Source organism: Phormidium sp. FACHB-592 (genome assembly GCF_014695795.1).
In the GTDB taxonomy this organism is placed as follows: domain Bacteria; phylum Cyanobacteriota; class Cyanobacteriia; order Leptolyngbyales; family Leptolyngbyaceae; genus Stenomitos.
The window spans coordinates 1-57,671 of sequence record NZ_JACJOZ010000047.1 but is presented as its reverse complement, the minus strand read 5'-3'; the positions used below and the strand labels follow the sequence as shown (position 1 = coordinate 57,671).

Genomic DNA, 57,671 nt, shown 5'->3' with positions numbered 1-57,671 from the left:
CCCTTCACTTTAACGCGAATCATTAACAGACGTAGGCTCAAGCAAGAAAGGTGTTTCCTACATCCAGCCATATCCTTTAGGTTCTGGTTCCAACTTAGTCACTGCTAGCCAAGTGGAGCACAGTAAGTCTGCTTGGCATCAAGACGTGATCGCCTACAGTCAGCGTTACATACCAGGTTTATGTGATGTGGTTATGAGGCGATCGCTGCATGGGCAGTTTCAGCACGCGGACGAGCCACAAGCCCAGGATAAGGCTCTAAAGCAAAGGGCTGGTCTGGGTCGCTCAACAAGTAGCGATCGCAAGTACCAAAGAGTTCGGTTTCTGTATGAGCACGACGCATCTCGCTCAGGAAGGCACCGACTGCATCGACACTTTGCCCAATGTAGTTGAGATACATCTTCATGTGGCTTACACGGGCACGCTCCGGTATAGCTGCTGTAGTTGCCACTTGACGGAGCCGTTCAATATAGTTGCGCACTGCCGCTAAGGTGACAGTTGTCACGGGTTGACCACTCAAGTACTGGCGGGTTTGCTGAAAAATCCACGGGTTGCGGATCGCTGCACGACCAATCATCACTCCGGCTGCACCCGTTTGGGCTAAAACTGCACCAGCTGCGATCGCAGACGTCACATTACCGTTAGCTAAAACCGGACAGTGCACTCGCTGAACGGCATGGGCAATAAGATCGTAATGCACGTCGCTGTGGTACATCTCCTTGACAGTACGACCATGCAAACTCAGCAGATTAATGTGATGCCGATTGATTAAGTCGAGGATGCGATCGAGGTGAGCGGTGTTATCAAAACCAAGGCGCATCTTAACGGTTAGCCGCCCTTTCACGGCATCCCGCAACGCACCAAGGATACGATCGATCATGTCGGGATCGCGCAACAGTCCGCCCCCTACGTTTTTGCGATAAATCCTTGGCGCAGGACAGCCCAAATTAAGATCGATGCCCGCAATTGGATAGTGGCTTAAGGCAACGGCAATGCGTACTAGATCGTCCACACTCTCGCCGATAAGTTGAGCAAAGACTGGGCGACCAGTAGCGTTTTCCGTAATTGATCGCAGAATGTGTTTATGCAGCCCCGAACTGTTATGGACACGAAAGTACTCCGTAAAGAAGTAATCGGGGCTGCCATAGTGAGCGATCACACCCATAAAGTGTATGTCTGTTACATCTTGCATAGGAGCCAGTGCCGTTAAGGCAAGTCCTTGCGATAGCGGTGGCGGCAGGCGATCAACGGATAGCATTGGCTCGATCAGTGGTATAGCCTAGTAGTGTAAATGTGATTGGTGTACCCAATCTTCTCAGTGTTGCACCAGTCATGGATCGATCATGCACTGAAATGCAGGTTCTAAAAAACTCAAACAAAAAGGTTCAAGCGTGATCGCCTGAACCTTTCAAATAGACTATCAAGAACCAGAAGTACGATCGAATCGCTCAATGTGGACACTATTGCCCTTCCAGTTCTAAGTCTTCAATTACACCTAAGTGCTACTTGCTGACCTGCATCCAAATACCTGACTCAAGTACACTCAGTCTCCAGCAATCAACTAGCTGCGGGAAAAATTGTTGTTACGGCGACCACCGCCACCGCCACCAAAGGACGAACCTCTGTCTTCACGGGGCTTAGCCTTGTTGACCTTAAGATCGCGACCCATCCACTCAGCACCATCAAGTGCTTCGATGGCAGCCGCTTCTTCAGCGTCTGTACCCATTTCAACAAACCCAAAACCGCGTGGACGACCTGTCTCACGATCGGTGGGAAGCTGAACTCTTTTTACTGAACCATACTCTGCAAAAACAGAGCTTAGGTCAGCTTCCGCAACATCATAGGAAAGGTTGCCTACATAAATCGACATAGATTGGCTCCAAAATCAAAAGTTCGTAGAGAGTGAGATTTCGGAGAGAAGCCTGCCAATACAAAACGCGAAAAACCCGTCAAGACTAGAAACAAATTCTGCAACCGATTACTTATTCTCGTTCACAATACTAGCATTTCTGCAAGTGTAGTTCTACCATTTCGTGCAACGGTTCTGTAACAATATGTAGCGATATGTAAAGCGCAAGTCACAATCTCTCAGAAAACAGAGTCATCCACCGTAGGAAACTACCCATCATGTCGCTTTGGGTCTTTTTTCTGCTTCTTGGTGCCGTCAGATTCTTTTTTCTGCTTCTTGTTTTCTTTATTAGCTTTCTGTTCTTTTGCCATGGGTATGTTGTGGCTACAGCCTGAATGAGAGGATTTGAACGTAGTCTTGATTCCAGATTCAGCAGTGGCAACCCAACAAAAATATTTGCTGGTGACACTTCGCTAATTGAAAAACGCTTACAGGATGCACCAGCTAGCTAAATACCCATTCTTCTTATAGACGCCTAGAGGCAGGATTTTCTACAGTTTTTCTTGTGAAAGAAAGTAGGGACAGCTAGGAGTTCGATAATGTGTATTTCATAGAAAACTGGTGTGACACTTGCAACGGTTTCATAATCTGCTAAACAGCTTTTAAGCTGCTAAATCAACCAGAGCATCTTTTTGAAACCGAATAACCCGTGAAAACGAGCTTCGAGAATGTTCTGACGTTGAAACGGACAGCGTAATATTTGTCTGACCCGGATCAATAACCTGCCTGACGGTACAGACCTGCATCTTATTATTGCAATAAGCAATGATGCGATCGCCCATTTGAATATTTAGCGCTTGAACTTTCATTTAAGACTCAACTTGGCGGCTGATTCGCCGCGATCGCTTTAGCAGAATTCTATAAACTGATTTGTCAAAAACTAGCCCAAGTTTCATTGATAATGCTCATACCCCATAGCCTTCGCTCAAAGAGATAAAACTATGCAGCCATCAAGCTATATAAACTCTGTTGGTATATAGGATTAACATATCATGAATGTTTGTTCTGTTAGTAAAGATTATGGCACTTCGTCAAGCAGAGTTGGATTTAATGCAGTTCAAATGCATAGTATGAAACTCAAGCAAGCGACAATATTAGTCATCTTCTGAATCGATCAACTCATCATCGTCGTTATAAGCATTTGCATCAACAATTTCATCAATTAGTTCGCTCGCATCGATGCTATCAGGCTCTGCCTCAATACCACGTGAGGCTAGTCGCCCTGTCTGATCTAACCAGTGAAGCAGCGGTTCTACCTGATTAGGTGGAATCAGCTTTGTTCTTTGATTGCGTAGCTCTTCTTGTAGTGACGGGTTATATACCATTACGCTCTTGATTGAGTAATATCACTTCCTGTGCAGTCAACGATAAATACAGTTTGCAGCTAATAGCGAAACTTGCGGCGACGCTGCTTATGCTTGGCAATTGCTTTGCGCTTTTCTTTCTCGATCGGTGTTTCAAAGTGGCGATGCTTTTTCATATCTGGAAAGATTCCCGCTTTTGAAACTTCGCGCTTAAACCGACGTAGCGCTGACTCAATGTTTTCGTTTTCGCCAGGAATAATTTGTGCCATTCAAGCTCCTTTACCTAAACTAGCTAACTTTTTGCACAAGCAGCAGAATCAAAAAAGGGCAGACTCGTTATCTGCCCTCTAGACTTTAGAGTTGGTTCCTTAATGTTGAAGCAACTGACTATTAGTTTCTAGCTGCCGCTAGTGTTGCACCGCTAAATTTACAGCGTCTCAAACGCTCAAAAATAAAGCTTAGTAGCGCTTGGAAGCACCACCCTTATTTCCCCAGCCGCCACCGCCAGACGAACCTCTTTCTTCACGTGGTTTCGCCTTGTTCACTTTCAGGTCGCGCCCCATCCATTCAGCACCGTCTAGCGCTTCGATCGCGGCAGTTTCCTCTGCTTCAGCGCCCATTTCTACAAAAGCAAAACCGCGCAGACGACCCGTTTCTCGATCAGTAGGAAGTTGAACGCGCTTGACTGTACCGTACTCAGTAAAAGCTTGAGTTAGATCTTCTTGCGTCACTTCGTAAGACAGATTACCAACATAAATCGACATAGACTTTCTCCAGAATCAAAAGGTGCAGAGATGGTAGATTCGGAGAAACGTGTGCTATGACGAATTACACAACCGAAAATAGTTCTTCTTCCTTAGAGTAACACAACTTAAGTCTTACCTGTGCAGCATTCATTCGTACGAAGAGACTTTGCTCTTAAACATCTGCAAAATTGATCGTTCATTATGGGGCTAATATTGAGACGTAAAATGTATGCTGTGAGAGCGTTCTATCTTTAGGGCTGCAATCACAAAAACAGCTTTGATCGTTTCGATAAACTCAAATGGAATGTGATTTCAAAATGTCATGCTACATACTAAAAGTAACTGCCTTTGGTCTAAAAGTAGTTTCTCTAAAGTGCTTTAGTTTAGGCTAACCAGCTTTCAGCGTTGCCCAATAGGATGACACAAAAAAATTGCTCAACTCTCGTCGCTATTGAAATACGCTAGATACCCCAGCATTGCTTTACTCACTCTTCAGCCGCTTCACTACTAGCTGCTCTCCCTGCTTCGGCTGTGCCCAAAGCGTCCGCTCGTGCTTGTAAATGGTCATCCCTGGTTTAGCGCCCTTTGGCTTGTAGACGTGTTTTGGCTCTGTATAGACTACAGACACCTGTTCGCTCTGGCGGGCACGGCTATAATATGCTGCCAGGTTTGCGGCACATTGCAAATCGATCGCATCAGGCGCACTTCCTGGCTTCAAGCGCAGCAGAACATGGCTACCAGGAATTTCCTGCGTATGAAACCAGAGATCGTAGTCTCCTGCTGTCCGAAAGGTCAGCTGATCGTTCTGACGATTGTTGCGCCCTACAAGCACTTCCAGTCCACTCGGCGTAGTGTAGCGATGGGGCTGGCTTTGTGAATCTTTGGTAGGCGGGCTGGCGTTACGATATTCTGGATCGTTCAAATAGTGCTGCTGGATTAGTTCATCACGAATTTCGTCGAGTGTGTTGAGGTCTTCGGCTGTTTGGTAAGTCTCCAGTTCTACGATCGCCGCTTCGACTTGCTCCAGATAGTGGATCTCGGCATTGACCTCTGCTAACAGGGGATCGATCGCGTTACGAGCACGCCTCAGCTTTTGGTGCTGCTTGTAAAGTGCTTGAGCATTCTGCACTGCATTTTTTTCAGGATTGAGAGGGATACTAATGGGTTGCTCTGTCGTGAAGTCAGGTAGTGTAATCGTTGCTAACCCTGGCTGCCAGTGGTGTAAATTTGCCATCAATAGATCGGCTTGTTCACGATAACGGTCAGCAACCTCAGATTGCTGCAAGCGCGCCTGAAACACGTTTGCCTTTACGCGTAGCTTTTCTAAAACAGTGTGGAGCTTTTGGGTAAGCTGATGGCGTAGCTGGACAAATTCTTGCTGCTCAAGTTGGCTGGTGTAGTAGCGATCGATGATAGGCTGCACTCGATCGACCGCCTGTGTCATACCCCAACCTAAAACGGTATAGCCATCGCTCGTCCAACCAGGGCAAAATTTTTCCGTTTCTAATGCTTGCAGCCACTCCTGCCAGCGGTGAAATAAGCGGTGCCAATCACTTGCATCTAGGCTATCGGTAGATTGGTTAGGGCGAAGTGCAGCCGCAGCAATCAAAGAGAGCGTGAGTGCAGAACTGAGTCCACGATAGTTTTTTTGTAAGTTGCGTCGTAGCGCACCTGGTACCAGATTGATCCGCTCCTGCCAGCGATCGAACGATTCCGCTAGCTTGGGTGCTGGATCAGTCAAGGGCGGCGGCAGTGTGTATGGGTCACCTGTTTGAATGGGACGCACACTCGACTGTTGGGCACTAACCTGATGGGCTGCTGTAACAATTAGGTTGACTTGGTTGGCAAGCACGACGTTGCTGTACTTCCCCATGATTTCTATGTACAGATGCCAGAGCGGTGGTTCGCCAGGACGCTGGGAAAACTGGAGATCCAGGGCACGCTCCCAGGGGGCGATCGGCTCAATGGCGACCAGTGCCAGGTTGCCTAACTGGTGTTTTAGCTGCTGGCTAAAGGTAAACGTATCTGGTATGCGGGGCGGAGCATCGCTAATACAAAGACGCGCTGCCTGGGGATGCCAGGAGAGCATCAGCCATCCGCGCCGCTTAAGGGTACGTAAGCCCAAATAGAGTGTATGACGATCGCGCTGATAGACCTGCTCCAGCCGTGCAGGTAACCATTCAGTGCGTAGTTCTGCGGCGATCGCAGTAAGCGTTGTAACGTCAACAGGTTGCAAGGGCAGTGAGGGGTGAAGGGCGGATTCAGAATCACTTAAAGATTCGTTTGGGACGAGGCTTCTGCTAAGGCCAAAACCGAGCGTCGTGTGTAGGCATCCTTTTTGTCGGTATGCTGCCAGACATGACCTTGTGATGCTTCAGGTAATCGAAAGGCTAAGAATGCTATTACAAGTCGCTTCTTACAGGGGGGAGCAGTTCTGCATAGCTTTACTTAAGAGGCTGACTAAAGAGCGCGATCGCGCCGTTCGCTTTGGCGGTGCATTACGATAGAAATCTAAGTTTGGACAGGCTTCTCACTCACCCACGCCTTGAGTCCGTATGGACATTAAGCTCATCAATATTGGTTTTGGTAACATCGTGTCTGCAAATAGGGTGATTGCGATCGTTAGCCCAGAATCTGCACCCATCAAGCGTATCATTACTGATGCACGCGATGGTAAGCAGCTAATCGACGCGACGTATGGTCGCCGGACCCGAGCCGTGATCATTACTGACTCTGGTCATATCATTCTGTCAGCCATTCAGCCAGAAACGGTTGCCAATCGCTTGATTGTCAGTAAAGACGGACATGGTGATCCTTGATGCATCAGCATGGCTGAAGCTATGGTCGCGCTTCACAGCGGTAAGCCGTAAAATATCTTCCTTTTTAATTTGTTAAGTTATGTGTATGTCAGAAAAGCAATGTAATTAACAGATCCAAACCGCTAAGAAGACAGTTTAACTACCCGAAATTGCCGTTTGTCTTGCAGAAGCGGACTTATTAGTTGAAGATGAAGAATTGTTAACGATCGAATTATTGCTGACTACCATTCTTACTGAGGGCGAAAGCGGGCATGAGCGCATTAATTGTTTTGACAGGACCAAGCGGGGTCGGTAAAGGTACGCTGCTACGATCGCTCATTCAGCGCCATCCAGAACTGTATCTTTCCGTCTCAGTGACGACGCGATCGCCCCGCCCTGGTGAGATTGATGGTAAAAACTATTACTTTGTCTCGCGCAGCACCTTTGAGCGCATGGTTGCTAATGGCGAACTGCTGGAATGGGCAGATTTTGCTGGCAATCTTTACGGTACGCCCCGCAAAGCGGTTGAAGACCAGATTCGTCAAGGCAATCGTGTGATTTTAGAAATCGAACTGCAAGGCGCACGGCAAATTCGCAAAAACTTTCCCGCTGCTCTCCAAATCTTTATCCTGCCGCCTTCCCTGCTGGAACTGGAAGATCGCATTCGGCACCGTGCCCAAGATAGCGAAGAAGCGATCGTTCGTCGTCTGCAAAGCGCTCGTACTGAGATTGCTGCTGCCGATGAATTCGACATTTGCATTGTTAACGATGACATTGCCAAAGCGCTCGAGCGCATCGAAGCAACCCTCTTTGCAACAGCGACGTGTTAGCCCAACGTCTTGGTCGGGCTTAGGCACGTAAAGACAGTCGGCATAGAGAATGTTGCGTCAAGACGTGTCTACAGCACAGCCTCTAGACCATTGAATGCCTTAGCTTGGCAGGTTGAATGCCACTGCTAAAAGGTGAAAATTAGCAAGAGGACTGTTGCAAAAAAGGCTCCACTCGTACCCCCGAACCAAAAACCACGTGCCAGCAATCGCCAGCCCTGTGGTACGCCTAAATCAGTCGGTGGCTTTGGTGTCGTTAGTGTTGCAATCGGTGGTAAGGGCGCACTCTCGGCATAAACGGCGATTGCTAGCGTAGCGATGCCAACCAACCCGATCGTGGCGCCTAGCCCTGCAAACAGCGCTAGGTTAGTGTCTCGTAACGGACCCAATGCTACAAATGGACCCAGCAACCAGAAGCCATGTGAAAGACCAACCTGCAACCCTCGCTGAAACGGCGAAACTCCTTGACGATAGGCAGGCAACTGATTGATAAACCAACGAGTAAACGCCGAATTATTGATTGGAGTTGCCAAATTGCCTTCTTGTGGATCGCCAGCAGCGAACACAAATGGTGCTACGGATGGCATGGGCTTCTTGGCTACACTCGATGCTTTACGCTGCGGCTGGTCTTGCACTCCAGAATGCTCAGAAGAATGACTAGATCGATCGTTAGACTTACTGCTTGCCATAGTTCTTGTACTTTATATCCCTTGCTCATAGATACCCTTAAGCAAACGCGCGAGGGTAAACGCTAATTCTGTAAAATTCTAAACTGAAGTTTCCCAATTAGATATGGTGCCCAACATTTTTATTTAGTGACTAAAGGAATATTGGCTGACGGTCGTTACAGCCAACTTATGCGGTAGCTAAACTACTGAAAAAGTGGAGAGATGGCACTGTTGATGTCGCTTATGAGACAGCAGGCACTATCTACTGATCGCTCTAAACCTATCCACCTTTAAACCCATATAGAACAGAGGGGTGCGATCGCTTTGATCCCACCCCTCTGCTTTAACCAAACTTGAATTTTGTCCGAACCGCAACTGCTTCACTCACACTGCTTTATGGCATTGGGTGAAACAGGAGGTCTGGAAAAAAGCGATTGAACTCAATCAAGATTCCTGCTGTAAACACCAGCCAAGCGGTGAGGATAACAGGAGCCGTCGAAAGATACTTGAGGAAATACTGCATAAAGTGTTCTCCTGAAAAGAGCTGAAAACTCAATCGAGACTTGAGGCAATGCTAGAGCGAGCAGTTTCCGATAGTGATTGGCGGACCCAACCGTGGGGTCAAAAGGCTTATTACCTTTTAGGATGTACCGCATCCAACCGGATAGCACTATGGTTTGTTGCCCAACAACAATCGCCTAAAGTCTAAACCGTGGGCAAAGATTAACGGACGGAGACGGGGATTTCATCATCTTTAGCGGTCAGTTCACCGGTGGTAAACTCCTTCAACGCTGCCAAGGGCCAAGCGAACCCAGACAGAGCCAATTTAAGTGCTAGAGGCACGTTGATGACGATCTCATCCTGTTCAGGAGTCGCGCTTTTCTTGACAGCCTGAATATAAGAACGACCAACCCAGCCAATCCAACCCGCAATATAGAGAAAGAGAATACTGGGGATCGCAAATTCGCCTGCATGAGCCGCTGTTGGGTCAACGACTAGGTGAGGTAGTCCTTCTTCACCACACAAGACACCAGAATTGGCGTAAAACTCAAAGCGCTGCTTGGCTGTAGCGCTAACTGAGTCTTTGGCTCGCTGAGCAAATGCGGGTGAATCTTTACAAGGTGTTAAGTTAGAGGCATTGGCGGGCGGGATGGAGACAAACCCGAACCAAAGCATGACGACGAGCACTAGAGCAAACAACCGTTGCATGGAATTGTTTCCCTTCTTTTTAAATTACAAAATGCACAAGACAAAACATAGAAAGGCAAAAATTTTCGCACAAACCACTTAGTAAAACAGTTTAGAGGTCTTGCAACGGTCGGTTCACTAAACGAGGTAGCATCGTACCGTTTAAGGCGACCTCTGATGCAGTCTAAGCTACAAGAGGAAGTTCATACCCTCAAAAAGGTACCAGCAAATGGCGACGGTTTTGGCAATTGAAACAAGTTGTGACGAAACAGCCGTGGCGATCGTTAAAGATCGTCACGTTTTAAGTAGTGTTGTTTCGTCACAGATTGCTAGTCATCAACCATACGGTGGCATTGTGCCCGAAGTCGCGTCACGTCAACATGTGGAAATTGTGAATAGCGCGATCGCTCAAGCGCTTCAAGAAGCGACGCTGGATTGGTCTGGCATTGATGGCATTGCCGCGACCTGTACACCTGGATTGCTGGGTGCATTGCTAGTTGGCTTAACCACTGCCAAAACCCTAGCGCTACTGTATCAAAAACCACTCATTGGTGTGCATCATTTGGAGGGACACATCTACGCCTCCTATCTGGCTGCCGCTGATCTTCAGCCGCCGTTTCTCTGCCTCCTGGTTTCGGGTGGACATACGAGTCTCATCTATGTCAAAGACTGCGGTCATTACAAAACGCTGGGACAAACCCGCGATGATGCAGCAGGGGAAGCGTTTGATAAAGTCGCCCGCTTAATGCATCTGGGCTACCCTGGTGGACCGATCATCGATCGCCTTGCAACACAAGGTAACTCCAAAGCTTTTCCCTTACCAGAAGGGCAAGTATCGCTAGCGACTGGAGGCTTCCACCGTTACGACTCTAGCTTTAGTGGCTTAAAAACTGCCATGCTGCGACTAACCCAAAAACTCCAACAGGAAAACCCAGCCCTGCCGATCGAGGATTTAGCGGCTAGCTTTCAGGCAACCGTTGCCAAAGCGCTGACCAAACGAGCGATCGCCTGTGCCCTTGATTACGGACTGGACACGATCGCAGTTGGTGGCGGCGTAGCAGCAAATACAGGCTTACGTCAACACCTACAAGCTGCTGCTCAAACTCACAATCTGCGCGTCCTCTTCCCACCCCTTCAGTTCTGCACCGATAATGCTGCCATGATTGCCTGTGCCGCCGCCGAGCATTTGCAACGAGGGCATATTTCACCGCTAACGCTGGGTGCCCAATCGCGTATGGCGATCGCCGATGTCATGCAGCTTTATGCCCATTCCTGACAAAAGGCAGAAGGCAGAAGGCAAAAGCTGCCATTAACATCCATCACCCCTCACCCTTCACTCTTCTGCCCCATCACCCTTCCACTTCTCCACCCTTCACCTCTCTCTACAGGTAGGGAAATCCGCATCTACAAGGAAGGTCGTCCTCTCAGTACAATCAGAGGCAACTAGCCAGTATCACCACTGGATTCCCTTCTTTTCGTCATTTATCTGCTGCAAACAACCTGCTGAGACTGGAGTATTACCATGACGACTGTTCTTGAAAAGGGCAATATCAGTATTCATACTGAGAATATTTTCCCCATCATCAAAAAATGGCTCTACTCAGACCACGAAATTTTCCTGAGAGAGCTAGTCTCTAACGCCGTTGATGCTATCCAAAAGCTCAAGATGGTGTCCTATTCGGGCGAATTGGCTGGAGACTTAGGTGAGCCTGAAGTGGTTATCACAATCGATAAGGCACAGAAAACCCTGGCTGTTTCCGATACGGGCATTGGCATGACGGCTGATGAAGTGAAGCAATACATCAACCAGGTTGCCTTCTCCAGTGCGGAATCCTTTGTCGAAAAGTACAAAGCGGCTGGTGACCAGCAAATTATTGGTCACTTTGGGCTAGGTTTCTACTCGTCTTTCATGGTGGCGCAACGGGTTGATATTGATACCCTTTCCTATCAGCCGAATGCCGAACCTGTGCATTGGTCGTGTGATGGTTCTACTGAATTTGAACTTAGTGCCTCGACTAAGAGCGATCGCGGTACCACTGTGACGCTTTTTCTTCAGGAGGAAGAACAGGAATATCTGGAGCCGCATCGTATTCGGCAGTTGATCAAAACCTACTGCGACTTTTTGCCCGTACCTATCAAGCTAGAAGTTAAAGAAGCGGCATCAGACGCTGCGCCTCCTACAGAACCTGCGACCGAAGCCACGGCAGAAACTCCGACTGAATCCGCCGCACTCGAAATCAAAGCGCCAGAACAAATCAACCGTCAGAAGGCTCCCTGGAAGGAATCGCCCAGTGCGTTGTCTTCCGAAGACTACATGGAGTTCTACCGCTACCTCTATCCGTTTCAGGAAGAGCCGCTGCTGTGGGTACACCTCAACACTGACTATCCCTTCGTCGTCAACGGCATTCTCTACTTCCCCAAGCTCAAGCCTGATGTTGATACGACCAAAGGTCAAATCAAACTTTTCTGCAATCAGGTCTTTGTCAGCGACAACTGCGAAGAGGTCATTCCTAAGTTTCTGCTGCCTTTGCGTGGGGTTATCGACAGCGTGGATATTCCGCTGAACGTCTCCCGCAGCTTCTTGCAGAACGATCGCACTGTCCGTCGTATTGCTGACTACATTGCGAAGAAAGTGGGCGATCGCCTGAAGGAGCTTTACCGCGACAACCGGGACGAATATGTCCGTTGCTGGCAAGACCTCGGCACCTTCGTCAAGTTCGGCTCCATCAACGACGACAAGTTCAAAAAGCAGGTCGAAGATATTCTCATCTATCGCACAACAGCAAAGCTGGGTGAAGTAAGCGGTGAGAAGAGTGAAGTACCCAAAGTCGAGGTACAGTCTGCCGACGGCGACGCCTGGCAGGATGCTTCCCCCGCCTCCCCCTCTTCTGCTTCCAGCGACTCCCCCCCCTATACGACGCTGAAGGAATACCTGGAGCGCAATAAAGATCGTCATCCCAATCGCGTCTTTTATTGCACCGATGAGGTAGCACAAACGACTTACGTAGAGCTTCACAAGCAGCAAGGGCTAGAAGTCTTATTTATGGACTCGTTCATTGACAGCCACTTTGTTAGCTTCTTAGAGCGTGAGCATCCCGATGTGAAGTTTTCACGGGTTGATGCCGATCTGGATGACACCTTGATTGACAAAGATAAGCCTGCTGACATCGTTGACCCGACGACCAATCAAACCCGTAGCGATCGCATTAAAGAGCTGTTCCAAAAAGCGCTCAACAAGCCCAAATTAACCATCCGCACTGAAGCGCTCAAGTCTAGCGATGCCAATGGTGTGCCGCCAGCAATGGTGCTCTTGCCAGAGCATTTGCGGCGGCTGCAAGAGATGACTGCCTTAATGCAACAGCAAGCTGTGCAGTTCCCTGAAGAACATACTCTTCTGGTTAATACCTCACACCCGCTCATTCAAAATCTGGTGAGCCTTAGTCAGGGAGCCATCATCCAAAATGAAGGACAGTCTCCCTCTGCCGAACTGGCAAACCTGATCTGTCACCACGTCTATGATCTGGCACTCATGGCGCAAAAAGGCTTCGATGCTGAAGGAATGCAAGCCTTCGTCGAGCGATCGAACGCGGTGCTAACTCGTCTCACCGATCGCGCGGCTTCTTGAAGTAAGGGGTGAGGAGAGAGGGGGCAGCAGGCAGAGGGCAGAATTAACTCAAAACGCTCTAGCGCAACTCAAAACTCTCTAGCTTCACCCTTCCACTTCCTCACTCCTCTCACCCTCTACCCCCTCCCCTCCCAGATGTGATCTACATCCTGATGGAGGGATTTTTTTTGCTGTATATCTAGTACAGCGTTCGCTCGATTCTCTAACCTTCTTCCTCTTGGCTTCCTGATTTCCAGGTCGTTGTATACAATAGGATGTCGGTTAACCATTTTCTAAGCGCACACCCTGGAGATTGCTATGGCTCGTCAATGTCAACTTACTGGCAAAAAGGCAAACAACGCCTACGCCGTGTCTCACTCTCATCGTCGGACAAAGAAACTGCAAGAAGTGAATTTGCAGTGGAAGCGTATCTGGTGGGCTGAGGGCAACCGTTGGGTAAAGTTGCGGCTTTCTACAAAAGCAATCAAAACCCTCGAACACAAGAGCCTCAGCGTTTTTGCTAAAGAATCAGGCATTGATCTGAATCGCTTCTAAGCGTGTGAGCGGCTTCTTTGCGTTGAGCGCAGTTGGTGATCCGACTGGCAATGAATGTGTAACGAAGTAATCGGGCAACCACAAAAGCTTGCCCGATTGTCAATTTTATAAAAACTTTTTAAAAAGAGAATTTAGCAAAAGTGGCACCTGCTCAAAAATAATTTGAGTCGGACGATCGCTTTATCTAGGTACATGGGTAACATTGGGGCATCTCTCTTTATGACGAATTAATATCTTCTACTGAGCTATAAAGCTTGTGTGAAGCAGTACTTCGCAATATGAAAGATTACTTAGATTGTTGTCACAGCCTTAACGCTAAATTCTTGTTCGTTCCGTTAATTCGCTGATGTTTCAGCAAGCGTCCCTTGTTTATCTTCGTGGCTTCCCGGTTGATCACAGGCTATTTAAACTGTTACCACAGTAGGCATCTACACAAGAAATTTGTACCTTCAGGACATTTAAAGCACATCCCGCAGAAAATTGTCACTCTGTTTTCTGCCGTGCCCATTAGCTCATGTTGTGAGTTCAGTTCATAAACCTTTTGCCATCGTCGCAGGAAGCAGCTATCATGTCAGACCGTAAATTAGCCAAGGCAGTTCAGGCTCTTTTTAGCCAGATGCAGAAGATGTCCAGAGCCTTAACTAAAGGGCTAATGAATTGGCTTCTGCGTTCAGCAATGATTTTAAACCGAAGGTTTCGGTCTCCCGCAGCGGGCTTTGTATTGCCGACCGTTATCTTGCTACTGCTCGTTGTGTCGTTAACTGTAGGTGCATTAGTCTACCGTGCTTACAGCCGTAGCGCTCAGGTGATTGGTGAGAGTCAGCAGCGGGTTATCTACAATGCGGCAACTCCTGCGATCGACAGAGCAAGAGCCAAGCTAGAAACGCTCTTTGATGCGACTAAAGACAGCCGTTATCCGGGTGGTGTCCCTGCTGAAAACTACATGACAGGGATGCTGCGTAACGATGGGAGCTACGGTGTTGGTGCCTTGGGAGGTCCAGATCAATACACTATTCCTGGCGAAACCCGGATTAATCTAGACGCTACAACGAAGACGGGCGAACTGACCCCTCAAGACAATGCCTGGGCATTCCGCACCGATACGAATGGCGATGGCGCTCTTGATGCGACGGTGGTTTACTCCATTGTGCTGCAAACACCACCCGATCAGAATGGCGTTGCGGGTTCTGGTATGGTCAACACCTCTGAGACCGTTAAAGCAAATAGCTTGTTTGTGCGGCAGGGTCCATTGAGTAATCAACTGCGAGGCAACTGCGCAATCGCTCAGGACAGTGCAGCGTCTAGCGCAGCGCAGGGTTGGTTCCAGGATTTAAGCACCTCTTCAACGCTTCGCAAAAACTTCCAGGTGGATGCGCTCGTTATCCCAGACACCATTAACACTAATGGCAGCTTCACAACGCTGGAAATGCAGCAAGACCGGAAGCTCGATCGGGGGAATAAGTGGGGAGCCTGGTTCCGCTACGACATGGAAATCTTCCCTGGTCCTACCTTTAACTGGAATGGAGCCATGCACACGGAAGGCAGCTTCATGACCAAGCCGCAAAACGGTTTTAATGCCTTCTTAGTGAGTTCTCAAGCGTCGTGCTTGATGAGTACTGCGTCTAACTCAGAGATCACAGTCACGGACATTGTTAACTCCAATAACGATACGTCGAAGCCACCCGACTTTGTTGGCTTAGCGTTTGCAGGGAGTATTCGTGACAACGATTACAACGGCTCTTCCAGCATTCACATCTGGCCCGCAACGACTAACCCTGCTCAACCGTCGCAAATTGCGACCCTCGAAAATGATGCTGACGGTGGTTCAGCACAGAATGCTACTGGCGCTGCTATTCCGGTTGCTTTAGATCCAGTGAGGCTGCTGACTGACGATGTAAGTCAGGCGCGTGGTAGCGATCGAACAAACCGGACCAACCGTAAGGCAGGTTGGAGGGGCTTACCGAACACAGGCACACCGCGTATCTACAACCAGGCAGAGGCAAAGCCTTATGTGGATGACCTTTACCGAGCCGATAACCGTTGGGGACCCAAACCCCGTTACAACGACCAAATTGCGGTTGCAGCGCCGAATAGAATGGGCGATGTAATCACAAGTGATGTTACCACCCTGGTTCGTGGCACCGTTGATCCAAATAATCTCTCTACTGTTGCAAATGCTGGTTTAGATGGCTACTGGGAACGACGTGCCTTTAACGAAGGGCTGCGGGTCATTGTGGGGCAGCGCCTGGAGCTTGGCAATGCCTTTGGTTGGGTCAAGACTGGACCGAGAGATCCACTGTATCCACCGAGTGAAACGCTCACTCACGAGCAGCGCCAGCGTCGTACCTTACGAGACAACATTGCGGCGGTGCAGTCAACAGCGATCTACCACAGAGACAGTGCGGTTGGTGCCGCTCTTCCTGTAGCGTGTTTGGCAAGTACGGCTCATCCTGGGACAGCGACTACGCTTGCGAACAGCATTACCTTTCAGTCGCAACCAGTCAATGGCACTGCCGAGGTGATCACAGACTTCTTGACGGGAAAAGGCACTAATGGCTGGGAGTTTGCCCCTCCAGCATATCTTCAGTCTGAGGCTGCTTTTGCGGCGGCAATCGCTCCTACCCAACCTCTGGGCAAAGCGCTCCGCAATTTAGCAATGTTTGCTGGTGATGACGATCCAGCAACTCCTGGTGTCGTTGATGGTGCCTTTCCGCCCAGACAGGAAGCCTCTGGCTCGATCGTGCATCCCTATCCCCTCACGTCTATGTGGGGTAATTTCTCTGAACTGCGTCGTGCTCTCGCCCGTTTGGATGCAGGGATTGCCTACACCAACGCAGACCCGCTCCTTAGCCTCAGCATAGCTGAACAGTCTACCCTGCATACTGCGGCTTGCACTCTAGGTATGCTGGCGTACAACATTAATGGGTTCACCGATGATCCAACTGGCTATGACTATGCAGATAACGCTAACAATTCTGGTTTATCAACCCTTGGCGGTGTTCTCTTCAACTTAGTTGACGGTCTGCAAAATAATGGTGAGGTTAAAGACCCTACAACAGGTGCCTACTTCCCCTTTACAGTTGTCAACGGTAATCCGTCAGCAGCCTATTACGATCCAGTAACTGGAGCCGCTGCAAAGTATAGCGAGTTATCAGCCGATGACTTCGTTAAGGCTCTGTTGACTGATACAAATATCGGTGGGAATCCTGACAGGCGGAGTCTAGCTAACATTGCCACGATTATCTACAGCAAGCAGCAGGCTGACCGCGATCGCCTCTTTGGGTTCGAAAACGGTTCTCCGCCAGCACCTACAGATCGTCCCGATACTTGGGAGAATAACGGCAAAAAGTTCCCGGTCAAGGTAAATAATACGGATGTCCTTTTCCCTACAGGATGCGATCCGGAGACATTTCCTTTGAATCAAGGGGCTCCCGAAGCGCAAGCAAGACAAAAGGTTGGATTGGCGCTTGCTTTCTGCGAAAACACGCCCCGTTACCCCGCTCTCTTCTACCTTTTCCCCAAGGTCGATCACGACTATGACGGTGATAGCTCACTGGGCAACCAGCAGCCCACAAATGAGCAGTACTCTAGCGACCCATATATTCAGAACAAGTCTAGCTTGGGGTATCAGTATAGAGTCGTTGGTATCACGCCCGATGATTTCTCTGAGATCGCGATGACACCACGTCGTTCTAGTACGGACAACTGGAGGTTGCCGATTCTGCAAACCCGCTCTAATGTTACTGGCGCAAACGTCTCACCTAACCTGATTGTTGATCCAACAGGTGCTCTGAGAGCGGTTGGCTTCCTTGATCGGGGTGTGTTCAACGGTCGCGAAATGATGACGACCCGCACAATGGATCTTGACCTGGGCATGCTGCGGAGTTTAGGCGTTGCCACAGGTCGACCCTGGCTACCTGTTAGTGGCATTGTCTATGCCTTCCGGGAAGATGCAGTGCGAGAAGATGCGATCGCTCGACCAGCAGGTGGTCTTGCACCTGTAACGACCAACGCCACAACTCTAACTAACCCAACTGATCCAACACTCGCTACGAATGCAAATAACGTTGCAATCAGCACTAAACAAGTAGACTTTATCGCTGACCCCGATCGTCGTCCTCACGGTTTCCGGCTCCGCAATGGCGTACAGATTAAACGCAACGATTCTTTTGCGCTTCCCAGCACAGACAACACTCGTGGTCTTTCCTTCTTTACCGATAGCCCGGTTTATATCCAGGGTGATTTCAACTTGCATAAGAGAGGTGCTGATGACACCCCTGGTACAACTGTCGAGGAGTTTACTGAAACCCTGGTGCCTGGTAACGATACAGGTGGGCTTTACACGGTAGATCAGTTTTATCGTCGGACGAACCGCAGTCCAGACTTTGCCAGAACTAGTGCAGGGGGCGATCGCTGGCGACCAACCGAAATTCTTGCTGATGCCGTTTCCATCCTGTCTGATAGCTTCTGCGATGGCAGTATCGAAGATGCCTTCATTGCTAACTCTGGCTCTGGTGGCACGATCACTAACGCTGCCGATAGGTATAATAACCTAAATACCCCTGCGAACCCTGGTTTTGGGCTCTTTGGTCCAGGCTGTACCAGCAATAGGACATCGTTCTTAAACCAAAATCGTCCAACAGCTAACCTCGGCGCGGCAAATTGGCGAAGGGAAGATGGCACGTCTGCTGCCACTGCTACTACGCCGATCCGCATTGACCGCAACGGTAAACCATTGAAAGCGGATGGCACAGTCTACACCGGAAACTATGATCGCTTTGTTGATGATAAGTCGCTGATGCCAGCTACCAACGCAGGCACGACGGTAGACTCCATCATTGTGAGTGGCATTGTGCCCTCAAGGGCAGGTCAGTCTTATGGTGGTCTACACAACTTCCCTCGCTTCCTAGAAAACTGGGATCAAAGAAACCTCTGGTTTGCGGGTTCGTTCTTGCAGCTTAACTTTAGCAACTCTGCGACCGCACCCTTTGACCAGGATGTCTGGGAACCGCCCTTAACAGCTTCTCCCAACAGTGAAGCGATCAGATATTACTCACCACCCAACCGGGTTTGGGGCTACGATCCTGCACTCCAGCTAGCTCCAGCCGGTCCAGCCGCCGCTCGCTTTATCACCGCTGGCAAAAACCGCAACGAGTTCTATTCAGAGCTGCCTGCTAACGATCCTTATATTAGGAGACTCTGCACTGCGGCAAGGACATCGGGCATCACCGGAGTTCCTGCAAACATCAACTGTCCTGCTTAACTCTGTCTGGAGGCTTGATTATGTCCATCGATTCCGGTTCATCCAGTAAACCTACAGTGCAGGTAGCCACGACAGCAATGCCCAACCCCTCTTCTACCACAGTGATGCGACGGCAGCGCTTACTCCTTTCTTTGTTAACTCGTTTGCCCCAGCGTGCCCCGTCAGCACAACGTGCAAAATGCGATCAGGGTCTGTCGTTGATTGAGTGTTTGGTGGCGATCGTTGTGGTCTCCATCACGCTGATTGCGATTACGCCCCCGATCTTCTTCATCACAGCAACCCGTGTGCAAAGTCGTAAGGCAGAACAAGCATTGCAGGTGGCTCAAGCAGAGATCGACCGAGTGCGGGCTGTCGTTGAGCGCGGCGTTTATACAGCGGCTGATCTGCCTGCGGTCGTTACCAGCATTAGCTCCGTGCCTGCACCGACTACCATTGCCGCTGGCGTTTTGAAGTCATCTACTGTAGGCTGCAACACTTACACAGGTGTCACCGTTGCATCTACTGCTTTGCTCCCAGTCAGCACCGATCTTGATCCCAGTAATCTTGCTGCATGTGAGTCGCAATTTCTAGTGCAAACGTTTCGCACCGCTGGTCCACCTCCAACTGGATTATCTGGCTTCCGATTAGGCGTACGGGTTTACTCCGACAATCCACTTTTGCGTCAAAATTTAGGCGGTCTACAAACGGCACAAGCCTCCCTCCGCTTTGTGAGTGGGCTGGGTGACCAAAATCGACGACCTCTGGCAATTTTGTACTCCACCATCGTCCGCAACGATACCAGCAATTCTCTGCAAGACTATAGCACTGTCTGTTCGACCCCCGATGGTTGCTGAACCAGAACGCTCGTATGCTACGACGCTAGCAATGCTCGTAAATTCTAATCGCTACTACCCTTCTCTCAACCAGGCTTAGAATGGCTAAACACTCCTTCCCGTGGCTATTAGCACGATCGTTCCGGTCCCAGCGTAAGCATCCTACCACTGGCTTTACCCTGCTGGAACTACTGATCTCGGTATTTATCGGTGGCATCATTACCAGCACATTGCTCTACAGCGTGGTCGAACTGCTAAAAGTGAATCAGCGAGAATCAAGCCGTGCCGAAACTCAGCGCGAAATGCAGTTAGCGATGGACTACATCAGCGCAGAACTGCGCCAAGCCGTCTTTGTTTACGATGGTAGTTGTCTAACTGGAACAGGCACGTTTGCGGCGGATGCTTGTCCAGGGGTCACCAACTTCCTGCCCACAGCTATCAACACGCAACCAACAGGAACTGCTGCTGGAACAACGCCTGTTTTAGCGTTCTGGCGAGTCGATCCGCTGCCTCAAGTCTTAATTAACCTCTGTGCCGCTAATGCAGCCAATTTGAACCTCACAACTAACCCCAATCCCCCAGCGGGCATCAATGGGGTACCTTGCCTGTCTCGCAGAACCTATAGCTTGGTTGTGTACTACCTTGATACAACCAATACAGGTGGTACATGGGCTGGTAGAGCACGACTGAAACGCTATGCGCTCACTCAATTTACCGCGACTGGTGCGCCCAACACGGGCTGGGTTGACCCTACCACGACAAACAATAAATTTCTTGGCTGGCCCTATGAAGCTACCGGTAACAATTTGCAAACGGCAGGAACTCTGTCAGATGGGTCAACGAACCCTTATGCAGGTGCTATTGCCGGTGTAGCTGTCAATCCGCCTGTGTTAGTGGATTTTGTGGATACTCCTGTCACACCAGGCTCGACTGCGACTGCGTGCCCTGGTGATTCTGTTACTGCTGGCAGCCTGCCACCCTTTGTTCGATCGCCATCCGGTACAACTGTTACAAGCTTTTATGCCTGTGTAAGAGGTGGTGGTTTTACAGCCGGGATTCAAAATAACACAGGCGGACGTAACCAGGAAACTGCCGTTTTCCTCAGAGGCAACGCGGCTGGTCGAGCTGGGGTTCCATCCACTGCCAAAGTTGTCTTTGATCTACAAACCCGTGTGCTGAGTCGCGGCAGTTTTGAGAAAAGTCCGGCACCTCAGTAGGCTGCTCATTTTAGTGCTCTAGCTTAGAGAAGAAATATGAAAAATCACCGTTTACTGAGACAATCAACCGCCGGTTTCACCCTGATCGAAACGCTGGTTGTGGTCATTATGATTGGAGTCTTGTTTGCGATCGCGGCTCCGGGGTGGTTGACCTTCATTAACCGTCAACGGCTGGGCACTGCGAATGAGCGGATTCTCCAAACCTTACGCACTGCCCAAGCTGAGGCGAAACGCACGCAGACCTATCGAGAAGCCCGTTTTGATGTTGCTTCAGATCCGCCGAGAGTAGCAGTTTTACCCTTGACCTCTAGCACATCAGGTACGGGTGGTGCAGCCGTGCAGACCTTAGGGCGTATTCCTGATGCCCAGGTCAATCAATGGGAAACGCTCGGACAAGGTGAGGTTCGGTCAGGCATTCTCACTCTTAGAACGAGTCACACTGCCAGTAATTCCATCATTTTCAGTCCCGATGGGGCAGTGGCTTCCACGATACAGGCGACTACCAACCCAACGATCACTGATACCCAGCCGTTTACAGTGACATTGGCACTCAGGGGTGCTCCAAGTGTGAAGCGCTGCGTCAGTGTCCGAACTCTTTTAGGCGCTGTTAACCAGAAAAGCGATGCAGCTTGCCCTTAAAGAAACACAGATCTCCGACTTCTTTCTGTGCCTTGATCATTCGCCCCATCTAGGGCAGAAGTCAGGGATCTAAGCTCAAGACAAGATCTAGCGTGCCCTTTTTCTCATCAGAGACCAGGGTTTAAGATTGCTCATCTACAACTTTTAGTTCGTAGAGATTCCAGAGAGAGCCACGGGTATCCAAACCAGAAAACTGTACGCCTTGAACGCGATCGCGGATGGCTGAGAGCGCAGTGGGTGTTACCAAGTGAATGACAGGCACCTGCTCCTGGATGATACGTTGAAAGTCAGCATAGATTTGCTTACGCTTGGTTTCGTCATATTCTCTGGCTCCGGCAACGAAGAGGCGATCGATCTCTTCCTCCCAATCGGAAATAACCCAGTTTTTGATTGGTGGTGCGCCAACATTAGGACCCTGGTTAAAGTCATGGGAGGTGCCAGCGCTAGTCCAGTAGTTCGCACCGTCATGTGGTTCTACACCACCTGTATAGCTGAGGAAGTAGCATTCCCAGTTACGGTTGCTGATACTCTCCACCAGCACATTGAAGTCAACCGGGTTCAGGTCTAGCTGAATGCCGATACTCTGCAAGTCTTGCTGCATTTGAGCAGCAAACTGCTGTGCAGTACGGCTACCCGCAGGCAAAATCATTGTGAATCGAACGCGGTTGCCTGCTTCATCTAGCAGTTGTTGCTTGGCGTTGTACTTAAACCCAGCACCTAGCAGTAGCGACTTTGCTTTAGCAGGATCGTGCTCGTAAACTTTTAAGCCTTGCTGCGGCGACAGAAAGTAGGGACTCTGTACCGAAATTGGTGAATTCTGAAGTTCTCCAATGCCACGAAACAGATTGTTGATGATGCTCTGGCGATCGAGCGCATAAGCGACTGCCTGACGAAAGGCTTTGGTGTTAAACCAGCGCGATTTGATCGGGTCAACAAAAGGCTTGCCGTTAGTGTTTGTGGCGCGATTCAGATTAAAAGCAATAAAGGTCGTCCCAGAGGTTGGTCCACCGTTAAGAATCGCAAATTTACCACGTTGCTCTTCACGCTTGAGTAGGGAGAAATCTTCGGGGCGCAGCCCAGCTATATCCAGGTCGCCAGAGCGAAACCGCAACATCCGGCTATCACTGTTTTCGACGACTTGCCAGATGATGCGCTCGATGTAAGGCAAAGTCTCGCCTTGGGCACCTTTACGCCAGTAGTACGGATTGCGACGATAAATAATCCGCTGACTATTGGCGTAGCTCTCGATCGTGTACGGTCCATTAGTGACGATTTCGGCTGGTTTGGTGTCAGTGCCCCAGGTCGTCAGAAACCGGGGATTACCATCAGAGCCTTTGGTAAACACGCTTTGGCGAAGGCGATGGGCAGGCAAAATCTTGGCACCCATTGCCCGCAAAAAGGGTGAAGATGGCTCTGGTAGAAGGAACTCTACACGGCGATCGTCCAGCTTTTTCACCGTTGGTAGCTGCTTTTTGTCGCCAATGCGAAACGCATCTCGCACATCAGTGGGAATGGCTTCATTCAGATACACATCTTTGTAGGTGAACAGCACGTCATCTGCCGTCAAAGGTGCACCGTCTGACCACTTCAGCCCGTCACGTAGGGTAAACGTAATGCGCTTCTTATCCTCTGAGATTTGCCAGGATTCTGCCAACGCTGGGACAATCTCTGCTGTGATGCCGTGTTCGTCAACTAACCCATCAAACGTGAAGGAGAAAATATTGGGTGACGAATTGTTGAGGGCGTAGTTGAACGTCTTGGGATCGGTTGTGGTGCTAATGACAAGCTGCGGGATACGAGCTGCCTGACTTTTCAGGTTTTGTGCCTGGCAAGCAGAAAGGGCGATCGCTAGCACGATCATCAAACCTGCTAACAACCAATAACGTCCACGTCGACTGTCTCTAAAGGCTGCAACGCTCATAACCGCTCCCTTCTTTTTCTACTGGATGCTCGTTCACTGAACTATTGGCGGTTGCTCAGCCCGTGATCCATAGACCTGGTTTGATGTACCTAGTCTAAAGTCTAAAACCTAGCTCCGTGCAGTGACTGATAGCCCGTCAACGATTAGGGACGGGGTATAGCAAGAACCGTTCCAATCGGCATCACCACCCAGCGCCAGCAGTTGTTGTAGGGCAGTGTAAACATTGCCGGATACCATCGTATCTTTCACGCGCCCGATCACTTCACCGTTTTTAACACGGTAGCCCAGGTCAACGTTGATGGAAAATTCGCCCGAAATTCCGGCACCGCCACCAAGCATCTGGTCGATGACTAGCCCATCATCAAGGGTAGCGATTAAATCCGGGAGAGACTTGCCAGTGGCGACACTGCCGACGGGTTGAATCATGATATTGAATAGTCCAGGAGTGGGGTAGCTACCCAAGCCAGGACGAAAGCCGTTGCCTGTAGTCCCGCTACCGATCGCCCGCCCAGTCGTAAAGTCGGCATAGAAGAGTTGCAGCACACCATGATCGATGAAGGTAATGGCACGAGTTGGGGTGCCTTCATCATCAAAGGGACAGCTAAAGGGACCAATATGGGGCTGTTGCGAAAGCGTTAAGCCTTCAGAGGTAACGAGTTCATTAAGGCGATCGCTCCAGGGTGATGCGCCTTCAAGCACCTGTTTGCCGCTGAGTGCCGACTGTACCGTGCCCCACAGCATATCGGCGGCTTTGGATGTGAAAAGAATGGGGACGCGCCCAGTCAGGGGTTGTGTGTTGTCTCTTGCCCACTCCAACCGCTGCATAATTTGGTGCACCAGTGCAGTAGGGTCAAGGCTGCCCCGTTGGGTTTGCCCATCTGAGACGCACAAAAAATCGTCGCCACGTATCCACTCTGCGGAAAGGTAGCAGCTCAGAGTTGTATCAGTGTAGCCGCAGTCTAAGCCGTTGGAGTTAAGCAAACGAGTTGTTTCAGCTTCACATTCCCATTCAGCAGTGCAGATCAGGTCTGGATTAGCCTCACGGATGAGCGCGATCGCCTCTCTTCCCCAAGTGACTAATTGCTCTACAGGCACCGTTTCGCCCAGGTCAGGGTATTGGTTTTTGGCAGCACCCGCTAGTTCGATCGTTTCGGGTTCATTAAGCTGGCTCAGGGCGATCGCGCGATCAACTAAAGCTTGTGGCTCGACGGGACCGTAAGCAACGGCTAAACCAGGGCAACCGTTTCGCCACAGCCGCAAGGCTGTTCCTTCTGCCTGGGCGCTTTCTAGCTGCTTCAGGCGATTTGCCTCAAAAAAGACCGGATATGCCAGCGATCGTGATTGTAGGACTTCTGCCGCTTCTGCGCCTGACTTGGCAGCCAATTCCAGCAGTTGCTCTGCTAAGGTATCGTGTTGCAAGTCGTCGGAACCCATCATAAGTATGAGCGAACAGAGTGTGAGTAATGAGCTTTTAGCCGTCAGCAGGTTAGCCGTTAGTTTTTAGAGTAGAACACCCATTAGGGACGCAATGGCTGTTTAACTGAGCTAGGAGCTTGTTTGAAAAAACGTATGGTTTTGGGGTCTAGCCAACTCTTAAGAAAAAGCAGATTACAGCCGCCAGTTGTTGATCCTGCCTTCATCGCTGATCGCTGACTGCTGATCGCTAAAGGCTGCTGCTCAACAACTGCTAAGGATCACTTTACGCTAAGTTGACCGTCTGTAATAGCCAAAATCCAGCAAAGGCTTCTGTCTCGGGATCAGCTTGCACCGCAAGGAAGTGAACACCATTAGCTTGCTGTTTCGCTGCTTCAAAGTTCTGTGCTTCTGTTTTCACCTGCTGATTCGCCAAACTGGCAAGCGTCCAGCGATCGTTCAGCCCAGTCTCTAGCAACAAGCGCGTGGGATAGTCACTGTCAAACCTAACGCTGGCGACCTCTAGACCTGACATCCAGCCAGCTAAGGGAGTTGCACGCGCCGAAAAGATCAGTAGCCCCGGAATTTGAGCTTCTGGCGCAAGCCCTGAAAGAGCTAGGGGAAACGCTTCACCAAAGTCGATCGTCCACTCGTTCATTTCTGCCACGTCACTGGCTGACAGGGTGACAAACTGCCATTTTTCGCCCAGCAATGCATCGGGTAGGGGTTGCGGCGGGGTTTTGGCAAAACTCACAGATGGATTAGCACCCGGTTGAAAGCCTGGTAGGGCTGGATAAACTTCTAGATGGCGCTGCCGAAGCCATTGGTTCAGCACAAATGTTCGCTGGCTCAGTTGGGCTGGGATGCCCAATTCTTTGCAGGCTTTGGCAATCATGTTGTTCATTGCCTGCCGAAAGAAGCGAATTTTATCAGGAGGCTGCGGGGCATGGGCGATCGCCGCCTCAATCACGCTCTTTAAACGCACCGAGTTAACTTCGGCACTGGAACAAAATTCGGCGTAGCGAAAAAGAGATTCTGGTTGGCGATCGACAGCCAACGGGCTTTCACAAACCAGCACTTCCCAAACCTTTTTTTTGTTTTCATCCAAGATTGGGCGCGAGTAGAAGTCAAGTTCCCAGACAGTAATCACTCTTACTCTCCTAGAATCGCTTTTCTCGCCCGTTCTTGACGCGATTCTGCCTCTGCCATGACATCGGCTGGTTTTTCCAGCATTTCACCAGGGAAGTTTTCGAGCACTTTCGTGGAAAGGGAAATTCTGCCTTTGCCCTCGTCAAGACCTGCAATCATCGCTTTGATCGGTTGCCCGACCTGAAATAAACCTGTTAGGGCTTGGACGTAGTTTTTGCTGATCTGGTTGATGTGGAGTAGTCCCGTGGTGCCGCCAAATTCAACAAACACACCAAAGGGTTTAATACTGGCAACTTTGCCATCGACCAGTTGCCCAATTTCGAGCTGACTGAAACTGGCAGAGCGGGTGGCAAGACGGTTTGACAGCACTAACTTATCGCGAGCCTGGTCAATTTCTAGAATGCTCGCGCTGAGTGTGGTGCCTTTGAGCGCTTCCAAATCTTCGCGCTCAACCAGGTGCGATCGTGGAATGAAGCCCCGCAACCCCTGGATATCAACTGTAACGCCACCTTTATTAACGCCTGTGACTCTTACCTGATAACTCTGATTGCTAGCTTGAGTTTCTGCCAACCGATCCCAGGCTTGCTTGATCTCCAACTGCTTTAGCGAAAGCGTGACCTGTCCATCGCCATCTTGTTCGCGGATGATGAGAAACTCGCGCTCTTCATGGAGGGGCACGATCGCTGACGGGTCTGTAACGCCCCGCAGGCTAGCTTCATTGGCAGGCAAAAAGGCAAGGGACTTCGCGCCAATATCGACATAAATGCCATCAATTTCGTAATTGACAGCTTTACCCGAAATCATCTGCCCTTGCTGAAATTGATAGTTATGTTGCTCCAGCGCTTTTTCAAAGTCCTCCATTGAAAAGGACTCACTGGCTGAACGAGCGGATTTAGCTTCCATGAGACAAGCGATCGTAGTCGGCTTTCTTACTATAGTCCGTTGCGGGGGCGGAAAGAGAGCAGCGGGATTAGAGGGAGAGGCGATGCAAGAGAAGAGGTGATGCAAGGAAAGAGGGATTTTGAGCTTTAAGCTGGGTTTTGCTTCCCCTACCTCCTCTGCATCCTTAGCCTCCCCTGTCCTTTACCCTTTATTCCTCTGCCTTCAAAACTCGTCCAAACAATTCCTTCACCTTCTCCCAGGCATCAGCAGCGGCTTCAGGGTTATAGTCAGGGCGTTGATCGCAGAAAAAACCGTGCCCAGACGGATAGCGAAAAAAGCGATGGTCGATTTGATGTGCCTTAAGAGCGTCTTCAACCTGATCGATTTGCTCTACTGGAATCAGCGGATCAGTCGTACCAAAAAAAGCGTAGAGTGTGCCTTTGATCTCTGGTGTGCGGGTGAGTGTAGGCTTACCACCACCAGGGGTCATGGTTGCAATGCCAGCGCCGTAAAAGGATGCAGTCGCTTTGATATCCGGCAGGGTTGCTGCTAGGTAGACAACATGACCACCAAAACAGAAACCGATCGCGCCGATCGCGTCTCCTTTTACTGTCGGTAAGGTTCGGAGATAGGCGATCGTCGCTTGCACATCACTTAACAGTTCATCGGCTTTGGTTGCCTCTTTGTACTGGCGACCCAGAGTTGTACTGTCAGCATCGTAATTGCCCTCAAAGCCTGGGGCACTGCGCTGAAAAATAGCAGGCGCGATCGCGACATAGCCTTCTTGAGCAAGACGCTCTGTAACACTGCGAATGTGGCTATTGACACCCCAGATTTCCTGAATGACGACGATACCCGGGTAGGTGCCACTACCTATTGGTTGGGCAAGGTGGGCATCGATTTGCAAGCCATCATTAGGGATTTGCACAGCAGTAGTCTGAATGTGGCTAGTCATGATCAGTGTTTGCCTGGTAAGTGTTTGTCTAGTAAAGGGCAGTTCAGATTTAGTAATTAGCAGTCGTTTTGACAACCGTTTGACAACCGTTATGAGACATTAAGCCTCTTCCTACATAAACAGAGTGACAGATTGCTCTAGCTGGTCGCGTGATCACGTTAGTTCATTGTCCTCTCAGAAGTTGCCACAGCGTCCTGACCAGCGCAACTACTGCCGTAATGATGTTGGTGGTAGCAAAAAAAACATTACTCTTTTTTCACATGGCATCTTGTACCAGTTTGATTTTTGCTCGTGGTTGGTCGCTTATGAGAGCAAACCGCTATGCGAACCGACAGTGATTGCTGTGTTGCCAAGCCCTTTGCTACTGGCGTGACATTGCACCTGTCTGGGTGAAGTCTTGTTAGCCTTGAAGCCGCTAGGTTTACGAAGGGTGTAAACCAGTGCTGCATCAGGGAGTGCAGCATCTAAAATGTAACTTAACTAAAGATGTGTGATCCCTACGACTAGTCGCATCGTTAAACGCTTCCTTTAGAGCGCGTGGAGGCTCTTGTATGGTTCAATTTCATATTCAGACGGAGAGCGACATTCCGGCATCGACACAGCTTTATAACCAAATTCTGTTTGCGATCGCGTCGCGCCAATATCCACCAGGACACCGTTTGCCCAGTACACGTCAGTTGGCAATGCAAACGGGGTTACATCGCAATACGATTAGCAAAGTCTATCGCCAGCTAGAAGATGCCGGTGTTGTTGATGCACAAGCAGGGTCTGGCATTTATGTGCGAGAACAAACTCATGAAGACGTTGCAAAGGTGCGATCGCCTATTCTTGATCAGCATCCAGAGGCATACAAAGTTGTTCAAAACAGCCTGGATGATTTGCTGAAGCTTGGCTGTTCGCTCAATCAGGCGCGTGAGCTTTTTCTGGCAGAAATTGACTGGCGCTTGCGCTGTAGCGCTCAGGTCTTGGTGACGGCTCCGACTCACGATATTGGTGCCGGAGAAGTGATTGTACGTGAGCTAGAGCGGGCGCTGAACATCCCTGTGCAGCTTGTACCGATCGAAGAGTTAGAGCAAATATTGGATCAAACTCGCTCTGGCACAGTTGTCACCAGCCGTTATTTCATTGCTGAGGCAGAAGCGATCGCGGCTCCCAAGTCGGTGCGCGTGATTCCAGTTGATATTTATGACTTTGACTCCGAAATTAAGCTGATTAAGCGTTTAGCTAAAGGCACCTGCATCGGGGTTGTCAGCCTTAGCTCTGGCACGGTTGGCGTTGCGGAAGTCATTATTCACAGTCTACGGGGCGATGAACTGCTGGTCATGACGGCTCAAGTTGGCGATGGCTACAAGTTGGGAGCGATCGTGCGGAGTGCCCAGACCATCATTAGCGATCAGGCAAGTTGTGCTGCTGTAAAGACTGCCATTTCTGCCGCTCGAGAAGACCTGATCCGTCCACCGCAGCTCATTTGCTGTGAGAATTTCATCGTCTCGAAGTCGATCGAACTGCTCAAGCGGGAGCTTGGTTTGGAGTAACCTGCAATGTGACTGCTTAGAGTGAAGCTTCATCAACGGTTGAATGCTTACTATAGAAGCAGCAACCACATGAGGCATTAGCAATGCGACTACTCCACACCATGCTGCGCGTTGGCAACCTGGATGAATCTCTTCAGTTTTATTGCGATCTTCTGGGGATGAAGCTGCTGCGCCGGAAGGATTATCCAGGCGGCGAATTTACTCTGGCGTTTGTGGGCTATGGCGAAGAAGCCGATCACACCGTTTTGGAACTCACATACAACTGGGGCACCGAGGCTTACAACCTGGGTGACGCCTATGGTCATATCGCGATCGGCGTTGATGATATTTACGCAACCTGTGCTGAAATCCGCGATCGAGGCGGCAAAGTTACCCGCGAACCAGGACCGATGAAACATGGCTCGACCGTCATCGCTTTTGTCGAAGATCCTAACGGCTACAAAGTAGAGCTGATTCAACTAGGCAGCCAGGGCTCAGGCAAAGCGGAACAGCAGGCTCAAACGGCGGGTGTTTAAGGGGAATGGGAAATAGAGAGTGGGGATTCGGAAGGGAGAGAAACAGTTTGCTCCAAGGCTCGGTTTGACTGGCTTACTCAAACGCAAAACGCCTTTCCACCCTTGTTTTCCCTTCTTCTGCTTCCCCTTCCCTTGCTCCCCCTTCCCTCCCCTTACTTTCCCCTCTTCTTCCCTTGCGTCTCTCTCCTCTTAATCCCCCTAGCTCCCCTCACCCTAATGACCGATCGACCGTGTAAACTCCTGATAGGTCTAACCTGGGTTGTCTTTATTAGGCAGACCCAGCGAACCGTGTGAGGAGTGTGGTGTGAGTAAAAAAATCTGGTTGGCTAGAGGTTTGGGTAGCCTGGGAGTGCTTTGCCAGACTTTGCCTGGGTGGACAACCCCTATTCCTAGTCATGACTCTGTAGTAGAACCTGCGGAGCTTTCAGAGGTCGTGCCCCTGGACGATCGCCCCTCGTTAGCTTGTCCTTCTATACCGCCGCAGGTACAGCCAGAATCGCTACAGGTACCGCCGGATCGCCTTGAATCTGACTGTATAGAACCAGCTAATGATGCAATGGCGCAGGTGCAATCGGTGGCTGAGTTGAGCGATGTGCGTCCGACTGATTGGGCGTATCAGGCTTTGCAGTCGCTTGCTGAACGGTATGATGTGGCGATCGGCTATCCAGACGGCACGTTTCGGGGCAATCAAGCACTGACACGCAACGAATTTGCGGCAGGATTGGCACGTGTGCTGGATGTAATTTCGCAGCAATATGTCGTCGGTCGCGGCAATGTTGCCCAGTTGCGGGAAGATCTTGCTACCGTACAGCAGCTTCAGGCATCCTATGGAGTGATCGCGACCGATTTGCGTGAGCGTGCTAATCAGCTTGACCAGCAAGTTACTATTCTGGAGCAGAATCAGTTTTCCACTACCACTAAACTATCGGGGCAATCAGTTTTAGTGTTTACGGATGGCTCTAATGCTCGCGGTACCGTGCTGTCGCGCACTCGCCTTAACCTCATCACAAGCTTTGCTCCCAATGGTGCGCTCTCAACGCAACTAGAAGCTGGCAACAACGGTAACGATGCGATCGGACGTGCTCAAGAGCGTGAACAAAACCTGTTAGGAACACTGGGCTTGCTGGCAGGCGGTGGTGGCTTAGATTACGTTGGGGTTGCAAGTGCGGTGCGTCTCAGCAACTTGTCCTACTCCTTTCAGCCTGCACCCGGTTTTAACCTTACGGTTGGGGCGCGACTGTCGCCACGAGATTTCATCGACTACAACCGCTTTGCAAACGACTCTACCGAAACGTTTGCCTCCAGCTTTTTTCTCAACAATCCGCTGATTGTGCAAAATCAGATTGATCGCGTAGGTGGTGCCGGAGCCGTACTGACCTGGAAACCAGCGAACCTACCGCTGATTGTGCGGGCGCTGTATGTGGCAGCGGATGCATCACGTCCCAACGCTGACATTACTGATGGTGGTTTGTTTGGCGATCGCAACCAGGGTAGCCTGGAAGTCGAGTATGACTTTAGCAAAAACATCATTGCCCGGTTTCAGCTAACGAAAGCGACCGTGAATAATGTGGATATTTTTGCAGGCGGCATCAATGCCGAATGGGCTTTCAATCGCCAGTTCGCTGTCTTCGGTCGGTTTGCGATCGGCAGCTATGAGGGCTTCAATCCACTGTTGAATCAAGACTTAGACCTGAATCCTAAAAGCTGGTCGATCGGCTTTGTCGCACGGCAATTGTTCATCCCTGGCTCTACTGCTGGCATTGCGATCGGGCAACCGTTTGTCGAAAAAGACCTGGGCGATGCGACACAGACCAATATTGAAGTGTTCTACAGCTTCTTGCTTAACGACAACATCAGCGTTACACCAGCTCTAACCGTAGTGAGCAATCCTGACAATCGCGATCGCGGTACTATCTTTCAATGGTTCCTACGTCTGGTGTATTCGTTTTAACGAAGGTGCTGTCTAACGTTTCTACTGGTCGTTAACTGATAGCTGATCGTTAATCTCGTTATACTAAAAGCGCTAGCGTCACTGTATTTATAATTGTAAATTTAAGACTCACAATGCAGCCCACTGACCCGAATAAGTTCACAGACAAAGCATGGGAAGCGATCGTACAGGCGCAGGATGTTGTTCGCCGCTACAAACAACAGCAACTGGAAGTAGAACACCTGATCATTACTCTGCTAGAACAAAAAGACGGTCTGGCGACGAAGGTTTTTACAAAAGCAGGCGTTGATACTACGCGCTTATGGCAGCAGATTGAAGATTTTGTCCGGCGACAGCCTAAAGTGCCCAGTAATGAGCAACTTTACCTGGGACGCAACCTGGATATCATGCTCGATCGTGCTGAGGAAGCACGCGAAGGCTGGAAAGACGAGTTTATTTCGGTCGAACACCTGCTGCTGGGGTTCGCGACCGATTCACGGTTGGGTCTGCGGTTACTGCGTGGTTTCAATGTCGATGCCAAACAGCTAGAAACGGTCATTCGTGATGTGCGTGGCAGCCAGAAAGTAACCGATCAAAACCCCGAAAATCGCTATGCCGCGCTCGAAAAATACGGGCAAGATCTCACTGAAAAGGCAAGGGCAGGCAAAACTGACCCAGTCATTGGTCGCGATGAAGAAATCCGCAGGGTGGTGCGAGTTCTCTCTCGCCGTACAAAGAATAATCCGGTCTTGATTGGTGAACCAGGGGTTGGTAAAACGGCGATCGTCGAAGCCTTAGCACAGCGCATCGTCAATGGTGACGTGCCAGAATCCCTTAAAAATCGGCGGCTGATCTCTCTGGATATGGGATCGCTGCTGGCAGGCGCAAAGTATCGTGGTGACTTTGAAGATCGGTTGCGATCGATCCTCAAAGAAGTCATCCACTCTGACGGGCAGATTGTGCTGTTTATTGATGAAATCCATCAGGTCGTTGGGGCTGGAGCAACTCAGGGCGCAATGGATGCGGGCAATTTGCTGAAACCTTTGCTGGCACGGGGCGAACTGCGCTGTATTGGTGCGACGACGATCGATGAATACCGCAAATACATTGAGAAAGATGCAGCCCTGGAACGTCGCTTTCAGCAAGTCTTTGTTGATCAGCCCAGCGTAGAAGACGCGATTTCGATCCTGCGTGGTCTCAAAGAACGCTACGAAGTGCATCATGGCGTTAAAATTACCGATTCGGCTCTGGTTGCCGCTGCCACGCTTTCGTCTCGCTACATTGCCGATCGCTTCCTACCCGACAAGGCGATCGATCTGATTGACGAAGCCGCTGCCAACCTGAAGATGGAGATCACCTCTAAGCCAGCCGAGCTGGAAATGTACGATCGCCGCATCATGCAGCTTGAGATGGAAAAGCTGTCGCTAGAAACTGAGAAGCAAAGCCCTGGCAATGTGTTTGGTGCGGGACGATCGGCACAAGATCGGTTAGACCGGATTGAGCAAGAAATGACGCAGTTGCTCGAAAAACAAGAGCAGCTTAACTCTCACTGGCGAAACGAAAAACGCTTGCTGGATGGCATCAATGCCAAGAAGGAAGAGGAAGAGCAAATCGAACTGCAAATTCAGCAGCTCAAACGAGAAGCAGACCTTGCTAAGGCAAGCGAAGAGTACGAACGCAACGCCAAACTTAAAAAAGCAGGCGAACTCTATCACGCTGTGCTGCCACGCATTCGCGATGAACGGGGTGCGTACGAGGCAGAACTGCGAGTCATTCAGTCTGATGGCGGAGCGCTTCTGCGCGAGCAAGTCACCGAGTCTGACATTGCCGAAATTGTTGCTAACTGGACGGGCATTCCGGTCAATCGCCTCCTAGAAACCGAACGCCAAAAGCTACTCCAGCTAGAGAGCCACCTGCATCAGCGTGTGGTCGGTCAAATTGAAGCGGTTGAAGCTGTTTCTGCTGCCATTCGTCGCGCCCGTGCGGGCATGAAAGATCCGGGACGACCGATCGGTTCCTTTCTGTTTATGGGACCAACGGGTGTGGGCAAAACTGAACTGGCTCGTGCGCTGGCACAGTCGCTCTTTGACGCAGACGATGCCATGATCCGGCTCGATATGTCGGAATATATGGACAAAAGCTCCGTTATGCGTGTCATTGGTGCACCACCGGGCTATATCGGGTATGAAGAAGGTGGACAGTTGACTGAATCTGTCCGTCGTAAGCCCTATGCGGTCGTGCTGCTAGATGAAGTCGAAAAGGCACATCCCGATGTGTTCAATATCTTGCTGCAAGTGCTGGATGACGGACGCATTACCGATGGGCAGGGACGTACTACCGACTTCTGCAACACGGTCATTGTCATGACCAGCAATATTGGCAGTGATCATATTCTTGATTTGTCAGGCGATGATGACCGTTATGAAGAAATGCAGCAGCGAGTGGTCGATGCGTTGCGATCGCACTTCCGCCCTGAGTTCCTCAACCGTGTGGATGACACCATCATCTTCCACACCCTTACCCGCACCGAACTGAGCCAGATCGTACGTCTGCAACTCAACCGCATTCAGTCTTTACTGGCAGATCAGAAACTCACCCTGGAACTTACTACTCCTGCTCAGAACTTCATTGCAGCAGCAGGCTATGACCCAACCTACGGTGCTCGTCCGCTGAAACGGGCAATTCAACGCCAACTGCAAAACCCGATCGCGACCAAAATCTTGGAAAACACCTTCACTGAAGGCGATACCATCCTGATCGATTTGGTTGACAATGCCCTAACGTTTAACAAAAAGCCAGTTGCGATTAACAGTGAGCTGTCAACCGTTTAGCTGCTCCTTGCTGTTAGTAACTATGGGTGTAATTGCCTCACGAAGATGCTTTAGAAGGCAGCAAGAGCGTCGTAAACAATTGTTTTGATGCGCTTCAAGGCAAACTTTAACGATCGACCTCCCTCCGCTGTCCCACTCATCTCTCCAGCATTTACTAAGCTTCTATTCTGAGGCTTGCCTTAAGCACTCGTTTAACGCTTAGGGTAAACTCGTTGAATGTTTAGGGTAAAGGCGATCGCACAAATTGACCGGACGCGGAGATTGATGTAATTACAATGAAAGTCACTTAGGAAGTGTAATTGTCCTTAAAATGCACGTCATCCGTTACAAGCAATTTCGTGACTTTGGTAAAAAGCATTCTGATAATTGTGGTGTTTTGGATGATTGGCTCAAGGTTGCAAGCAGGGCGAATTGGTCTAATTTAAGTGAGATTCAGTCAGTTTTTCCGCAGGCTGAAGTGATTAATCACTTTACAGTGTTTAGCCTTAAGGGAAAGCAGTATCGTTTAATTGTGAGCATTAATTACGAAGGGCAATTAATCTACCTCAAGCACCTTCTGACTCATGCAGAGTACAAGGAGCAGCAACAGAATGGCTCCTACTTTTGATTCAAAGAAATACGGTGAGCTTTTAGCTCAATATCAGCCAAGGCTGATTCGGACTGAGGCAGAAAACGAACAGGCTCTGGCGATCGTAGAAGTATTAATGCATCGCCCAAGCCGTAGCCCGGAAGAAAATGAGCTTTTTGCGCTGCTGATCACACTCATTGAAAAGTTTGAGCAAGACCATTACTTGCCTGGTGATGCCTCAACGCCTCGTTCAAGGCTACTGTTTTTAATGGATCAACGTCAGCTTAAGCCACTAGATTTAGTTAGTTTACTTGGTTCAGAAGATGCGCTGGCAGCAATTATGAACGGCGATCGCGAAATCAGCACTTTTCAAGCAAGGGCACTAGGCGCATTTTTCCATGTTGATCCTGGGTTGTTTATTTAACATTAATGCCAGAAAAGACTCTCAGAAAAGCTTTCACCACTTAAAGAAGTGAGTCTGTTTACTTGCTTGCTCGACGTACGCTTCGAGCGTAGAGATAGCAGCTATCAGAACCGCTGTCCGCATTGGACTTTGGTTTAGCCTTGCTGTACGATCTTCTCTCTTTTCGCGCTCCGCTTCACTGCTGTCCTTCACGGAATGAATTCTGTGACAACTCTGCCGCCGCCCACCAGGATGTTTTGACCACGAAGGGTGCCGGTTGCTCTCGGTCCTGCCAGGTTTAACGGTGGCTGCCCCTGGCGATAGCGAAAATTACCGTCTGCCTCAAACTTCTGCGTGACCATATTCCAGTTCAAGCGATCGGAATTGAGTTGAGCTTGATTCTTCGCACCAACGCCACGCACATCGCCTTCCAGGTAGAGCATTTTCGCTTTGAGATCAATACGACCCTCATTACCGCTAAGGGCAACTTGCTGTTGACTGTTGTTGATCGTCAGTAGTTGGTCAGACGCCACCGTTTGTCTTTGTAAATCCCAAACCAGACTATTGCTAGCAAGTTGAGTCGGTGGGTTAGTGAGTGTCAACCGGGCATTCTGTTTAAGCGTGACTGTTTTTGCCTTAAGGTCTGCCACGCCCGTATTTGCAGTTGCCCGATCGGTCAGTACTGTTTTATTAAAGCGATCGATCTGCAAAGGGCGATCGCTCGTTAAAGTTTGCTGCTTGATCTGCCAGATCGCACGCTCAGACTGGAAGGTTAAATCTGGGTTGATTGCCTGTGCCGTCACTTGACCCTGCAATTCCAGCCGTTGTGTGCGAGTAAACAAACGCCCCTCTTTGGCAGCGATTTTCATTTGGCGATGAGTTCCGGTTAAGTTGTTGCGAACAATCACCAACTCCTTACGCGGTTGCCATTCCAGCTCATCGCCCTTCATTACTAAGCCATCGCGAGTATCAGTAGCCGTAATCTTTCCACGTAAAAAGATTGTCTGACCGTTTTGCTGGACTTCACCCTGTTGCCCTTTAACCTGCAAAACAGACACGCCATCCTGAAAAAATTCACCTGCTGGCTGCTGGAGGCGGGCAACCTTTTTGTCTTTGCTATAGCTTGCCTGCGCTGCCTTCACCTTCCACCACAGTCGCCCTTTCTTGTCGAATTCTTCGAGCGTTACGGCATTAAAGGTGAGGCTGTTATCAAAATCTTGTGCCTGCTGGGTATCTTGAGCAATTTTGTCGGCAGTGCGATTGCGATTGCCACAGGCAGTCGTTGTACAGAGTATGGTCAGCAGCAACGCGTACAGTAGTGGGGAACGGATACCCCTCTGCCTCTGGTTGCTTTGGCTAGTACGATCGCGCTGAAGAAGAGACAGAATGGGCATGGGAATTATAGCAGCGGCAGGGTTAGAAACTAGACAGCAGACGACTCAACTATAGAGGAACCTAGCCAACTGTCTGTCTAAAGTTAGCTGATCCAGTCTACAGTTAAGCGTCTATTGTCTAATGCTCAAGACCCCAAGTGCGGCTCAAAAGTTCAGCCTAGAGCGACAGGGTTCTTCTAGTAACCTGCAGCGGTCTGTTTATTCGTCTTCCACGTTTTCCATCAACCCAATGCTGGAGAGAGGACGATAGGTGTAGCTGCGCGGCGTTTTCTGAATGTCTTCTTTAATGTTGTCCAAATCAATGTAGCGATCGGCAACATTGATCAAACTGTCGCTGGTCATCGATCGCAGGCTTACTACTTCCACGCGCACCCCGCGATAGCTTACTGCATTGACCGCATAGGCAAGATCGCCATCACCACTGACTAGAACAGCAGTATCGTAAGAGCCAACCAGCGACATCATATCAACTGCAATTTCAACATCTAGATTTGCTTTTTTAGAGCCATCAGGCAATTGAACCAAATCTTTAGAAATCACCCGATAGCCATTACGCCGCATCCACAGCAAAAACCCTTGTTGCTTTTCGTTTGTGCGATCAACACCCGTATAGAAAAACGAACGCAACAGCCGCGAACCAGCCGTTAATCGGCAGAGAAGCTTGGTGTAGTCAATTTCGATCCCCAGTTGCAAAGCCGCATAAAACAAGTTGGAACCGTCGATAAAAATAGCGACTCGACCACGGTTCTCAAGAACTTGTTCCTGAGTAAAAACGGATTCATTCTCAAAACTGTTACTTAACATTAGTACTAAACCTTGATTTTATGAGGGGATTTTTAATCAATGAGCAGACGTTGAGTCTCCTTCGGTCTGCTTAGGACGAAACGGCTTCTAAAACTTCTAAGCGTTGAAATACAGGTTGAGGTTCACCCAGAGCCTGCTTTGGAGGAAGTGTTCCCCAACCGGCATGAGTTGCAAACGGAGCGGCAATATGAATTAACGTGTGTTCATTGAAGTTAACTGAAAAGCCCAACTGCTGGTAGACCGCTGTACTAAGCTGTGGCGTGATCGGCGCTAAGAGGTATGCCGCAAGTCTGACTGACTCTAATACAGTGTACAAAATTTGTTCAACTGCCTGTTGTTGACCTTGCTTGTGAAGTGACCACGGTGCTTGATCATCAATATACTTGTTGCCAGCTTTCACCAGGCTTAGAATTGCCTCACAGGCTTCGCTAAAGGCAAGAGCGTCGTATGCCTGCGTGACACGATCGCCCAGACCAACCCCGATCGCCATCAACGTATTCTCTGCTTGAATTGCGTCAGGTGACAGCTCTGGAACGATTGCACTGCAGTACTTATAAGCCATTCTCAACGTGCGATTAAGCAGATTGCCCAAATCGTTTGCTAGATCTGCATTCAACGTGTTGATAAAGCGCGTTTCGTTAAAGTCACCGTCACGCCCAAATTCAATCTCTTTAAGAAAATAATAGCGAACGGCATCCGACCCGTAGCGATCGACTAAGGCAACTGGATCAAGCACATTACCCAGCGTTTTGCCCATTTTTTGCCCGTCTTTGGTTAAATGTCCATGCCCAAAAATGCGTCCTGGCAGCGGCAACCCAGCCGATAGCAGCATAGCGGGCCAATAAACTGCATGAAACCGTAGGATATCCTTACCAATCAAATGGGTGTCGATCGGGTACCAGCGCTTGAGGGCATTCTCCAAGGTTGGCTCCTCATCGGGTTCTAGTAGAGCCGTTACGTAGCCCAAGAGCGCATCAAACCAAACGTAAATCGTGTGTTTGGGATCGTTCGGTACTCGAATGCCCCAATCGAGATTAACGCGAGAGATTGAAAAGTCTTGCAAGCCTTGACTCACAAAGCTAAGGACTTCGTTACGACGTGCCTCTGGTTGAATAAAGTCAGGCTGCTCGGCATACAAAGCCTCTAGCTGACTTTGATACTTCGACAATCGAAAAAAGTAGTTTTCTTCGTTGCGCCACTCAGCTACACGATTGGTATGAATCGAGCAGCGATGATCATCTAGCAAATCTCGCTCTTCTTTAAACTCTTCGCAGGAAAGGCAATACCAGCCTTGCTGCCGCCCTAAATAGATGTCACCGTGATCCCAGACACGCTGAAAAAACTCATTAACGATTGCCTCATGGCGGGGATCAGTCGTGCGAATAAAACGATCGTACTGAATGTTGTACTGCTGCCAGAGGGCTTTAAAGCTTGCAGCGATCTGATCACAGTGTTCTTGCGGTTGCAACCCTTGGCTTTCAGCCGTCCGCTGTATGTTCTGCCCGTGCTCATCTGTGCCTGTAATCATTAGCACAGACTTACCCTGCAAGCGCCGAAAACGAGCAATCGCATCAGCAGCGATCGTTGGATAGGCACTGCCAACGTGAGGCAATCCATTTACATAATAGAGTGGCGTTGTAATGGTAAATGGATTACTAGCTATCGACTGAGAATTCATACGATTTGAACGAAAAAACAAATACTACGAAAAAATAGAAGAGACTTCTAGCTTAAGGTTCAACGTGATATAGCTAGTGGTTGAGAACACTACTTCTAGCATTTCGCTCGATTACTAGCACAGACCAACTAGCACTAAAAATCAAGGTTGATGCAGCAGCTAATCACCTAAATTGTGTGCTCTTCCTAAACTATTTGCTCTTCGCCCAATCGAAAAGGATGACTTAATCTGTTAATTCTAGCTAGAAACAGCAGTTTCACAGCTAAGAAAATCTTAAGTTAATCATCAGACTAGCTGAACTCATACCAATTGAAATTGAAAAGGTGTCACCTGACATTGAGGTAATAGCCAGTAACAGAGCGGTGCTAGAGCAATAGCGTGTCCTACTGAATGGCTAAGGGTAGCAAGAATGGCGGTAAAGCATGTTTGAAATTCGTTATCACAATCCGTAATACATTTAGTAGCGTGTGTACCGCCTAAACTTTGCGTTCGCATTGTAGCCAGATGCAAGCACCACAGTTTTAGGCGTACATAATTTTTGCCTAGAAAGAGCTTCGGAATCGCCTCTGAACACTGATCAGTCTGACAGTAGGTTTAGATGAGTTGCTGAAACATAGATAAGGGGGAGAAGCAAGCGATCAGATAAGAATGGCTGACTCAAGTGGAAACGGTTATAAAGATAGGTTTTTTCGCCTACCTCTTCTGGCAGCGGTAAAGCATGGGTCAGCAGCGTAAAATGAATCGGTTGCCTCGCTTGGTTAGCCTGCGATACTGCAATGTCGCGATCGTCCTTACAATTGCTGTTAGGCTATGTAAAGCAATGTAACGCATTCCCCTCTTAGCCTTGCTTCCTGATTTTTTTGGCTTGCCCCATGCCTTCAGCTCAACCACTTCAGCTTTCGCGTCTTCTGCTTGCAGCGTTAGGAATACGCCTCTATACGCAGCATCAAGACCGTATTCCTCAAGCTGGACCCGTACTCCTTGTCAGCAACCATCGCAGCTTTCTCGATGCTCCACTCTTGATGGCTGCCTTGAATCGCCCGATCCGCTTTGCTTGCCATCACTACATGGGTCAGGTGCCTGTGATGCGAGACATTGTTGAAAAAATGGGCTGCTTTCCACTAGATCTGCCGGAGCACCGACAGCAAACTTTTTTTAATCAGGCAGTACAGCTTTTACAGAGTCAGCAAGTGGTGGGGCTTTTCCCAGAAGGTGCTGAACCGATGGTAAAGCAGACGCTACCCAAGCAAGTAGGCGTGTTTCAGCGTGGTTTTGCTCACTTGGCGCTACGTGCTCCGGTACAAGATTTGGTGGTGCTGCCTGTAGCGATCGTGTCCGATGCTGAAGCCACAAATGCAGCAGTTCCCCTGAGGCTGCTGAGTTTTTTTGACCCCTCAGAGCCACTTTTTTCGCAGGAGGGTTGGCACCCAATGGTTATTTACCAACGGGTTAATCTTTTGGTGGGTCGCCCTCAGTGGATCAGCCCAGCGCAGCGCCAGCACTATCAGGGTAAACAAGCGAAAGCCCTTGTGACTGAACTAACTCAGCAGTGTCGCAACGAAATTGATGACTTGTTGCGCCAGGGAAGCTACTAGGAACTTAAACTCAGAAGGCAAGAGCAAAAGGAATTCTGAACTTAAAGGTGCTCTCTCCCCTTACTCCTCAACCCTCTCCCCCTTTCACCATGCCAAACGTTCAAAGCCATCCCTGCTTTCTCACGCCACAGCGATTGCAACCAGATTATCCATTGTTTGTCTTTTTGCCTGGCATGGATGGCACTGGTCGCCTTCTGCGAGCGCAAACGGCTGGACTGGAAACAGCGTTTGATGTGCGTTGCCTCGCGATTCCACCGGATGATTTGACCAACTGGCAGGTTTTAACTGAAAACGTGGTTGCGCTAATTGAGGCAGAATTGCAGCAGTCGCCCGATCGCCCAGTTTACCTGTGCGGTGAGTCGTTTGGGGGTTGCTTGGCAATGAAAGTCGCGCTGCATGCGCCACAGCTTTTTGACCGTATCATTCTGGTTAACCCTGCCTCTTCGTTTCGCCGTAAACCTCTGGTGATGTGGGGGGCACAAGTCACACGCTGGGTTCCAGAATTTGTCTATCGGCTGTCCTCGATCACGTTGATGCCCTTTTTGGCGTATTTGGGACGAGTGACAGAGGGCGATCGACAGGCGTTTTATGATGCAGTGCTCTCTGTGCCCCAGCGTACCTCGATCTGGCGGCTCTCACTGTTGAGCGACTTTGATGTTGATGATGAGCAGTTCCAGCAGCTTCAGCAGCCAATTTTGCTGCTAGCTAGTGCTGCTGATCGCCTCTTGCCCTCATTAGCAGAGGTTGAGCATTTAGCTAGGTTTTTTCCCAATGCCCAAACTGTTGTATTGCCCCATAGTGGTCATGCTTGTTTGCTAGAGGCAGGGGTGAACCTGTATGAAATTATGGAAGCCCAAGATTTTTTGGTGAAACATAGTCAAGAGCTATCGCGATCGCACTGAAAAGAAAGGGCTGAGGGAGAAGAGTTTTGAGTTCTAAGTTTTGAGTAACGCTTCTCAGCTCCTCTCCCTTACTTCTATGCTCAAACGTGCGCTTCTAATGACTGCGTAATCAGATCAAAGTAAGGACGGGTCATCGCTAAAGCATCGTTAGAAAGGACTGTGGCGATCGCTTCTTGTAAGTAACGGTAAGCGAGGACGCAGTGGGCTGTGCGTTTGTGTGCCAGCAAGATTGTATCTAACCAGGACATTATTTGTTCTTTAAAGAAGATTTCGTCATCCCGTAAGATGGATAGCGCTACATAGCGTAACACCTCAGTCATGTCATATTTGCAGCGCTGCCCGTGCTGTTGAATCAGTTCTGGATAGCTCTGTGCTAGCTTGCGAAGCGCTTGGAGAATGAACTTGTCGCTGTTGTCGCGTAGCTGCTGATAGGTTTGCAGACGCACGGCATAGCTTCGAGCATAATGCTCCAACTGAGAAAGCTCCTGAGCGCCAAGATAGCGTCCATCCGCTTCCAAAATACTTTTTTCCAGTTTGTGATTAAGGGTGTGCATAGTGAGCCGTGCTGGAGTGTATATCAATATGAGCGTGCATCAAATGCACCTTGCTAGTCATAATTGTTTCGGCGATCGATCGCTTCCTAGAGGCTAGTTGATGCAGCACGATCGCAAATTATTCTTGCCCTTTTAATTTGCCCACCTTTAGAAATAGCTTGAACATAATGCAGCGATTCGCAACACATCGTATTGCTTCTTGATGTACCGCGTTTGAGCCCATTGCTGTTTGATCAGGAGAAAAATCAATGGTAAGAGTGGCAACGGTATGATTGTGCACTTTCACCCATTCGTCCTTAGGGCAGTGCGGCAACCCGTACCGTAGTGCTGATGTGGGCACAGTAGCTTAGAAGCGAGAATAGAAAATATAGTTGCGGGCTGATGCTATGAGTCGAATTTGGAGCAAGGTAAGCAAGGTGGTGGGTGCGCTGTTTCTTTACGGTGGCGGCACTACCTCGATCGCGCTAGTAACTGCGATTTTGCTTAGTCACGCTACTGGCGGTCTTTTGGCAGCTTTGGTGATCGCCCTTATCTCCTTTGGGCTTGCTCCTGCGTCTCTAGGCGGTTGGCTGTTGCATGCTAGTTCTAAGTTAGAGCGGCAGGCATTACGTGAGCGCTTCTTTCAGCTTCTTCATGCCAGCCACGGTAGGGTATCCGTACTAAATTTTGCAGCAAACGCTCGCTTAGAACCTGCGATCGCACGTCAGCATTTAGATGACTGGGCAAAAGAATTTTCTGCCACGTTTGAAGTAAGCGACGAAGGCAATATCTATTATGTCTTTACTACAGATCCACTTGTACTCCCTGAAATGAACTACCTGGGAACCCTGGGTCAGACTATTCGCCAATGGCTGTAGTTCATTGTTTGAGCTGTAAAACGGTTGAGTATTTACAGGTTACTTAAGTGACCCGTGGTTTTACGGTGGTGACTATGTAATACTCTCAGTAAAGTCAAAGACGATTCGTGTTAGTACTGAGAAAAGCTTGGGCATACTCCCTATAGTGAGCGTCGGGTGTTTGCCATCTCTTTACTTCATATCCCCTTCCTTTTAATTAAAGTCAGCTTCATACCGTTTAGGGGTTGAAACGTAGTTTGTCAGCAGCAAAGCGGCTTTCTAAGCAGTATGACTGAGTGCGATCGTGCAGCCATGACGATGGCGGTTCTCATTATCTTTAAAGACCTTATGCTGAAGATCAAGTGCTCATAGTCGTTCTACGCCTTTAGCCGCTGCAATGAAACCTGAATATCTTGAAAGCTTGCGCGATTGTTGCCAGAGCGAAGCAGCGTTTGAGCAACTACAACACATCTTATTAACAGCAGAAGCCGAGCGCCAGCAGACTGAGCTGAAGATGCTTTGTCATTCGTTGCTGAGTGATTCGACTCGTGGTGTGGCAGTGAGTGCCAATCACACCCACTATCTTAAGTCGCTTGAAGAGCTGATTCTCGAGCGGACGGCTGATTTGCTCGACACAAACAGTCGGTTGCGGCAGGAAATTGTTGAGCGTAGACGCGCTGAAAAAGCGTTGCAGGAGAGTGAGCAAAGGTTTCGATCGCTGATTGAGAACGCCACTGACATCATTGTGGTGCTGGATCGGAAGGGAATTTTTCGGTATTGCAGCCCTTCTGCCGCAAAAGTCCTGGGCTATACCATGCAGGATGTCGTTGGCTACAGCACTACAGAGTTTGTACATCCAGACGATGTGCCGCTCATCATCACTGTGCTTGAGCAGGCAATCAAGAACCCCAACGTTAGTCAGCCTGTGATCGAGTACCGTGTACGAGACCGCAATGGCGCATGGTGCTTTTTTGAAGCAGTGGCAACGAGCTTGTTAGATGTGCCAGCGATTCGTGGTGTCGTTATCAACTGCCACGATATTACCGAACGCAAACGTGCCGAAGAAGCCTTGCTTGTTGCCAATCGGCAAACGGTCAATATTCTCGAAAGCATCACGGATGCTTTTATGTCGTTAGATAAACAGTGGCGACTGACCTATGTGAATCAGCAGGCAGCACAACTTTGTCAGCGATCGCCAGAAGCTTTGCTGGGACAAAGCCTTTGGGCTGTCTTTCCCGATCTTGTCGGCTCTATCTTAGATCAGGAGTATCACCGTGCGATGGCAGAGCAGGTGCCAGTCACGTTTGAGGAGTTTCACCCGTCCCTTAATGCCTGGTTTGATGTCCGGCTGTTTCCTTCTGCCGATGGGATGTCCTTATTTTTTCTGGATGTTACCGATCGCAAGCATGCACAGGCAGAACTATTAGAGATGAGCACCGCGCTTGGTAATGCAGTCGAAGGTATTGCTCGCGTCAATATCGACGGACAATACGTTGCCTTAAACCGGGCGTATGCCGCTGCTCTTGGCTATGAACAAGAAGAAATGATTGGGATGGTTTGGCAGCAAACAGTGCATCCCGATTGTATTCATAGCGTGGTGGCAGCGTATCAGCAGATGATGGTTGAAGGCAAAGCTGAAGTGGAGGTCATGGGCTTACGTAAGGATGGCTCGACCTTTTACAGTGAAAAGGTCATGGTGGCAGCACATGACTGGCACGATCGGCTGATTGGTTTTCACTGTTTTACAAAAGATATTACGGAGCGAAAACAGGCAGAAGCGGCACTATTAGAGAGCCAGGAACGCTTTAAGCTGACGCTTGAAACAACGCAGATGGGAACATGGGACTACGAACAGAAGACAGGCATAAATAATTGGTCAGAGAGCTGCAAACACTTGTTTGGTGTGGTACCAGATACTTCCGACGCTACAGAGGCAGCGTTTCTTGATTGTGTGCATCCTGACGATCGCGAAGCTGTTAGGATGCACATTCTTTTGCAGAGCCAACAGGCAGCGAACTACAGCAAAGAATTTCGGATTGTTCATCCAGATGGCAGTATTCGCTGGATTGCGGAGCGAAGCCATACCTTTCACGACGAAGCGGGTATGCCTGTAAGAACGCTGGGCATTTCGATGGACATTACTGATCGCAAACGTTTTGAAGAAGCACTGCGCCAGCAAGCTGAACGCGAACGATTGGTGGGTACGATCGCTCAACGCATTCGCAACTCGTTGGATTTAAAGGAAACGTTGAACACAACTGTATCTGAGGTGCGGCAATTCTTAAAAGCCGATCGGGTTGTCCTCTTTGTGGTGGAGCAAAGAAACAGTAGACGAGTCATGGCTGAATCTGTTGATACGTGTTGGCAGCCAATGATAGGGCTGAACGTGCAGGAAAACTGGGTGCAGCAACGGCAACAGGAGTACGAGCAGGGTAAAAATTTGGTGCTTGCTAATGTGCAAGACCTTGACTCTAACAATGTGTTTCGGCAGTTTTTGGAAGTATGGCAGGTGAAAGCCGCTTTAGCCGTGCCGATTTTGCATGGAAAGACTATTTGGGGAGTGCTGGTAGTACATCAGTGTGCAACTGAACGACACTGGGAAACGTTTGAAATGGAGCTACTAGAGCAACTGGCAACCCAGGTTTCAATTGCTATTCAGCAGGCAGAACTCTATTGTCAGGTGCAGCAGCTTAACACAGCACTGGAAGCTCAAGTCCACGATCGCACCGCTCAACTTCAACAGGCGTTACGGTTTGAAGCGACCTTAAAGCGCATTACGGACTCAGTACGCGACAGTCTAGACGAAGACCGCATTTTGCAAACTGCCGTGCAAGAACTGGCATCGGGGTTGAAGATTATGGGTTGTGATGCCGCACTCTACGACCTTGAGCAACGCACGTCTACCGTTTGCTACGAACATATCCTGTCAGACCTCCCGACCGCCAATGGGCTTACCGTCAAGATGGACAGTCTGGCTGAGGTCTACGATTGGTTATTACGGGAGCAATGCTTTCAATTTTGTCGTATCCAGTCCTGTGAACCACGGCTCTTAGGCAAAAGAAATTCCATCCTGACGTGCCCCATGGTAGACGATCAAGGCGTCATTGGCGATTTGTGGCTTTTCCGACCCGCTGACGACATCTTTACAAGCCAGGAGATCCGGTTGGTGCAGCAAGTCGCAAACCAGTGTGCGATCGCGATTCGGCAAGCGCGTCTCTATCAGGCTGCCCAGGCGCAAGTTGCGGCTCTAGAAGAACTCAACCAACTCAAAGATGACTTTCTCAGCACGGTTTCCCACGAATTGCGAACACCCATGTCTAACATGAAGATGGCAATTCACATGCTGAAAACCGTTACGGCACCGGAGCGGCAGGCACGTTACCTTGATATTCTGCAAGCAGAATGCCTACGCGAAATCGAACTCATTAATGATTTGCTCGACTTGCAACGACTGGAGGCAGCAGCATACCCTGTGGCTCTGGAACAGGTTGATCTACAAGAGTGCCTTGCGACGATCGTTGAGCCGTTTTATTCGCGAGCAGACGATCGACAGCAGACACTGACCGTACAACTACCAACCATTTTTCCAACCATAACAACCGACAAGGCAACGCTACAAAGGGTAATCGCTGAGTTGCTCAACAATGCCTGTAAATATACGTCTCCTGGAAGGGCAGTAACGTTAATGGTTGAGTATGACCCAGCATCCGATGCTAATACGTATGAAGTTTTGCCCTACATCGTCTTTACGGTTGCTAATCAAGCTGAGATCCCTGCCTCAGAACTGCCACATATCTTTGAAAAGTTTTACCGCGTGCCCAATGCTGATCCCTGGAAGCAAGGCGGAACTGGTCTGGGGCTAGCACTGGTACAGCGTCTGATTGCCCAGCTGGAAGGCGTTATTTTAGTTGAGAGCCGTAATGGTTGGACACACTTCTCCATTCAGTTACCCGTGCCTACTTGCTCTTTCATACCCAGCATGGTGCAACTCAGTCCACAAGTCAGCTAAACCGCGAGTTACTCAACAACACGCAGAAGTCCCATACTTAAGCGATCGAAGACGTTTCTGACCTGATTCTGCTCTGCTTGAGTAAGTGGCACTTCAGCAAGCATGGCGTGAAAGAAAAAGTCCTTATCTAAGCGGGTAATTCTGCCAGAACGCATAATGCGATCAATCACCTGCGCGATGGTGAGTCGGTTGGAGCCATTTGATGGGGTCATAGATAGCAATCTCCTTCTCATGCAGTGGCGCTCATGTTGCAAGCATCACTTCATGTAATCTTTATAGAGATAGCTTCGCTCATGAATGACGTGGTTTGCTCCACCCAAAAGATTCATCCGATCAGGTGAAAATACATAGATAGCTCAGAAGCTATGCCGCTGCCAGCCGTTGCTCTTTCGCGATCAGTGCTGCGTTGATCGCTACAGCTTGCTTCTTAGTAGAGATGTGTCTAGCAGACGAAGAGAACGTTAGGACAAACATCAACCTTGAAACTTCCTTTGAGCAAGGGTTTCTCTTCATCCCTCATCCTTTGGCCAGAGAGTGTGGTTCGTAACAGTATGTTGATGCTGCCTCAAGCCTTGGCATCCTATACTGACAGCTATTTAAGCGCTTTGAAGCCGTTTAGATCTTTTGTGTGCTTGACGAGTTGAGGTTCGATAGACTTCTTCTTGAGCAAAACAAACGGACAGCCGCTGAGCACCTGTAATGACCCATACTGCGCTACGTAGTCGATCGATTTCACTCAAAAGCTGGTCAACCATCCAGGCTTCTGAGCAATGGATCGTTAGCGTATTATTTTGACTAAGGTGCAGAAAACATTCTGCCAATGTTTCTGCAAAGCAAGAGCGGAGACGATCTAGACGGTGCTTTTCGAGAACGAGCAAATCTTCAACAGTCAATTCGAGAGACATAACAGCAATCCTCAAGTGAAGATGTCCTGATTTAACTTCATTAGCAGAATTGCTCCCTACGGTAAATCCCAGGATTTTATTAGGGTAGGAGTAATTTGTCTCAGGATATGTACGGAACGTAGCGACTTGTTGACACTAACGTTTTAGCTGTAAGAGCTAGCTCAACCGGTGTTTTAACAATGTGAAGTTAGACACAAGCATTTATTGGATTAGCACAAAGTATAGTGATGTTGACTTGTGGCTTAAGCTAATCCTTAACATCAAGTGGAAACTTGAAGCATCGCCTTATCAACTGCTGGAAGCCGAATTGTGTTTAAGACTGTTATTTGTTAGAGCGGTTAGTAGGGAATTTCGCTGGTTGTTACTGTATCCAAAAACGATTGCATCATAGTAACCGAATCGTAACAATCCAAGCATCCGCGAGCGACCTAGAAAGGCTACTTACGCTTTTCAATCTAAGCCTTGCTCAACCACGATCGCACGTCGTTTATCCCTTCTTCACTGCACTATGGGCAATATTACTATCATCCGCGACTTCTATTCTGACGTGGAGCGGATGACACGCACGCTGCGTATTTTCATACCAGAAGCTTATACGCAGCAGCCTAACCAGTCCTTTCCTGTACTGTATATGCTAGACGGGCAGAATGTTTTTTCCCATCCTGAATCAGCCGCTTTTGATACCTGGTGCACGAATACGACGATGGAGGCACTGGTTAGCGCAGGCACCTTTCGCCCCTGGATTATTGTGGGCATCGACAGCACGCGCGATCGCATGATTGAGTACTCGCCTTGGGCGGGTGGTCGGGGCGATCTGTGCGCTCAATTTTTGGTTAGCCAGCTTAAACCGTACATCGATCGCACCTATCGGACGCTGCCACAGCCACAATGGACGAGCGTCATGGGTTCTAGCATGGGTGGACTATTATCGCTTTACATTGGCAAAAAGTACGCCAACATAGTGGGGCGCATTGGTGGACTCTCTCCAGCACTAATGTGGGGCGGCGATCAAATGTTTAAGCTTTGGGATCAGCACACTGAACTTTGGTCAAAAATTTATCTCTACGTGGGTAGCCAGGAGCAATATTCGTTTTATGGTGCTTGGCTCGACTATGTGCCCGTCACACGAGACTTTTACAAGCATCTCAAACAGCTTGGTTATAGTGATCACGAAGTTCACTTTCTGTTGGCAGAGGGTGAAACGCACTACGAAACCTCGTGGCAACGACGATTGCCTGAGATCTGGCGCTGGCTATTAGAAGAACCCAAAGCAGAACCCTTGCGCGTATAAGAAAACGATGAAAACTTTTCCGCGCTGTCACACCTTCACCCACCAATCTGGGACATGGTGCGGTTGTAAGTGCCTGTTGTGCCAGAATCACGCTCTTTGTAGTTGATTTCGGGTTTGAGCATCAGCAAGTCGCGTACCTGTTGGCGGAGCTGGGCGAGGGGAACGCCTGATCGCAGTGCTGTTCTCAAATCAAGCTGTCCCGTTTCATTGAGTAAGCAAGGACGCAACCAACCATCAGCAGAGAGACGCATCCGGTTACAGCGATCGCAGAAGCATTCTGACATCTGGCTAATGAAGCCGAGCGTGCCTTTCGCACCAGGAATTTTGAACACATCCGCGGGACCATTGCCACGTACTTGTCCATCGGTTAGCCCCCAGCGGTCGCGAATGCGTTGCCGCAGTTCTTCGGAACTGACCCAGCCGCGATCACTAAACAGGTAATCGTTGCCGATTGGCATAAATTCGATGAAGCGGACGTGCCATTCGCGCTCAATGCTCAAGGCTGCCAAGTCTAAGACTTCCTGATCATTGACACCGGGGATCACGACTACGTTAAGCTTCAGGGGATTGAAACCGACTTGATACGCCGCCTGAATACCATCCCATACTTGCTGCCAACGCGAACGACCGTGATGACCAATAATGGCGTCAAATACATCTGGTTGCAGTGAATCCAGACTAATGTTGATGCGCCGTAAGCCTGCGTTATGGAGCTCTCGCGCCATACCAGCGAGTAAAAACGCATTCGTCGTCATAGACAGGTCTTGCGTTTCAGGGAACTGAGCGATCGCTTGCACAATTTCCACTACGCCAGGACGAAGCAGCGGTTCGCCGCCAGTTAGCCGAAAGCGGGTAAACCCAACCGGGATAAACACTTCATGGAGTAAGGTCAACAACTCCTCTTGCGTTAGTAGATTCTGTTGCAAAGCATAGGTCAGGTCTGTGCCCTCTGGCATACAGTACTGGCAGCGAAAGTTGCAGCGATCGATAAGGCTAATGCGGAGATAGTCAACCTGGTTCATGCTTCCATTGTGGCGGATCTTGCAGCCGTTCAGTGTGTCGCATCATGCAATTGGGCTGACCTTGCTAGCGCTGGCACTCCAACAGCCACTGGCTCTAATACTGGTTCTTCTAGCGCTGCTGCTTCCGTTGCTTCTAGCGCTGGGTTCGATCTGGAAGGAAACAATACTTGCATCATCTGCTTTAGCGATTGCCCCCGTTGCTCATGTACCAGTATGAGCGGTAAGAGTGCCACCAAGCGCACGATCGCTGAGAGCGCAAACAGGCCTGGAATACCACCATAGTTTGCAAATTCTGCTAGAAAACCGCCAACGGTTGTACCTACAGCACCGCTGATCCCCGCTATAGCTGCCGCGATCGCAAAGTACGTTGCCTGCTGCTGGACTGGAGCCACACCAAGCTGAAGATTGTTACTGCACAAGTCGATCGCTGCCCATGTTGCACCCGCCACAATATGCAGCAGTGGTAGCCAGAGCCAGAGCGAAAGCGAGTTTGTACCCGTTCCTAGCCATAACAACGGTGTGATGGCAACTAAAATACCGACTGCAAGCAGAATTGGACGATTGCCCACGCGATCAGCAAGCCTGCCCCATAGGACTAACATCACCATCATGGCTCCGGCTTGTAAACTGTTGTAAACCGTAACCCAACTGACATCGATCGCCAGGTTATCCAGCATATATAGATTGAAAAATGGCGCACTCAAATTTACCGCAAACATCCAGGCGCTGAAATACAGCAGGAAGAAGAGGAAATTCTTGTCTTTTAGGAAGAGTAGTGGGGAGTAGTCAGTGGGGAGTGGGGCAGGGACTAATGCTTGAGTAATGCTCTCTACATCCTCAGTTTCTCCCTGTTCCTCCTCTGCTTCCGCGCTCCCCACCTTGGCTCGCTTCTTCTCCTCTGCTCCCCAGATCCCTTCCCGCTGCCGTTGTGGATTGACATCCACCATGAAAAACTGAAAGCCCAAGCTGATGATGCCTGCTACTATGCCCAAGAGCAAAACAACCCCAAAGCCTCGTACTGAGCCACCTGGAAAGGTAGAGACGGCAAAACCTAAAAGCGGTACGGACAGGAGATTTGTCAGGCTGGCAGTACAATTGCGAATGCCAAAATAACGTCCCCGCAGACGACGTGGTACGAGCGATGCCAACCAACTCAACCAGGAGGCTCCACCCAAAGCACCAATAAAGTGCGTCATGCAGACGGTCGCCAGCGTCCACCAAACTAACTGGTGCGCATCCACAACACCATGCCAGCTAGAAAACGCAATACCAGCCGCTAGAAGTAGCCAGATCAAGCGCGAAGGGACATACACCCAGAGGCAGTAACGATGACGACTGGTGGTGCGATTGCCCAGAAACGCGCCCAGTGGTTGAATCAGGTTTGCCAACATTGGTATTGACGACAGCAACCCTACTTCTGTAGGACTGGCATCTAACTCGACCAAAAAGTTACTAAGCAGCACGCCGCCGGTAACATTTAAGAAAATAGCCGCAAACACTCCATCGAGAGTCGAAGCCGTGAGACTAGTGCGAATCGCCTTTTTTGCCGCGATCAGGGATGGAAATTCTACGATGGGCAACGCAGCTACCGATATTAACCGATGGACTTGTTGCTCTGGGGATAATTCAGGTGCGATCGGTTCTAGCTTCACTACTCCCAAGATCTAGCCTCACTATTCTCAAGATCGAGTTTCCAGCGAAAAAATTGCTCGTACCAATGACGGTTGAGCATACAACACATCCTGTTGAGCTACAGCCTTACTATGCCCCTATCCAGCGGTTGACCGATCGCAATCATGGCTTAAAGCAACTATCGCAAGTCAAAGTGGATTCTTAAAAATTTAGATAACTTTATATGCACGATAAAGGTTGTAGCTGTAGAGCACATAGCCCCACAGGCATAAATCTGCTATGCAGTTTCGCTGTCTTGTTGATTTGAACTACTGATCGCCACAATCACAACTGTGATGTTGTCTCGTCCACCATGCTTTTTTGCAGCGTCAATCAGAGCCGTAGCTGCTCGATCGCAAGCACGAATCGACTTAAGATGCGAGGCAATCAGTTGATCAGACACTTCTTCAGTGAGACCATCGCTACAGAGCAATAGCCGATCGCCTCCCTGTAATGACAATGGCTGGACATCAATTTGCTGGAGGTCTTCACGCCCTAAGCACTGCGCTAAGACGTGTCGCCAAGGGTGAACTCTTGCCTGATCGGCTGTAATTTCACCCACTTTTAATGCCCGTGCTACCCACGTATGGTCTTCGGTCAGTTGCTCCAGCTTCGCACCACGGAGGCGGTAGAGACGTGAATCTCCAGTGTGAGCACACCAGGGCTGTGCATCCCGAAAGATAACTGCAACCGCAGTTGTGCCCATATCAGACCGTTCTGGATGGCTGCGCTGGTCTTTTAAAATTGCCTGATTGGCGCTGAAGAAGGCTCCTTCAAGCAGCGATCGTGAACTCTCACTAGATTGCCAATGAGCGAGAAAATAGGCTTGAATGGCTTGGGTTGCCAGATGGCTTGCTTCTTGACCACCAGCGTGTCCACCCATACCATCTGCAACGATAAAAAAGCGCCCATCTGCATCGATGCAATAAGCATCCTGATTCACAGAGCGCAGAAGCCCCACATCTGTTAGACCTGTGAAAAGGCGTTTCATAAAGGGACTGTGCTGTCGTCAATGACCATTGCAGGCTTCAGTTTATAAAGTTAAACCGATGCTTAAGAAATTCGTTCAGAGCGATCGAGGCGCATCATGAGCCGAATAAACGCGATCGCAGCCGCGATCGCAGCCGATGCAGGGATTAGTGCCCACCAACCATAGCCCGTTGCTAGCAGAATGGTTGCTGAAAGGGTAAAAGCGCATACCAGCAGCGTGTAATTGGTACCCATATTAACGCCACTAAGTCGGCGGAGAATACGATCAGTCTCGATCGATCGTACTCGCACCCGCACGTCACCGCGCTCCAGCTTATCCAGGGTATCTTCAATCCGGCGCGGTAGCCCCAAGGCGGTACTGCTAACTTGTGCCGCCTGCCGCCCAAACTCGCTTAGAATGCTGTTTGCATCTGATGAAGGATTTCCGTTTGCCATAATTTGCATTGCAAAAGGTCTTGCAACCTCCATAAAGTTAAAGTCTGGGTCTAACCCTTTTCCTACACCTTCCAGGGTCGAAAACGCTCGCATCACAAAGGTGAAGGTTGCCGGAAAGCGAAACGGTTGACCGTAAGCAATTTCGTACAAATCGTCACTGATGGCACTGACCGACTGATTCTCAAACGGCTTGTCCATGAAGTTGTCTAGCATGAACTGTACTGATCGCCGTACAGGTCCCATATCGTCTGACTGAGCGAGTGCGCCGAGCTCAACTAATGACGCAACCACACGATCGCCGTCTTTCTGAGCAACGCCAAAGAAGACTTCTAGCAGCTTCTCACGGGTCAGAATGGAGACTTGCCCCATCATGCCAAAGTCGTAGAAAATGAGCGACCCGTCCGCGCTAACTGCAATGTTGCCGGGATGCGGATCGGCATGGAAAAAGCCGTCGTTTAGCAACTGATGCAGATAGGCTTTTGCACCCATTTGAGCAAGCGCTTTGCGATCGAGCCCTGCCGCTTCCAACGCTTCATAGTGACTAATTTTTATGCCCGGAAGATACTCTAGCGTCAGTACCCTAGGTGAGGCATAGCGCCAGTAGACGCGGGGCACATAGACCCAGTTTTCCTGGCGAAAATTGCGCCGAAAGGTGTCAGCATTGCGCCCTTCGTTGAGGTAGTCTACCTCTTCATAGAGAATCTTGCAGCATTCGTCGTAAATACCAAGCCAATCGCGCCCTCTGCCCCATTCAGGATGGTTTTGAAAGTAGCGAGTAATGCCTTTCAAAATCGCCAGGTCAATCTTAAAGAGCTTCAGCAGACCGGGTCGTTGCACTTTGACCACGACTTCTTCACCAGAGTGAAGCTGTGCCCGATGTACCTGCCCCAAACTTGCCGCTGCCAAGGGAATGGGGTCAAAGCTCCGGAACAGCGTCTGAATCGGCTTGCCAAAATCTTGCTCAATAATCGCTTTGGCTTGCTCGTAGCTAAACGCAGGCACTCTATCCTGTAGTTTAGAGAGTTCTTCAACGTACTCAGTAGGGAACAGATCAGCGCGAGTGGAAAACAGTTGACCGACTTTAATAAAGGTGGGACCCAAATCAAGTAAGGTGTCCCGAATCCAAACTGCCTGGCTGCGGCGGCGTAGTTTCTGCTTCTCCTCGGTCATGCCACCGGGGTAGCTCCAAGGCTTCTTGTAAAGCCATTGCGAAAACACCAGTAGCCAAACAAAGGATTGAATGTCGTAAGTACGGCGCAGGCGAGAGTAATTTTCGTGATTCCAACGGTAGGCTTTGTCACCGTAGGGTTTAGACTTGGCACGACGATCGCCCCGCGTAGCTCCACGTGCAGACTTTCTAGCAGACTGCACGTAGCGCGCTGCTACTGCTTCTTCTGCCGTTACGGTATGCCCAGAAGCGGCTTCGTCTAACGATGGCTCTACAAAATCGGCTTCGTCTAGTGTCGTATGATTGACACCTGCAACCGGAAAATCCTGACCATTATGCTGGTCAGATAGGTACACTGGCACTCGGTAGCCAGCAGGAGAGTCCGTATGATCTAGGTGCAGGTTAGCACCCGTTACAGGCTCCGCAGGTTTCGTTGACGGGTCGGAGTCGTGGGAAGAAACAGACACTCGAATTCCTAAAGCTTTGTTTTAATGTAGCTGAACGTAACGGATTGATTGAAAAAAGTTAATGAGTGTAAAATCAGCGGCAGAAAATTTGCCTGATTAAACCTGACTGCTGCTGCGATAGCGCTTCAGCTCGGAGCGTAGTTGTGCGACCTCTGCCCGTAGTTCGTCAATTGTTGCTTGCAGGTCAGTTGGTTGACCAATAGGCACGATCGCCGTCGTAGTACGGCTCCGCTTTGCCGCCTCTGCATCCCGTTGAGCACGAGCCAGTACATCTTCTGTAAACTGACGTAAACGCTCCCGCTGCTCAGCATCAAATCGACCCAGATCACTTAGGGAGTTGGTTAGAACACGCTCTGCTTGCTCATAAACAGCTTCAGCGATCGCTCTACCAACATAGAAAGCATCGAAGGGACTACTCATGAGAACTCTCCGCCATGAAACTGCTGCATTTAACCGGAATTATAGCTTGCTTGCCTCACACACTGCTAGATTGAACGTAAGAGAACAAACCATAAACAGGTTATGCAAGCAACAAGTTAGCCTTTACGTTAGTTGGGCTTTTGGTTTATACCTGGATTCGGTTGCCTCAGTTGTAACCGCTCCTGTTCTAATGGTATGCCTGATGGGTCTGATGCGTCTTCTCCTGAAGGAAGGGGTCGTGGCGTTGAGTCAGTGGCTGGTGCTGGACTAGGCAGCGGCGAGGGCTGTATGTCTGGTTCAACTGGACTGGAAACAGGCGCTGGCGTTGCCTCGATCGTTGCCGTTGGTGAGGGCGTAGGTATTACTGGCACTGGCGCTGGGTCGGGTGCGACTCTAATAACTGGAGGACGATCGCCGGGTTCCTGATCGCGAAACGGCACGGATTCTGGCAAAACTGGAGTGGTGAGCAAGTCTTCAGGCGTTGCCTGGAGCGGCCAATTTTGTGCGGGCGGAAAGTCTTGCGTAGTCTGAAAGAGCGTTGGACCAATGCCATTGATGGCGCTAAAGCGTAGGACTAACCCCAGACCGAACCCTCCTGCGATCGCGATCGCGGCTGTTACCCCTAGCGCTTTCGGCAAACGACTCTTGGGTGCAGGCGCAAAGCTAGGTGTGGACATTGATACTGGAGGCACAGGCGCAGTGGCATGAGTTGGATTGGCGAGTGCTGGTGGAGCCGGAGGAGCCGTGGTGCGACCGGAACCGGTGGCAGTATGAGGCAGGTTGATTGCCGCCGGAAGTTTCCCAGCACCATTGACTCCTTGTGCAGCTGGTAGCGGGTTGCTATCTGGTAGGAGCGCCAACCAGTCAGAGATCGTCTGTGGACGCTCTTGCGCGTTCAATGCCATACCGCTAAGAATGGCGCGTTCGATCGCAGTGCTGAGCTGTGGTTGCAGTTGGCGCGGTGTCACTAAGGGCGTCTGCTGACGGTGTGAGGCAACGATCGGCTCATGCTGCGTCACCAGAAAGTAGAGCGTTGCCGCTAAGGCATAAATATCTGCCGCCGCAGTTAATGCCTTAGCTTGCTGTAGCTCGATTGCTGCATAATGGTTTGCCAATCGAGAGTCTGCGCGATTGACCTCAACTGGGACAGCCCCAGGCGTGATGCTAAAGCCCACCAACACTACAAACGCGGCACCTGTAGGACGGACTAGATTTTCTGGCTTGACATCTCGATGGAGCAAGCCGTGACGATGGATAACGCTAAGTGCCGAGCTAGCCTGACGGATATATTGCACAGCCTGCGCTTCTGGTAATGGCTTTTGCGATCGCACTAGCTCTGCTAATGTCTGACCGGCAACGTAATCCATGACTGCGAACGGTAATCCGGCTTCGGTAAAGCTATCCAGTACTCTCACCAACCCAGGATGCTGGCACTGCGTAAACCGCCGCACTTCTTCTAAAAACGGCTGTCTTAAAGGAGCTATACCCATCTCTGGCTGCGATCGCAATGTTTTTAGCACCACAGCCTGGTTCAAACGAGTCTGAGTCGCTTTGAAAGTGATACCCCACGCACTCTGACCGAGGAGATTATTGAGTACGTATTTGCCGTCTTGCAGCGGTGTACCCGCAGTTAAATTCATGGGCATCACTACCTCAACGATCGTGACCATGCTAACCCTTCCTACTGACCTGAAGCTAGCAAACAGGAGGCAGAAGGCAGAAGGCAGGAGAAAACTCAAAACTCAAACTTATTCTTCATTCCTTACCCTCAGAAACTGTTTGTAAATGTATGTGAAGTAGAAGACAACTACGGTCACAAAGGCGCGATACCAGAAGAGTGACATCTACATGGCTTGAGGATATGAGTCAGCCTTACTACGACAGTGACCTGACCGATGAG

The 57,671-nt window shown here is 49.7% G+C and carries 48 protein-coding genes; 21 read left to right on the top strand and 27 right to left on the bottom strand.

Going from position 1 to position 57,671, the window contains the following annotated elements:
* Nucleotides 1–191 precede the first annotated feature (191 nt).
* The 7 genes from H6F86_RS13395 to H6F86_RS13365 form a co-directional block, all read right to left on the bottom strand.
* The gene (locus tag H6F86_RS13395; RefSeq protein ID WP_190449110.1) at nucleotides 192–1,256 is read right to left on the bottom strand and encodes a tRNA-dihydrouridine synthase family protein; all 1,065 of its coding nucleotides are present in this window, start codon (nucleotides 1,254–1,256) and stop codon (nucleotides 192–194) included.
* A gap of 303 nt (nucleotides 1,257–1,559) precedes the next feature.
* A complete protein-coding gene (locus H6F86_RS13390; RefSeq protein WP_190449109.1) occupies nucleotides 1,560–1,868 on the bottom strand; it encodes an RNA-binding protein in 309 nt (102 codons plus the stop codon).
* Nucleotides 1,869–2,509: 641 nt separating this feature from the next.
* Nucleotides 2,510–2,716, bottom strand: a complete 207-nt coding sequence (locus H6F86_RS13385; protein WP_190449108.1) for a hypothetical protein — start codon at nucleotides 2,714–2,716, stop codon at nucleotides 2,510–2,512.
* Between the two features lie 285 nt (nucleotides 2,717–3,001).
* Entirely contained in the window at nucleotides 3,002–3,232 is a 231-nt protein-coding gene (locus H6F86_RS13380; protein WP_190449107.1) for a DUF3134 family protein, read from the bottom strand.
* Between the two features lie 59 nt (nucleotides 3,233–3,291).
* Nucleotides 3,292–3,480: a 30S ribosomal protein S21 gene (rpsU, locus tag H6F86_RS13375; RefSeq protein WP_190449106.1), complete on the bottom strand. Its 189-nt coding sequence runs from the start codon at nucleotides 3,478–3,480 to the stop codon at nucleotides 3,292–3,294.
* Nucleotides 3,481–3,669: 189 nt separating this feature from the next.
* Entirely contained in the window at nucleotides 3,670–3,975 is a 306-nt protein-coding gene (locus tag H6F86_RS13370) for an RNA-binding protein (RefSeq protein WP_190449105.1), read from the bottom strand.
* Nucleotides 3,976–4,438: 463 nt separating this feature from the next.
* Nucleotides 4,439–6,193 (bottom strand): NFACT RNA binding domain-containing protein, encoded by a 1,755-nt coding sequence (locus H6F86_RS13365; RefSeq protein ID WP_190449104.1) that lies wholly within the window; start codon nucleotides 6,191–6,193, stop codon nucleotides 4,439–4,441.
* A 319-nt stretch (nucleotides 6,194–6,512) separates the two neighbouring features.
* Between H6F86_RS13365 and H6F86_RS13360 the strand changes: the two genes are divergently transcribed.
* Both H6F86_RS13360 and gmk read left to right on the top strand, forming a co-directional pair.
* On the top strand, nucleotides 6,513–6,776 hold the full coding sequence (locus H6F86_RS13360; RefSeq protein WP_190449103.1) for a DUF370 domain-containing protein: 264 nt from the start codon (nucleotides 6,513–6,515) through the stop codon (nucleotides 6,774–6,776).
* A 251-nt stretch (nucleotides 6,777–7,027) separates the two neighbouring features.
* Nucleotides 7,028–7,585 (top strand): guanylate kinase, encoded by a 558-nt coding sequence (gmk, locus tag H6F86_RS13355; RefSeq protein ID WP_190449102.1) that lies wholly within the window; start codon nucleotides 7,028–7,030, stop codon nucleotides 7,583–7,585.
* Nucleotides 7,586–7,710: 125 nt separating this feature from the next.
* On the opposite strand, the gene H6F86_RS13350 is transcribed toward gmk, so the two are convergent.
* The 3 genes from H6F86_RS13350 to H6F86_RS13340 form a co-directional block, all read right to left on the bottom strand.
* A complete protein-coding gene (locus tag H6F86_RS13350; RefSeq protein WP_242033509.1) occupies nucleotides 7,711–8,271 on the bottom strand; it encodes a photosystem I reaction center subunit XI in 561 nt (186 codons plus the stop codon).
* A 373-nt stretch (nucleotides 8,272–8,644) separates the two neighbouring features.
* Nucleotides 8,645–8,773, bottom strand: coding sequence for a photosystem I reaction center subunit IX (psaJ, locus tag H6F86_RS13345; protein ID WP_190449101.1), 129 nt, complete (start codon nucleotides 8,771–8,773; stop codon nucleotides 8,645–8,647).
* Between the two features lie 200 nt (nucleotides 8,774–8,973).
* Complete coding sequence (locus tag H6F86_RS13340; RefSeq protein ID WP_190449100.1) at nucleotides 8,974–9,459, bottom strand: Photosystem I reaction center subunit III; 486 nt, start codon at nucleotides 9,457–9,459, stop codon at nucleotides 8,974–8,976.
* A gap of 208 nt (nucleotides 9,460–9,667) precedes the next feature.
* On the opposite strand from H6F86_RS13340, the gene tsaD reads away from it, so the two are divergent.
* From tsaD to H6F86_RS13305, 7 genes are all read left to right on the top strand, one after another.
* Nucleotides 9,668–10,714, top strand: a complete 1,047-nt coding sequence (gene tsaD, locus H6F86_RS13335; protein ID WP_190449099.1) for a tRNA (adenosine(37)-N6)-threonylcarbamoyltransferase complex transferase subunit TsaD — start codon at nucleotides 9,668–9,670, stop codon at nucleotides 10,712–10,714.
* A 246-nt stretch (nucleotides 10,715–10,960) separates the two neighbouring features.
* Complete coding sequence (gene htpG, locus H6F86_RS13330) at nucleotides 10,961–13,063, top strand: molecular chaperone HtpG (RefSeq protein ID WP_190449098.1); 2,103 nt, start codon at nucleotides 10,961–10,963, stop codon at nucleotides 13,061–13,063.
* A gap of 297 nt (nucleotides 13,064–13,360) precedes the next feature.
* Nucleotides 13,361–13,597 carry a 50S ribosomal protein L28 gene (rpmB, locus tag H6F86_RS13325; protein ID WP_190449097.1) on the top strand — a complete coding sequence of 79 codons (237 nt, stop codon included), beginning with the start codon at nucleotides 13,361–13,363 and terminating at the stop codon, nucleotides 13,595–13,597.
* Between the two features lie 568 nt (nucleotides 13,598–14,165).
* Nucleotides 14,166–18,860 carry a hormogonium polysaccharide biosynthesis protein HpsA gene (hpsA, locus tag H6F86_RS13320; RefSeq protein ID WP_206756037.1) on the top strand — a complete coding sequence of 1,565 codons (4,695 nt, stop codon included), beginning with the start codon at nucleotides 14,166–14,168 and terminating at the stop codon, nucleotides 18,858–18,860.
* A gap of 20 nt (nucleotides 18,861–18,880) precedes the next feature.
* The gene (locus H6F86_RS13315; protein ID WP_190449095.1) at nucleotides 18,881–19,693 is read left to right on the top strand and encodes a type II secretion system protein; all 813 of its coding nucleotides are present in this window, start codon (nucleotides 18,881–18,883) and stop codon (nucleotides 19,691–19,693) included.
* 80 nt (nucleotides 19,694–19,773) lie between these two features.
* Complete coding sequence (locus H6F86_RS13310; protein WP_190449094.1) at nucleotides 19,774–20,889, top strand: prepilin-type N-terminal cleavage/methylation domain-containing protein; 1,116 nt, start codon at nucleotides 19,774–19,776, stop codon at nucleotides 20,887–20,889.
* A gap of 36 nt (nucleotides 20,890–20,925) precedes the next feature.
* On the top strand, nucleotides 20,926–21,528 hold the full coding sequence (locus tag H6F86_RS13305; protein WP_190449093.1) for a GspH/FimT family pseudopilin: 603 nt from the start codon (nucleotides 20,926–20,928) through the stop codon (nucleotides 21,526–21,528).
* A 121-nt stretch (nucleotides 21,529–21,649) separates the two neighbouring features.
* Here the strand turns inward: H6F86_RS13305 and H6F86_RS13300 are convergent, their stop codons facing one another.
* The 5 genes from H6F86_RS13300 to H6F86_RS13280 form a co-directional block, all read right to left on the bottom strand.
* Nucleotides 21,650–23,449: an ABC transporter substrate-binding protein gene (locus H6F86_RS13300; protein WP_190449092.1), complete on the bottom strand. Its 1,800-nt coding sequence runs from the start codon at nucleotides 23,447–23,449 to the stop codon at nucleotides 21,650–21,652.
* 108 nt (nucleotides 23,450–23,557) lie between these two features.
* Nucleotides 23,558–24,868, bottom strand: a complete 1,311-nt coding sequence (locus tag H6F86_RS13295) for a TldD/PmbA family protein (protein WP_206756040.1) — start codon at nucleotides 24,866–24,868, stop codon at nucleotides 23,558–23,560.
* Nucleotides 24,869–25,148: 280 nt separating this feature from the next.
* Nucleotides 25,149–26,012, bottom strand: a complete 864-nt coding sequence (locus tag H6F86_RS13290) for a Tab2 family RNA-binding protein (protein ID WP_190449091.1) — start codon at nucleotides 26,010–26,012, stop codon at nucleotides 25,149–25,151.
* A 2-nt stretch (nucleotides 26,013–26,014) separates the two neighbouring features.
* The gene (locus H6F86_RS13285; RefSeq protein ID WP_190449090.1) at nucleotides 26,015–26,914 is read right to left on the bottom strand and encodes a S1 RNA-binding domain-containing protein; all 900 of its coding nucleotides are present in this window, start codon (nucleotides 26,912–26,914) and stop codon (nucleotides 26,015–26,017) included.
* A gap of 187 nt (nucleotides 26,915–27,101) precedes the next feature.
* Complete coding sequence (locus H6F86_RS13280; protein ID WP_190449089.1) at nucleotides 27,102–27,848, bottom strand: dienelactone hydrolase family protein; 747 nt, start codon at nucleotides 27,846–27,848, stop codon at nucleotides 27,102–27,104.
* Nucleotides 27,849–28,399: 551 nt separating this feature from the next.
* Between H6F86_RS13280 and H6F86_RS13275 the strand changes: the two genes are divergently transcribed.
* From H6F86_RS13275 to H6F86_RS13250, 6 genes are all read left to right on the top strand, one after another.
* A complete protein-coding gene (locus tag H6F86_RS13275) occupies nucleotides 28,400–29,383 on the top strand; it encodes a GntR family transcriptional regulator (RefSeq protein ID WP_190449088.1) in 984 nt (327 codons plus the stop codon).
* Between the two features lie 83 nt (nucleotides 29,384–29,466).
* On the top strand, nucleotides 29,467–29,898 hold the full coding sequence (gloA, locus tag H6F86_RS13270; protein ID WP_190449087.1) for a lactoylglutathione lyase: 432 nt from the start codon (nucleotides 29,467–29,469) through the stop codon (nucleotides 29,896–29,898).
* 304 nt (nucleotides 29,899–30,202) lie between these two features.
* Entirely contained in the window at nucleotides 30,203–31,849 is a 1,647-nt protein-coding gene (locus H6F86_RS13265) for an iron uptake porin (RefSeq protein ID WP_206756036.1), read from the top strand.
* A 113-nt stretch (nucleotides 31,850–31,962) separates the two neighbouring features.
* Nucleotides 31,963–34,659: an ATP-dependent chaperone ClpB gene (clpB, locus tag H6F86_RS13260; RefSeq protein WP_190449086.1), complete on the top strand. Its 2,697-nt coding sequence runs from the start codon at nucleotides 31,963–31,965 to the stop codon at nucleotides 34,657–34,659.
* A 310-nt stretch (nucleotides 34,660–34,969) separates the two neighbouring features.
* Nucleotides 34,970–35,266 carry a type II toxin-antitoxin system HigB family toxin gene (locus H6F86_RS13255; RefSeq protein ID WP_190449085.1) on the top strand — a complete coding sequence of 99 codons (297 nt, stop codon included), beginning with the start codon at nucleotides 34,970–34,972 and terminating at the stop codon, nucleotides 35,264–35,266.
* Nucleotides 35,250–35,651, top strand: a complete 402-nt coding sequence (locus H6F86_RS13250) for a transcriptional regulator (RefSeq protein ID WP_190449084.1) — start codon at nucleotides 35,250–35,252, stop codon at nucleotides 35,649–35,651. The genes H6F86_RS13255 and H6F86_RS13250 overlap by 17 nt, the downstream gene beginning before the upstream one ends.
* 188 nt (nucleotides 35,652–35,839) lie before the next feature.
* Here the strand turns inward: H6F86_RS13250 and lptC are convergent, their stop codons facing one another.
* From lptC to metG, 3 genes are all read right to left on the bottom strand, one after another.
* Nucleotides 35,840–37,024 carry an LPS export ABC transporter periplasmic protein LptC gene (lptC, locus tag H6F86_RS13245; RefSeq protein ID WP_190449083.1) on the bottom strand — a complete coding sequence of 395 codons (1,185 nt, stop codon included), beginning with the start codon at nucleotides 37,022–37,024 and terminating at the stop codon, nucleotides 35,840–35,842.
* A gap of 198 nt (nucleotides 37,025–37,222) precedes the next feature.
* Entirely contained in the window at nucleotides 37,223–37,828 is a 606-nt protein-coding gene (locus tag H6F86_RS13240) for an NYN domain-containing protein (protein ID WP_190449082.1), read from the bottom strand.
* A 70-nt stretch (nucleotides 37,829–37,898) separates the two neighbouring features.
* The gene (gene metG, locus H6F86_RS13235) at nucleotides 37,899–39,506 is read right to left on the bottom strand and encodes a methionine--tRNA ligase (RefSeq protein ID WP_190449081.1); all 1,608 of its coding nucleotides are present in this window, start codon (nucleotides 39,504–39,506) and stop codon (nucleotides 37,899–37,901) included.
* Between the two features lie 872 nt (nucleotides 39,507–40,378).
* On the opposite strand from metG, the gene H6F86_RS13230 reads away from it, so the two are divergent.
* Both H6F86_RS13230 and H6F86_RS13225 read left to right on the top strand, forming a co-directional pair.
* Nucleotides 40,379–41,101: a lysophospholipid acyltransferase family protein gene (locus tag H6F86_RS13230; protein WP_190449080.1), complete on the top strand. Its 723-nt coding sequence runs from the start codon at nucleotides 40,379–40,381 to the stop codon at nucleotides 41,099–41,101.
* 89 nt (nucleotides 41,102–41,190) lie between these two features.
* Nucleotides 41,191–42,003 carry an alpha/beta fold hydrolase gene (locus tag H6F86_RS13225; RefSeq protein ID WP_190449079.1) on the top strand — a complete coding sequence of 271 codons (813 nt, stop codon included), beginning with the start codon at nucleotides 41,191–41,193 and terminating at the stop codon, nucleotides 42,001–42,003.
* Nucleotides 42,004–42,083: 80 nt separating this feature from the next.
* Here the strand turns inward: H6F86_RS13225 and H6F86_RS13220 are convergent, their stop codons facing one another.
* On the bottom strand, nucleotides 42,084–42,557 hold the full coding sequence (locus H6F86_RS13220) for a phycobilisome protein (RefSeq protein WP_190449078.1): 474 nt from the start codon (nucleotides 42,555–42,557) through the stop codon (nucleotides 42,084–42,086).
* 386 nt (nucleotides 42,558–42,943) lie between these two features.
* Here H6F86_RS13220 and H6F86_RS13215 point away from each other — a divergent pair, with 386 nt between their 5' ends.
* Together H6F86_RS13215 and H6F86_RS13210 are read left to right on the top strand one after the other, a co-directional pair.
* The gene (locus tag H6F86_RS13215) at nucleotides 42,944–43,414 is read left to right on the top strand and encodes a hypothetical protein (RefSeq protein WP_190449077.1); all 471 of its coding nucleotides are present in this window, start codon (nucleotides 42,944–42,946) and stop codon (nucleotides 43,412–43,414) included.
* Nucleotides 43,415–43,790: 376 nt separating this feature from the next.
* Nucleotides 43,791–47,402, top strand: coding sequence for a PAS domain S-box protein (locus H6F86_RS13210; RefSeq protein ID WP_190449076.1), 3,612 nt, complete (start codon nucleotides 43,791–43,793; stop codon nucleotides 47,400–47,402).
* An 8-nt stretch (nucleotides 47,403–47,410) separates the two neighbouring features.
* Here H6F86_RS13210 and H6F86_RS13205 read toward each other — a convergent pair whose 3' ends face one another.
* Nucleotides 47,411–47,614: a hypothetical protein gene (locus tag H6F86_RS13205; RefSeq protein ID WP_190449075.1), complete on the bottom strand. Its 204-nt coding sequence runs from the start codon at nucleotides 47,612–47,614 to the stop codon at nucleotides 47,411–47,413.
* Nucleotides 47,615–47,998: 384 nt separating this feature from the next.
* A complete protein-coding gene (locus H6F86_RS13200; protein WP_190449074.1) occupies nucleotides 47,999–48,307 on the bottom strand; it encodes a hypothetical protein in 309 nt (102 codons plus the stop codon).
* Between the two features lie 508 nt (nucleotides 48,308–48,815).
* Between H6F86_RS13200 and H6F86_RS13195 the strand changes: the two genes are divergently transcribed.
* A complete protein-coding gene (locus H6F86_RS13195) occupies nucleotides 48,816–49,598 on the top strand; it encodes an alpha/beta hydrolase-fold protein (RefSeq protein WP_190449073.1) in 783 nt (260 codons plus the stop codon).
* Between the two features lie 35 nt (nucleotides 49,599–49,633).
* On the opposite strand, the gene moaA is transcribed toward H6F86_RS13195, so the two are convergent.
* Together moaA and H6F86_RS13185 are read right to left on the bottom strand one after the other, a co-directional pair.
* Nucleotides 49,634–50,620, bottom strand: coding sequence for a GTP 3',8-cyclase MoaA (gene moaA, locus H6F86_RS13190; protein ID WP_190449072.1), 987 nt, complete (start codon nucleotides 50,618–50,620; stop codon nucleotides 49,634–49,636).
* A gap of 29 nt (nucleotides 50,621–50,649) precedes the next feature.
* The gene (locus H6F86_RS13185; RefSeq protein ID WP_242033508.1) at nucleotides 50,650–52,200 is read right to left on the bottom strand and encodes an MFS transporter; all 1,551 of its coding nucleotides are present in this window, start codon (nucleotides 52,198–52,200) and stop codon (nucleotides 50,650–50,652) included.
* On the opposite strand from H6F86_RS13185, the gene H6F86_RS13180 reads away from it, so the two are divergent.
* Entirely contained in the window at nucleotides 52,179–52,457 is a 279-nt protein-coding gene (locus tag H6F86_RS13180; RefSeq protein ID WP_190449158.1) for a hypothetical protein, read from the top strand. The genes H6F86_RS13185 and H6F86_RS13180 overlap by 22 nt on opposite strands.
* Before the next feature lie 72 nt (nucleotides 52,458–52,529).
* On the opposite strand, the gene H6F86_RS13175 is transcribed toward H6F86_RS13180, so the two are convergent.
* The 4 genes from H6F86_RS13175 to H6F86_RS13160 form a co-directional block, all read right to left on the bottom strand.
* Nucleotides 52,530–53,282 (bottom strand): Stp1/IreP family PP2C-type Ser/Thr phosphatase, encoded by a 753-nt coding sequence (locus H6F86_RS13175; protein WP_190449070.1) that lies wholly within the window; start codon nucleotides 53,280–53,282, stop codon nucleotides 52,530–52,532.
* A gap of 62 nt (nucleotides 53,283–53,344) precedes the next feature.
* The gene (locus tag H6F86_RS13170) at nucleotides 53,345–55,087 is read right to left on the bottom strand and encodes an AarF/UbiB family protein (protein WP_190449147.1); all 1,743 of its coding nucleotides are present in this window, start codon (nucleotides 55,085–55,087) and stop codon (nucleotides 53,345–53,347) included.
* Nucleotides 55,088–55,447: 360 nt separating this feature from the next.
* Entirely contained in the window at nucleotides 55,448–55,771 is a 324-nt protein-coding gene (locus H6F86_RS13165) for a DUF6825 family protein (protein WP_190449069.1), read from the bottom strand.
* Nucleotides 55,772–55,899: 128 nt separating this feature from the next.
* Nucleotides 55,900–57,441 carry a serine/threonine-protein kinase gene (locus H6F86_RS13160; protein WP_190449068.1) on the bottom strand — a complete coding sequence of 514 codons (1,542 nt, stop codon included), beginning with the start codon at nucleotides 57,439–57,441 and terminating at the stop codon, nucleotides 55,900–55,902.
* Between the last annotated feature and the right edge of the window lie 230 nt (nucleotides 57,442–57,671).

What these genes read in the sequence shown, in the direction of transcription:
- H6F86_RS13395 (WP_190449110.1), bottom strand. Translation starts at nt 1,256, where the DNA reads ATGCTATCCGTTGATCGCCTGCCGCCACCGCTATCGCAAGGACTTGCC.
- H6F86_RS13390 (WP_190449109.1), bottom strand. Translation starts at nt 1,868, where the DNA reads ATGTCGATTTATGTAGGCAACCTTTCCTATGATGTTGCGGAAGCTGAC.
- H6F86_RS13385 (WP_190449108.1), bottom strand. Translation starts at nt 2,716, where the DNA reads ATGAAAGTTCAAGCGCTAAATATTCAAATGGGCGATCGCATCATTGCT.
- H6F86_RS13380 (WP_190449107.1), bottom strand. Translation starts at nt 3,232, where the DNA reads ATGGTATATAACCCGTCACTACAAGAAGAGCTACGCAATCAAAGAACA.
- rpsU (WP_190449106.1), bottom strand. Translation starts at nt 3,480, where the DNA reads ATGGCACAAATTATTCCTGGCGAAAACGAAAACATTGAGTCAGCGCTA.
- H6F86_RS13370 (WP_190449105.1), bottom strand. Translation starts at nt 3,975, where the DNA reads ATGTCGATTTATGTTGGTAATCTGTCTTACGAAGTGACGCAAGAAGAT.
- H6F86_RS13360 (WP_190449103.1), top strand. Translation starts at nt 6,513, where the DNA reads ATGGACATTAAGCTCATCAATATTGGTTTTGGTAACATCGTGTCTGCA.
- gmk (WP_190449102.1), top strand. Translation starts at nt 7,028, where the DNA reads ATGAGCGCATTAATTGTTTTGACAGGACCAAGCGGGGTCGGTAAAGGT.
- H6F86_RS13350 (WP_242033509.1), bottom strand. Translation starts at nt 8,271, where the DNA reads ATGGCAAGCAGTAAGTCTAACGATCGATCTAGTCATTCTTCTGAGCAT.
- psaJ (WP_190449101.1), bottom strand. Translation starts at nt 8,773, where the DNA reads ATGCAGTATTTCCTCAAGTATCTTTCGACGGCTCCTGTTATCCTCACC.
- H6F86_RS13340 (WP_190449100.1), bottom strand. Translation starts at nt 9,459, where the DNA reads ATGCAACGGTTGTTTGCTCTAGTGCTCGTCGTCATGCTTTGGTTCGGG.
- tsaD (WP_190449099.1), top strand. Translation starts at nt 9,668, where the DNA reads ATGGCGACGGTTTTGGCAATTGAAACAAGTTGTGACGAAACAGCCGTG.
- htpG (WP_190449098.1), top strand. Translation starts at nt 10,961, where the DNA reads ATGACGACTGTTCTTGAAAAGGGCAATATCAGTATTCATACTGAGAAT.
- rpmB (WP_190449097.1), top strand. Translation starts at nt 13,361, where the DNA reads ATGGCTCGTCAATGTCAACTTACTGGCAAAAAGGCAAACAACGCCTAC.
- hpsA (WP_206756037.1), top strand. Translation starts at nt 14,166, where the DNA reads ATGTCAGACCGTAAATTAGCCAAGGCAGTTCAGGCTCTTTTTAGCCAG.
- H6F86_RS13315 (WP_190449095.1), top strand. Translation starts at nt 18,881, where the DNA reads ATGTCCATCGATTCCGGTTCATCCAGTAAACCTACAGTGCAGGTAGCC.
- H6F86_RS13310 (WP_190449094.1), top strand. Translation starts at nt 19,774, where the DNA reads ATGGCTAAACACTCCTTCCCGTGGCTATTAGCACGATCGTTCCGGTCC.
- H6F86_RS13305 (WP_190449093.1), top strand. Translation starts at nt 20,926, where the DNA reads ATGAAAAATCACCGTTTACTGAGACAATCAACCGCCGGTTTCACCCTG.
- H6F86_RS13300 (WP_190449092.1), bottom strand. Translation starts at nt 23,449, where the DNA reads ATGAGCGTTGCAGCCTTTAGAGACAGTCGACGTGGACGTTATTGGTTG.
- H6F86_RS13285 (WP_190449090.1), bottom strand. Translation starts at nt 26,914, where the DNA reads ATGGAAGCTAAATCCGCTCGTTCAGCCAGTGAGTCCTTTTCAATGGAG.
- H6F86_RS13280 (WP_190449089.1), bottom strand. Translation starts at nt 27,848, where the DNA reads ATGACTAGCCACATTCAGACTACTGCTGTGCAAATCCCTAATGATGGC.
- H6F86_RS13275 (WP_190449088.1), top strand. Translation starts at nt 28,400, where the DNA reads ATGGTTCAATTTCATATTCAGACGGAGAGCGACATTCCGGCATCGACA.
- gloA (WP_190449087.1), top strand. Translation starts at nt 29,467, where the DNA reads ATGCGACTACTCCACACCATGCTGCGCGTTGGCAACCTGGATGAATCT.
- clpB (WP_190449086.1), top strand. Translation starts at nt 31,963, where the DNA reads ATGCAGCCCACTGACCCGAATAAGTTCACAGACAAAGCATGGGAAGCG.
- H6F86_RS13255 (WP_190449085.1), top strand. Translation starts at nt 34,970, where the DNA reads ATGCACGTCATCCGTTACAAGCAATTTCGTGACTTTGGTAAAAAGCAT.
- H6F86_RS13250 (WP_190449084.1), top strand. Translation starts at nt 35,250, where the DNA reads ATGGCTCCTACTTTTGATTCAAAGAAATACGGTGAGCTTTTAGCTCAA.
- lptC (WP_190449083.1), bottom strand. Translation starts at nt 37,024, where the DNA reads ATGCCCATTCTGTCTCTTCTTCAGCGCGATCGTACTAGCCAAAGCAAC.
- H6F86_RS13240 (WP_190449082.1), bottom strand. Translation starts at nt 37,828, where the DNA reads ATGTTAAGTAACAGTTTTGAGAATGAATCCGTTTTTACTCAGGAACAA.
- metG (WP_190449081.1), bottom strand. Translation starts at nt 39,506, where the DNA reads ATGAATTCTCAGTCGATAGCTAGTAATCCATTTACCATTACAACGCCA.
- H6F86_RS13230 (WP_190449080.1), top strand. Translation starts at nt 40,379, where the DNA reads ATGCCTTCAGCTCAACCACTTCAGCTTTCGCGTCTTCTGCTTGCAGCG.
- H6F86_RS13225 (WP_190449079.1), top strand. Translation starts at nt 41,191, where the DNA reads ATGCCAAACGTTCAAAGCCATCCCTGCTTTCTCACGCCACAGCGATTG.
- H6F86_RS13220 (WP_190449078.1), bottom strand. Translation starts at nt 42,557, where the DNA reads ATGCACACCCTTAATCACAAACTGGAAAAAAGTATTTTGGAAGCGGAT.
- H6F86_RS13215 (WP_190449077.1), top strand. Translation starts at nt 42,944, where the DNA reads ATGAGTCGAATTTGGAGCAAGGTAAGCAAGGTGGTGGGTGCGCTGTTT.
- H6F86_RS13210 (WP_190449076.1), top strand. Translation starts at nt 43,791, where the DNA reads ATGAAACCTGAATATCTTGAAAGCTTGCGCGATTGTTGCCAGAGCGAA.
- H6F86_RS13205 (WP_190449075.1), bottom strand. Translation starts at nt 47,614, where the DNA reads ATGACCCCATCAAATGGCTCCAACCGACTCACCATCGCGCAGGTGATT.
- H6F86_RS13200 (WP_190449074.1), bottom strand. Translation starts at nt 48,307, where the DNA reads ATGTCTCTCGAATTGACTGTTGAAGATTTGCTCGTTCTCGAAAAGCAC.
- H6F86_RS13195 (WP_190449073.1), top strand. Translation starts at nt 48,816, where the DNA reads ATGGGCAATATTACTATCATCCGCGACTTCTATTCTGACGTGGAGCGG.
- moaA (WP_190449072.1), bottom strand. Translation starts at nt 50,620, where the DNA reads ATGAACCAGGTTGACTATCTCCGCATTAGCCTTATCGATCGCTGCAAC.
- H6F86_RS13180 (WP_190449158.1), top strand. Translation starts at nt 52,179, where the DNA reads ATGGAAATTCTACGATGGGCAACGCAGCTACCGATATTAACCGATGGA.
- H6F86_RS13175 (WP_190449070.1), bottom strand. Translation starts at nt 53,282, where the DNA reads ATGAAACGCCTTTTCACAGGTCTAACAGATGTGGGGCTTCTGCGCTCT.
- H6F86_RS13165 (WP_190449069.1), bottom strand. Translation starts at nt 55,771, where the DNA reads ATGAGTAGTCCCTTCGATGCTTTCTATGTTGGTAGAGCGATCGCTGAA.
- H6F86_RS13160 (WP_190449068.1), bottom strand. Translation starts at nt 57,441, where the DNA reads ATGGTCACGATCGTTGAGGTAGTGATGCCCATGAATTTAACTGCGGGT.